This window comes from Labilibaculum euxinicum (assembly GCF_009795715.1).
Lineage (GTDB): Bacteria > Bacteroidota > Bacteroidia > Bacteroidales > Marinifilaceae > Labilibaculum > Labilibaculum euxinus.
Genome location: NZ_WTCR01000022.1, coordinates 1 through 42,738, shown reverse-complemented (window position 1 = coordinate 42,738; position 42,738 = coordinate 1). Strand labels below are relative to the sequence as shown.

Below are 42,738 nucleotides of genomic sequence, written 5' to 3'. Positions count from 1 at the left end.
TGTCGCCCAAATAAGACCTCAATTCTATTTCCAAATAAAAGCATTTTCAATTTTTATGTATCCTTAAAACCGCTATATTTAACACTTAATTGAGCAGTTTGATGAGTTTTTAGACAGACTGACGTTAGCACAAATACTGAATAAAGGAGAAAATGAGCACTTTTAAAAAATATATCATCATAATACTTCTAAACTTTATTTTCATTGAAAGTTATTGTCAGATGAGCTTGTCAACTCATTCTCCGATTAATATCAAATCTATTACGTTGGATACAATAGAAGTAGGAAAGAAGTCTATAAGCATTAATGTTTTATGGTTAAATGACACTATAAGAGTAAGTGTTTTAAATCAAGAAAGAATAGACACTCTTTCTGACAATATCAATCACGCGGGCTATTTTGCTTCAAAAGGTTATTTTCTCTCAAATGAAACAGCCATACAGAATTGCTATTCATATGCACTGGAAAAGTATTTTGAAAACAGTAAGACATATAGTCAAAATATTTTTAGAAAAACAACAAATACAGATAGAGTATCATTAGAAAAAATTTTGAATAATTCTTTTACAAAAATTACTGAATTTAGCACAAAACCCAGAAAAAATCTAAAAATAACTATTCCGAATGATGTAATACTTGCTTTTGTCAACGATTTTGGCTGGACTATTCACACTGTATATTACTGTGATGAAATATTTTATACAAAAAATGGGATGTTTAAACCTGATATATTTAGATCATTAAATAAGTTTATAAAGAAGAATTACTGGGATACAAAAGAAATTATTGTCTATAAAATTGATGAAAATAAAATAAAAAATACTTGTGCTAACACTTTGTATAAGTAATGGCAGGTAAAGTGCTAAATATCAAGGTTTGTAGCCTACTCAAACTGCGTAGCGGTTTGACAGGAACCTACCACGCAATCTGCCACTACTCATCATACAATTTACCGTTAGGTGCAAGCATAAAAAATAGAATAACCGTAAATTTCAGATATATGATTAAAAAGATATTTTTTCCCACGATAACAATTGGATTAATTGCTTTTCTTATGACATCGTGTTCTAGTGAAAAGAATGACACTTCAATTGTTTTGAGTAAAAACTTAATTGAATTAATTGCTGGAGCTAAAGATACTGTTGCAATTTTATCAATCAACGGTGAATATACTGTGGCAACAGACAATGAAAATGTTGCATCTGCAATCATCGAAGGGAAAAACATAATCATCACCACTTCCGAAATGGGAAAAGCAATCCTAACTATAAAAGACAAGTTTAATGACTTTTCCAAAATCACTGTTTCAGCAACAGGACCGAGAATTGGAGGATGGCAGGAATACTTCCCAATTGGTATTGAATTCATTTTTGTAGAGTCCGCAAATAAAGATATCTCAGAACTAATAAAGACCGAACTAGTAACAAATGCAGAAAAAAGAGTGGATTCAAAATATAATTTTAGCTATCCAGATGGTTTTTCTTATCAGTCTCAGGACGGATCGGCTACTGAAAATGGCAGCTATAAAGTAAAAGATTTAATTCTTAAGCTAAGTTATGGTGGTAGAAATGAATCATATGAAATTGTAGGCGGAGGAAATATGATGACATTAAAGCAAGATTTAACGACCTACTATATGAAACAATATCCAAATGCTGAAATAACAAAAGTGGAAGAATATCGAAGATTAAAATACATAACCTACTGAAATGCCAGCACCTAGTCGAGTAAGCTAGGGGAATTTGACTTCGTCGATTTTCAATTCACCCCTAACTTCTCACAGAACCGTACGTGAATCTCTCAATTCATACGGCTCTTATTATGCAGTCAATTCAATTTTAGGTTAACTGATAGCCTAATTTCCAATGATAAAATAGATTGGGATAACAATTACAGATACGCCTTAACCATCTCACTGGAACCACTGCTTTTTACTGAACAATGAGTTCAACCTTCACTGCTCTGTGAGCCCTCCACAATTTCTATTTGTGGCTCATTGTCTTGCAGCTACTATGGCTTCGGCTGAGTTGCTCATAAAATAATTCCATGCGAATTCGCGATTTCCGCTTCGCTCCAATTCTCACCATAACCAACACGTGGTTGATGAGACCTCCTCTGGTAAGAGCATTTTATTCACGTAATAATTTTAATATAGTGTTCATGATCTCCCTTCGCTCGGCACCTTCCTCCAATGCCTGCCTGATCTACTATTTCGTTTATTCTCTTAAAAAAAAGAACTGGGACGTCGACATGATGTGCTGTCTTATCCAAACTTATAGCCTCATATCAGGTTGGTTCATTCCTGCTATCTTAAATGGCATTCACAATCTCACAAGTTCGGTACTGTTCGTCAGTACCGGATTTTGCAGTCTCGCTTCCTTTACTGCATACTTCACGGTAAACCAGCTTGCTACTTACTAGAGCTTCTCAGAGTCACCCCAGTGCATAAGGGACTTGCACCCTCTGGAAAAAAAAATACATCCCTCCGATAATCTTTGTTTATGCTAAATTTGTATATTTAACATTTTCAATGACCTTTCGGTGGGTGTGGTCATGCTCATGCAGGGCACACACACGCGGTAAAAAACATATATGTCTCCTACTAAAATATTGAGTCTATGAAGGAAACAAACCTAAAAGATAAAACCATAGCAGTACTTCCATTTATAAATATTAGTGCAAACGTTGAGAATGAATATTTTTGTGATGGAATTACTGAAGAAATTATCAATGCACTAGCCAAAATCGAACAATTAAAAGTCATTTCCCGAACATCTTCATTCTATTTTAAGAACAAAGAGTATACGCTAAAGCAAATTGCAGATCAACTAAATGCTGAAGTCATTCTTGAGGGAAGCGTTCGTATTGCAGGTAATAAAGTGAGAATAACGGCTCAGTTGATTCTGGCTGCAAATGATTTTCATTTTTGGTCGGAATCATGGAACAGAAAGCTGGAAAATATCCTGGAAATTCAAGATGAAATCAGCCTTATAATTGCGGACAAGCTCCGGGAGGAGCTGGGACATCTGGAAATTAAAGAACATTTAATAGAAAGTAAAACCGTTAACCTGGATGCTTACAATTATTATTTGAAGGCAAGATATCATTTCAATAAGTGGAACCCCGTGGATGTAAAGACTTCTATTGAGATGTTTAATCGGGCCATTGAATTTGATCCAGATTATACAGACGCCTATGTCGGACTTGCTGATGCATACAGCTTTATGGCCACAACTCAATTTATGCAACCTGAAAAAGCATGGAAAAAGACAGTCGAGTACACACATAAAGCATATACATTAAATCCTGAAAATGCTGGTGTACATTATCTATTGGCCAATCTTTCGTTTTTTACTGACTGTAATTTTGCGGATGCACAAAAGCATATACTGAAATCCTTACAGCTAAGACCAAGTTACCCTGAAGCACAGCAATTTATAGCCTTTCTCTACCTTCTTTCCGGTGAAATAGAAAAGGCAGAACATCATTTGCAATTTGCATTAGGGATAGATCCTTTAAATCAGGAAACACTTTTTTATAAAGCTTATTATCATTATCGAACCAGAGAATTTGAAAAGGCAATGATAATTTTTCAGGAATTATTGCAGAAGAATCCCAAAAATATTCCTGCTTTTGTAGTTCATTCCTATTGCATGATCTTTCAAAAAAGGTATGATGAATTGCTACAAAAAATTGAAGATATACCCAAAGACATATTAATTCCGCATGAACAACTGGGGATAGTTTGTCTAACCAATATTTTAAAAGGTGACAAAACGAATGCTAAAGTTCAATTAAAAAAGTTAGAGAAAGAAGCTGAAAACCCGGCAGCTTTCCAGGCACACTCATACCTGTTTCTGGCTTATGCAAATCTTCAAATGTTTGATAAAGCATTTGACTTATTGGAACGTTCGTTGAAAATGAAATCTTCGGTATTGCTTTTAAGTTTTTCTGATCCACTTGTGAATGACTTAGTAAAAGATGACCGATATTTGCGATTTCATGAGCAATTGTTCGGACATATTAAAAAACCCAAGACTATTCCGAGAAAGAAACCTTTACTAGACAAAAAAACGGCCACTGAATTTGCCAATAAAGTATTTGATTTTACACAAACTGAAAAACCATATTTAAACCCATCTGTTTCCTTGCGTGATTTAGCCAATCAAGTTGAAATTCACCCAAATCAACTTTCATGGTTGTTGAATGAATATGTTGGGAAAAAGTTCAACGAATTTATAAACTATTACCGTTTGGAACATTTTAAAGAACTGGCAAAAAATCCTGAAAACGCACATATTTCCATTATCGGACTTGCTTCTGAAAGCGGTTTCAATTCGAAAACCGTTTTTAATACCTTCTTCAAAAAAGAGTTAGGAATAACGCCTTTAGAGTATCTGAAAAGCTTAGATCAAGAAAAAAACAGTTCGCATTTATAAATCCGAATTCATTTTTAGTTTTTCAGAACTTCTTAACCATTCCTTGCGCGTAGATTTGCTTTAGAAATTTTTTTTTTGGAGTAAAAATTATGGAAGCAGATACAATGAAAGCAATTATAGCTGAGGGATACGGTAATCATGATGTATTAAAATTAAAAAATATTGCAATTCCAAAACCAACAGAAAACAAAGTTTTGGTAAAAGTTCATGCATGTTCAGCTACCAGAGCTGATGTTATGATGCTCTCTGGGAAACCCTATTTTAGCCGTTTGTTTTTAGGAATCAGAAAACCAAAATATCCTATTCCGGGAACCGGATTTGCAGGAGAGGTAGTTGAAGTAGGTTCAAGTGTTCTAAAGTTCACTATAGGAGATGCTGTCTTTGGTGAGACTACATTAGGGTTTAGTACAAATACCGAATATGTAACTGTTCCTGAAGATGGTGTAATTCTTCATAAACCAGAGAATTTATCTTATGCCGATGCAGCTCCATTTTGTGATGGCCACCTGACCTCCATTAATTTTCTTAAAGAAATAGGGAATATTAAACCCGGACAAAAAGTTCTGATTAACGGAGCTTCTGGAAGTCTGGGGATGGCAGCTGTTCAACTGGCAAAATATTTTGGAGCAGAAGTAACGGGTGTTTGCAGTACTGCAAATGTGAGGCTGGTAAAATCCTTAGGAGCCGACCATACCATCGATTATAAAAAGAATGACTTTACAAAATCTGAAAATCGCTACGACATAATTTACGATACCATTGGAAGTAGCTCATTCAGAAAATCTAAACGCATATTAACGAATAAAGGAGTATACATATCACCGGTACTAAAATCTTCATTACTTCTACAAATGATTCGTACTTCAATACTTGGCAGCAGAAAAGCAAAATTTGGCGCATCAGGCTTAAAATCAAAGGACGAACTTCGTGCATTGCTTTTAGAATTATTGGAGATTTTTAAATCCGGAAAACTTAAAACAGTTATTGATCGTCAGTTTCCTCTTGAGAAGGTAGCTCATGCACATCAGTATATTGCAACAGGGCATAAAAAAGGAAATGTTGTAATTATTGTTGAATCATAAATACAGGCGACATGAATAAAAAAGAAAAAAAGCAGGATTAATTGCTGGTATTTCTCTTATTATAATGGCAATAGCAGCAGGATTCTCATATGGATATGTTTACACTAGCCTGATGGCAAAAACGCCATTGGCAACTGCTCAAAATCTGGCTGACAATAGTGAATTGTTGTTAGCCGGAATAGCAGGATGGATCGTAATTATTAGTACCGATTTAATTGTAGCCTTCTCACTTTGTACATTTTTTATATCTACTAATCGAAAAATATCGATGATAACTGCTGGTATACGTTTGATTTATACCGTATTTTTGATTTTGGCAGTGTATCAACTGGCAGCTATTCGTTTCATTGAACAACCAACTGTTTTCGCAAATGATATTACCGAATTATTGGGGTTTTTTGAACAAATATGGTCGTTTGGGCTTATTCTTTTTGGCCTGCACTTGATTGGTTTAGGTTATTTGTCAATAAAGTCAACGCATGTCCCCAATGTCTTAGGATACTTACTTTACCTTGGAGGTGTCATTTATAGCGAAATCAATATTGTAAAGAATAGCTCATTATTGGATGTGCAAACGGTTCAAATTTTAGTAAATGAATTAGCCTTACCAATGGCTCTGGGTGAGATGTTATTGGCTGTCTGGATGATATATATGCATTTGAAAAACGCAAAGCCGGCCATAAATTAAAATTGTATTATCATGAAGAAAACACTCAAAATTATACTAATCATACCACTGGCTTTGCTTTTACTTGTACTAATTGTGCTTTCGGCAAAATATTCTCCGGCATATGTTTATCGATTGCTAACCATGAATGTGGCTGATGTATATGATTATCAAAATTTTGAAAACCGTAAAATTAAAGGATCTGGAAATACATTTGAATTTGAAAAGAATCTGGATGAATCTTATGTAGAATCATTATTTTCCGATAGGGTTTTGCAGTCAAAGTTCAATAGCATTGATGAATGGGCTAAAAAATCCAAAACTACTGCATTGATATTTATCCGAAAGGATACCATTCTGTATGAAAAATATTTCAATGGTTTTGCACGAGAATCTTATTTTCACTCGCAGTCAATGGCCAAATCTTTTATCTCATTTTTGATAGGTGCCGCCTTAGATGATGGACTGATTTCAGGCTTGGACGATTCCATGACTAAATATATACCTGAGTTAAAAGACAGAGATCCCAGATTTGAAAAAATATCCATTCGTAACCTGCTCGAAATGCGCTCTGGTTTGAAATATTATGAAGGCTATTTTCCAGGAACTCATATACATCTGCCTTGGCACGACGAAGCTGTTGGATATTATCACCCAAAGGTCAGAAAATTATTACTGGAAAAAGTTGACATTGCACAAGAACCCGGTAAAACATTTCAGTACTGCAATTATAACACAAGTTATTTGGGATTAATTATTGAACGAGCCACAGGCAAAACTGTTTCGGAATATCTACAGGAAAAGCTTTGGACTAAAATGATGAAATACAGTGCACTTTTCTCTATCGACAGTAAAGAATCCGGATTTGAATACATACCTAGTCGTTTGATTGCAAGAGCTATAGACTATGCACGCTTTGGACGTTTATACCTTAAAGGTGGTAACTGGAATGGTGAGCAAATTATATCACAGAACTGGGTAAATAAATCAACAAAGGAAAATGCCAGTATTCCACGTAATATTTATCCCGTGTGGTTGGGTGGTGAAAATTGCAATCACACCTATTACAGTTATCAGTGGTGGGGGCATACGGAATGCGATTCTACATTTCAGTTTTTTGCCAATGGAAACCTCGGACAAGCTATTTATGTGATTCCTGATAAAGAAATCATTATTGTACATTGTGGAAACTCAAACGAACTATTCAGCGCTTATGATTTGTGGCATGTAGCAGATTGTATAAAATTTAATGATTTTCATAAGAAAGTCAACCAGAAAGGAGTAACCGAAGCAATTAGTGAGTACTATGAAGTAAGAAATGACTCAATTCATCCGTTTAGTGAGCGCTTCTTAATGGATAAAGGATATGCCTATCTGAACGGAGGGAAAATAGACGATGCAAAGAAATTATTTGAACTGAACCTTAAAACTCACCCTGGATCGTGGAATGCATACAACAATCTAGCTGAGGCTTTCTCCTTAGCTGATGAAGTGGATTCTGCAATTGTGTATTACAAAAAATCTTTACAACTAAAACCTCAAAATAATTGGGCAACAGAGAAACTTAAAGTATTAGATTAATTATAGTTTATAAATTTTAAAATCAATCAATTATGAAAAAAACAATCACATTTTGTTTAATTATTGTCCTTTTCCAGACAAGCTACGGACAAGACCATATAACTAAAGGAGACAGCCTAAAAAACATAGGGCTTCTTATGCCTGCATTAATGGAATACGGAGGAGCAATGATGCAAAATCCTTCTGCTGAAATATCATATAAATTAGCTTCAACGTCCGCACTTTTGTGGACTTCTAATATGAGAGATACTGCTTTCTATTTTCTTAATCATGCACTCCAGGATGATTCAACATTAGAGGCACTATACAATCCTGAGTTCTTAAGTTTAATTGATGACCCAAGGTGGGAGAAGATTAACGATGCTCAAATTAGAAAATATGAAGCTAAAAATGGTGCTATAAGAAATGAAGCATTTGCCAGGGCACTTTTCCGAATGATTATTAAAGATCAGGGATTGATGTATGCTGGAAATATCGAAAGAAGAAAATATATGCAAAACGGCGGTTATTTTAGCACACCTGCTATTTTTCCTGTACTTGCCATGGAGGAAAAGAACAAGAAAGAAAATGAGGAGATGTTGCCAAATCTTCTTGATAAATATGGATGGCCGACTGCATCAGAGGTTACTGAATATGCAGCTGCCGGGGCTGCTTTGATTATCAACCATTCCTCTTACGAAGTTCGTAAAAAATATTTCCCAACGCTTGAAGAAGCCTTTAAAAAGGGTGAGGCACAACCTTTGCGGTACGCTAAAATGCGGGATAGGTTGTTGGTGGAAGAAGGAAAAGAGCAAATCTATGGAACCCAACTAAAATTTGAAGAAAATACACGTGTGCCTCAGCCAATTGAAGATCCTCAAAATGTAGATAAGCGAAGAGCGGAAATTGGACTTGAGCCTTTAAGTGTATACCTGAAAGAAAGATTTGATATCGATTGGCAGCTGACTCAGGAAAAATAGGAGTAGTATAAGAAACCCGACAAATACATTGTATAGTTTTAATTAAGAATAATAATGAAAATTAATAAAGAGAAATTTTTACGTGAGTTTATTTTAGAAGTATGGAATATGCAAGGCTTTAACAAAGTCGAAAAGGTCTGTCCACAACGAATATCCCATTCATGTTGACTATGCTGATCCATGGGAGGGCAAAACGTTGAATAATGCTGAATTTAAAGAACGACTGAAATATTCATTTGATAGTTATGCTGAATTACTAATGATAAATGGTGATTTAGAAGCTTCCGTTAAGAACTATCAAAAAGCGGTTGATATTGCCATTGCAAATGAAGATAGGGATCTCGAATTATTTCAGAAAGATTTAGAAATAGTAAAACAGAAGTTGAAACATAAATAATATTCAAAACAAAACAATTAAGCTTTCTAAAATTTTAAAAATGAATTTCAAACAAACATCAATTTTGCTGATACTATTGTTAACCAGTAGCTTTTTCATTTCTTGTACACAAAATGATCCGATCGCAGAAGAGGATACCTGTGTTGGAGATAATTATACTATAACTCTTGGCAGATACATTAAGAAAATGAACCGGACTCCAGTGAATAATCAATCTGCAGTTCGTACCTCTGAATTTACATACAATGAATTCAATCTTTTGGCAACGGAAAGAGAATTTACATCTGCATATGATGAAGAGTACATTTTCGAATATCAATGCAATAATAATGTAAGTGAAATGTATAGAGATTTCTATACCTATAATTCAGCCGGAGAAATAATTTCTTTTGAAGCCGAGGGCGGTTCTCATTCTTATGTTTTAACGCACAATGGACAAACCATTTTGGCAAAAGGAAAATTTATGTCTGCCAATCAAGAAATTACTTTAGAGCTAAATGCGGCAAATTTGATTAGCAAACTATCTAGAGTCGATTCTTATTCTACCTTCGATTATGACTCGGACGGCAATTTAACCAATGCTAAAGACTATGATTCAAATGATTCATTATTGAATGCATATGAGATAAAATATGATCAAAATCCAAATCCTTTCTATGGTCAATTAAAATCAGCTTACCTTGTCCGTTTTATAGACTTTTTTAGTGATTCGGCAGCTCTAGGAATGAGTAACCTAAGTGCTTCTGGTGATGATTTTAGGTTTCCATATCTAAAAAACAATATTATTAGTATAGAGGAAAAAACAAGTCCTGCACCCTATAAATTTCTTCTTGAGAATGTATTTACATATGATACTCTAAATTATCCGACTAAAATTAAAGCCATTGCGAATGGCGCATACAATAGTGATACAGAATACAAATACTATTAGAACTAAATATTAAATGGAAATAAGAAAACATTAAATGGAATATTCTTTAGTAACTTTTGACTTTGACGGATACGAAGGAGTTATTTATGAGCTTAGAAAATAAGAAACAAGAAAACCCGGACCGCTAACACCAATGAAAATTTCTATGATAGTTGTGCATTTCTTCCATCAAAATATGAAATCAGGCTTTTTGGTTCGTAATTATAATCCCGAATATTTATGCAGAAGATTGTTGTTACTTTTGCTTCAACAATAAACAGAATTTATTAAAGGAAGTAAAACCGGAATTAATATCCTTTACTACACGGGAATCAGTGTATAATAATTACAACAAATGAAAAATTTACTGATATTATTGATTTTAGTAAACCTTAGCATAACACTTAAAGGTCAGTCAATAAAATTTGAAAAAGCAGCGTTCTCCGACACCGTATCTTTGACAAAGGCAATGCAAAATCTGGCAACAGATTATTTAAAGCAAAGTAAAATCAGAGGCCTGAAAATCGAATCAAACGACCTTTTCTTAATAGAAATTCTGGCGGGGATGTATGAGCGCGCCATCAAAACAATTCAATCGACCAGAAAAGATGTTTCCGTTCAAAACGGTCACCCCGACAAGCTTCCTTATGAGCTATTTACTATGGCAAAAATTGAGGAGTCAGCGAAGCAAATCCCTTTTGAAACCACTTACCGAAAGGTATTGTCTGATTATTTGCAGAACTGTAGTGATCAGCAGCTCTCTTCGGTCAATATTGTATTGACAACTTATGATCAGGTTGCTCAATTTACGAACCGATTTAAGGAAAACTATGACAAAGCTTCAGCACCAGGGATCACTCAGGAGGAAGCTTTAACGCTGTTGCGATCCTATTTCCTTTACCAGGTGTTTCATCATACCGAGCCTATTGTCTTCGGGGAGATAAAAAGGGAACAAAAAAGAAGATATCATATCGAACAAAAAGTGATCATTTCCCCCATAGATAGCGCTGAGATTTCCGTTACTGTTGTTCGCAAAAGGCGGACTGAACCCCTTCCGGCCATCCTAACTTTTACCATTTATGCGGATTCATTAAATATTAATCAGGCCTTAATACCTGCATCTAAAGGTTATGTTGGGGTTTTAGCTACTTCCAGAGGTAAGGGCCTGAGTAATGAAGCTATTGAGCCTTATAAGCATGAGCACAATGATGTTTATGCAGTGATTGATTGGATTAGTAAGCAACCTTGGAACAATGGTAAAGTTGGAATGTTTGGCGGTAGTTACAATGGTTTTGCTCAGTGGGCATCCATGAAAGATAGTGTACATCCGGCTTTAAAAACAATTGTGCCTTGTGTTTCGGCTGCTCCGGGAATTGATGTACCTATGGAGAATAATATCTTCTACAATTTTCCCTACAAGTGGATTTCGTATGTTACTGAAAACAACTATTTGTTTAATACCAATTACCAACGATGGGAAAACCTTCAAAATACGTGGTTTCATTCTGGTGCACCTTATAACAAAATGGATTCTCTTGATAGAACACCCAATCCTTTATTTCACGAGTGGATCAGCCACCCCAGCTATGACAGTTACTGGCAAAGCATGATTCCCTATAAAGATGAATTTGCGCATATTGATATCCCAATTCTAAGTATCACTGGTTATTATGATGACGGACAAAGGGGTGCCATGTATTACTTTAATCAGCATTTAAAATACAATCCCAACGCAGAGCACTATTTATTGATAGGACCCTACGATCATTGGGGAGCACAATCAACTCCCAGTGCCAATCTGCGAGGTTATCAGCTCGATAAAGCTGCGCAGATAGATATCCAGAATCAATTGATCTTCGACTGGTTCGATTGCATTCTCAAAGGGAAGGGAAAGCCTGAAATCTTGAAAGACAAAGTAAATTTTCAGGTAATGGGTATGAATAAATGGATGCATAAGCCGTCGGTTTCAGCAATGAGTAATGAAACCTGTACTTTTTATTTAGGCGGCTATAAATCAAACGGTCATTACACTTTGCTTAGCAAGAAACCAAAAAAAGAATATCTAAAACTTGAGGTTGATTTCGCTGACAGAACAAAAATGAATAATGCGTACTATTATCCCTGGCCGGTTATAAAAGATAGTATCCTTTTAAATGATGGTCTTGTTTTTATCAGTGAACCGTTCCAAAAAGGAAAAATCATCAATGGATCTTTTTCAGGTAATTTAGAAATTTCAGCCAATAAAAAGGATTTTGACTACTCGGTTAATTTGTATGAGTTAACACCAGAAGGCAGGTATTTTCAACTGAGTTATTATATCGGTAGGGCCAGTTATTCAAAAAGTAGGGAAGCAAGGGAGCTTCTAACTCTCAATAAAGAGACAACAATCACATTTGACAACACAAGAATTGTCAGTAAAGAAATATCAAAAGGAAGTCGACTTATTGTTATTGTCAATGGTAATAAAAATCCAGACGCTCAAATTAATTACGGAACAGGCAAGGATGTCAGCACAGAATCGATTGAAGACGCCAATGATCCCTTGCTTTTAAAGATTAGTTCCAACAGCAAAATAAATATTCCCATTTATAATGAAGATTAAAACCGGCAAGTAGAGCATTATCATAAGTTTCAACGAATGTTAACATCAATTAAAATTACTGCCATGATAAAAAAAGTAATATTTCAAATAACAGCATTGCTATTGTTGCTTGTTAGCTGTTCACCTTCAACAACAAACAAACCAAGTTTAAATGATTATCAAAGTGGAGAAAAATGGGTCTGGAATTGGAAACGTACTGTAGAAGGTGAGGTACGTGCGCAAGGAGAAGATTTACAGGAAGTGGTCGACTATAATGGAGTTTTAGGATTGTGGAATGGTGTTGATACCGTCCGGATTTCGACTATATTAGACCAGAAACAAAGTAACACACCCTTTCGTGATTGGCCCTTATTTGTTGGAAAAAAATGGAAATATGAATCAGAATGGGAAAATGATGAAGGTACCAAAGGAAAAACGAGTCAGGATGTTGAAGTTGTTTCATATGAAGAATTAAATGTTGAAGCAGGGAATTTCATGGCTTACAAAATAGAATACAAGGGAATGGTAACTAATTCAAGAGGTTATAAAGGGGAGATGTCGGATACGTGGTGGTATTCCCCTGAATTAAAAACATATATAAAGCATGTAAATAATGATGGTTATGGTGTTTATGTCAATGAATTAATTCACTACACAAAAGCCCGTTAGAAAAAACTATGCACAATTAAATCCTTTTTAATTATGAATAAACTGAATTCAATTTACCTCCAAATATTATTAACCTTTATTTCAATAAATGCTTTTACTCAAAACAAATCGACTGACGCAGACATACTGAAACCTCTTACAACCGAAAGTGAAATTACTATTGACGGAAAATTAAATGAAACTATTTGGCAAAAAACAATATTCACAAATGAATTATATGATGAGAATGGTAAATATGACAATACAGAAGTTCTTTTCACTTATGATTCAGATAATCTGTATGTTGCTTCCAGGTGTCACATAAACGACACTTCTAAACTAAACAAAGAGCCATTGGATAAGGACAACGAACTAATGTTAACCAATGACTGGATTGCATTTTGTGTTGATACTTATGATGATGGAATCAATGCATATGCATTTCTTGTAGATGCTGCCGGCAATGAATTGGATGGTGCTTTAAATCCGCCAACAAGGGATTTGTCATTTTCTTTTTCCTCAAAATGGACTTCTGCAGTTGAAATAAATCAAGATGCATATACTGTTGAAATGAAAATTCCACTTGAGAACCTGCCCATAAGGTGGAACAAGGATAGTGTGACAATGGCCATACAATTTATAAGAAACGATAAGCAAAACAACCAAATGGTTCAATGGCCGCCGACCAAGAATATTAGAAAGTATCAAGCCATAGTTCTACATGGAATAAACCAAACACATCCTCAAAATTTGTCAGGTGTAAATATTTCGGACAGGTTGACATATAAAAAATCGAAAATTGATGTTACCACCTTGTTGGGAAGATGCCAGGGCGGGGATGCCTCAGTAATGGACTATTTAATATTTAAGAAGAGGGATATTAGTGGGGCTGAACATCCCAGGATACTTCATTACAACATGCAAACAGAAAGGGTTAAGAGAATATTTGAAAATACCTCGTATTTCAAAAATTTAAATACAAATATAGACTTCGAAACCATGTTAGAAAGATCCCAGACTACAGCATTTATGGTATTGCAAAATGATACCATTATTTACGAAGACTATTTTAATGGTTTTAATAAAGATTCCATATTCACATCATTTTCGGTGGCCAAATCGTTTGTTAGTACACTGGTAGGGTTGGCTATTTCAGATGGATATATAAAAAACGAAGATGATAAAATAACAGAATATCTGCCTGAGTTGATGAAAAAAGACACCCTTTTTTCAAAAATCACTATAAAAGATTTGTTAGGAATGAGTTCAGGACTTGCTTATTCACATGATGGTTTTCCTTCAGATGATGAGTTTACCTATGTAGCTCCCGATTTAAGGAAAACCACTCTTGATCATGTCCGCATCTCGGAGCAACCAGGAAAACATTGGCTTTACAATAATTATAACCCTTTATTGCTGGGTATGATATTGGAACGAACTACTGGCAAGTCAGTTGCTAAATATGCAGAAGGAAAATTATGGAAAAAAATGGGTGGAAGTAATGCAAGTTGGAGCCTTGACGAACATGGTTTTGAGAAAATGGAAAGTGGAATAAACTGCAATGCTTATGATTATGCACGATTTGGGTTGATTTTGCTTAATAAGGGAAAATACAAGGGTATACAAGTAATACCTGAAAGCTGGGTGCAAAAAGCAACGCAACCACAAAAAAAACCAAAGGGATATTACGATTATCTTTTAGAAAATAATACATATTACAACTATCTCTGGTGGGGAAAATTTCGTGAAGGACAGGAAAATGCCAATGATTTTTTTGGCATGGGAAACAAGGGTGAATATGTTTATATCTGTCCACAAAAGAAGCTTATTATAATAAGACTGGGATTTGAATATGGTTTTACTCCCGGATCAATGTCGTGGCCAGATATGTTTTATGAATTTGCTACACAGTTTTAGTGAATATCAAATTCGTGAATAATTATTAGAATATAAACAATGCAACCAAAAATATTAACACGTTGATTTATTGATGCTTATGCTTATTTGCCGATAAGGAATGACAATTTATCATTTTTAAAGACGACCTGATTAATTGACACACCCAGGTTTTCGATAGAATAACCGTAATGAAGCAATTAGGGTTTATTTAAAAATAATTATATAAAATACTTTTGGTAGTCGAGTAAGCTAGGGGAATTCCACCCCTAACTTCTCACAGAACCGTATCCCGAAAAAAATCGGGACAGGCAATAAACCTCTCAATTCGTACGGCTCTTATTATGCAGTCAATTCAATTTTAGGTTAATTGACAGCCTAATGTCCAATGATAAAATAGATTGGGATAACAATTACAGATACGCCTTAACCATCTCACAGCTTTCACCTTGCTACGCTTAAAGCCTTTGTATTTGTTCAATATCCACTTTATCAGACGATGATGTAGGTAATAAAACACGGGTTTCATGCACCGTCGATGAATTCTTCCATAATAATTTAACCAGCCACGTATTTTAGGATTGAGCAATATTGCCAAATCCTGAATTGTATGCTGACTTTTATTGTGAAATTTTAAATCGCGCAGAACACCGGTAAGTCTCACTTTTGATTTTCAACTCATGATACAATCAAATTGAAGAAAGCTTCCGCCCCGTTTCAATTTCAGATGTATGGGATGAAAACCGCTGTATTTGAATCTTAATTGAGCTGTTTTATAAGTTTTTAGACTGACTGACCTTGGTCAGAATTTTGATTGAAACAAAATGAAATAGAGTTTATTGATATTACCTGCTGGTATTTTTGCAAAAAAAGACCGGAAAAGCTCATGCATGGCAGAGCCTACACTTACCTGAAACAATTGGTCGGCGAAATCCGCACTTACGGTAAATACGCCTTCTGGAACAACGAAGAGAAACAAAAGAGGTATTTGAGTGAGTACGGAAGACGAAAACATACAAAAAATAATGAAACCGAAACATCTGTTGTTCAAGGAATAAAGATTTTTCGCCAAGCTCACAATGATCCTAAAATTTTACTCTTTGGACAGCCTCATTTTTTTACGCCAGTTTTTCGCTGATGATGTAACGGGCAAAGGCAAAGCTGCAGGTGAAAGCGGGCGAAACCGCATTCAGGATGTGCAGTGAATGTTCATCGCCTTCGAGCAGAAAATCCATCTCCAGTTTCAGGGTTTCGGTGTTCAGCAGTTGAGCCCTGATGCCTGGAGCCAGCCATTCGTTGAAAGCATTTGCCTTGCAGTTGTGCGTGAGATCTTTGGCCAGACCAACGAAATGCTTTCGGTTGTATTTTCTGATTTCGTGGATGGCCAGTTTTCTGAAATTGAACGAATTGAACAGGAACAATTTGGCTTCGTAGTAAAGTATTTGCAGGAATTCTCCCCATTTGAAACCTTCGAAACCGCTGTAGTTTTCCCTCCAAAAGGCAGGAATGGAAGTTGGACCCAGATTCACCCGGTTGTGTACGGTAAGGGTGTAGTGTACGCCCAAAAAGGGATTCAGTAGATTTGGTACCGGATAGATGTGAGTTTGGCAGGGCAAATCGTTTCCGTTGTATTGCAGATAAATTCCCTTAAAGGGGAGGATCACCCGGTGTTTTGAAAAGCCAAAATCGCGGGCAATTTTATCGGCATACAAACCCGCTGCGTTGATGAGTCGTTTCGCCTGATAGGCCGAACGATTGGTAAGGATCAAACCGCCTTTTCGCCTCAGGTACCGCACAGCAAAATGAATACGCACCCCTTTCTTCTTTAGCGCCTCGCTCAGCTTTTCGCACACCAAAGCCGGATCAACGCTCGCGGTGGTGGGCGAGTAGAGCGCTTGTTTGTGCGTTTTTGCATTGGGCTCGATGCGTGCAAGTTCATCGGTACCGATCAAGCTGACCTCCACACCATTTCTTTTTCCGCGCCGCTCCAACTCGTGCAAACCTTCCAGTTCAGCCTCATTTGCCGCAACCACAACCTTTCCGCAGCGTTTCACCGCAATCTCATGCTCACTGCAAAATTCCTTCATCAGTCGATTGCCCTCCACACACAGGCGGGCTTTCAGGGAATCGGAAGAGTAGTAGAACCCGGCATGCAACACCCCGCTGTTGCGTCCACTTGCATGACAGGCCACCCGGTCCTCCTTCTCGATAAGGACAATGTGTTTTTCGGGAAAGCGGTTTGTTAGCTCGTAAGCCAGACTTAAACCAACGATTCCGGCACCAATGATCAGGTAATCGCAAACAATGGGTTCCTTCATGACAAGTTTTTTTTCGATTCGCGAATGATTCCATCAAGTTAAGTCAATCCTGACAATTCGAGAAACAATTTTTGCAAAGAAAATCAACAGAAGCAGCCCATGGAGTATTTTCCCGGTGAATTGAAGCTAAGTCAGAGTTAAAAACTTCCGATAGCTAATGCTTCCGGGAGCCACCCCAGTGCATAAGGGACTTGCACCCTCTGGACTTTCTTTTACAAAACTTAACATTATAAAAGAACTTTTACTAAATTTATCATTCAAGGCACAAACAAATTGCATTGCGGAGTTCGTGCGGTGCGTTGTCTCCGCTCCTTTCCCGACCGTCATCTCCTGCCGGATACTGATGCTCTTCGAATTCCGCAACGACAACAAACAATTTATCGTTTGGCATCAATACCGATGATACAGAAACTTAAATAGAATGAGGAAATGAAACAATTAAAAGAAATCTTAATCCTTTTATGGATTTTATTGAGCTTAAATGCTTGTGTTAGAAATAATGAAACTGTATTTAATGAGATTTATGAATTAACTGAGCAAAATAATTTTTTCAAAGCCAAAAAACAGTTTGAATTAAACAAAAATGCTTTGTCAAAGCCTTATCAAAAATTTATAGTAGCAGTTTTAGACAACGCTTTTAACAAACTTGGTGCATCAGAACAAACTATTGAGAATTTAATAAAAAATGAGAATTCTATTCCAGATTCACTTCAATTTAAATTGTATGAAACAAAGTACGACAATGCCTTGAAACTATATAATTATAAGGAAGCAAAAAATACGGTTCTAACCATATTGAATGATTATAAAAAGTATTTAGACAATGAGCAAACAGACGACTATGAAAATAGTCTTAAAATATGGACTGCATTAGAAAACGCTCCCGCACAAAAAGTTGATGTTAAAAAAATGACAAACATTAAAATGGAGAAAGATATTGCAGGCTTGAATACGTTAAAAATGTTTGCTGATAACGATTCTCTTAATTTTATTTTTGACACAGGAGCTAATTTATCAACCACATCTCTGTCGGTTGCAAAACAGCTAAATATGAAGATAATTCCTGTTGATATAAAAGTCGGGACAATCACAGGGGATAAAGTTTTGGCAAAGCTAGCCGTATGTAACAAGTTAACAATGGGGAATATTGACCTATTTAATGTAATTTTTCTGGTTTTACCAGATGAAGCACTTTCTTTCCCCCAAATTAATTATCAGATATATGGTATATTAGGTTTTCCTGTGATTGAAGCACTGAAGGAAATCCGAATAACCCAAAACGGCAACTTTATCGTTCCACTTGTAGAGTCTACCTCTTCGGAAAGTTCTAATATGGCAATGAATGGATTAACTCCATTAATCTATATCAACGACAAACATTTTACTTTTGATACGGGTGCTGACCAAACCATTTTATATCAAATATTTTATACGGAGAATCAAAAGGAAATAGATGAAAAATATCAAGCTGAAAAAATCAGTTTTGGAGGTGCAGGCGGAAGAAAGGAATTTGACGGGTACAATATTGATTACATCTTAAATATTGGAGGAGAGCAAGTAAAACTTGAGAATATAAATTTGTTAAAAGAAAAAATAAAAGAAAGTGAGACTGTTTATGGAAATATTGGACAGGACTTAATTCAAAAATTCGACACAATGATTATTAATTTTGACAAGATGTTTATCAGATTTGAATAAGTACTGCTGCCAATTAAGCAGCAATCTACCAGGTCATTAGCCTAGCGGAAAATCTCTCACCCAAACCAGCGCAAGAGTAACATACTGAGCGGTTCGTTAAGTTATGGGAATAAAGAATCACGTCTGTTAGGCGTGATTTGTTTGTAAATGCCGAGCATCGATTCATAAGCACGTTTCTGTAATCTTTCAAGAGTAATTGTAGTACCCAAAATGGAACTATCCACAACAAGTGCAATTCCTGCAAACTGTCCTTATCCCTAAACATTAAAAATTAAACACATAAACCTTCATTAAAAAAATAGTCGGCTTATGGTACTCATAAAGCAAAATAAAGGACTGTACGTAAATTAAATAAAGTTTGTTTTTTTAGCTTTGTGAGCGTAAAACCAAGAAATGACTAAAAGAAAATTAAAACCTAAAGTTCGTAAAATCTTGCTACTTGCTGTGCTGGCAACAGGCATTATATTGTTACTATTTATTGCCAAAAGCTTACGGCCTAAAGGCAAAACCGAAGCTCAGGTATCTGTTCCCGTGCTAACAAAAGATGAAAGCAGAGCCTTGCGTCGCTATAACAATACTTACCATCTTGATCTGGCTCAGGAAAAGGGATTGGAAAAACCTTTAGTTTCGAAAGCCGAATACAAAGAAAACCCTGACGATTTTGGGGATCGCTATGATCTCGAAAAAATAAACGATAACGAATTCTATGAAATACCGCATTTAACTAATTCACTGCCTTACCTGCAGGAACCTGCCGTGAAATTCTTAGACCTGCTTGGGGAAGAATTTTGCGGGCAACTCGAAGAATTGGGAATGAGAAAGTATCGGTTTTCAGTTACCTCCATATTACGAACTCTGGCAGATCAAAAATCGCTTCGTAGAAGCAATGTAAACGCTACGCCAAATAAATCATCGCATTATTACGGCCGAACCTTTGATATTTCGCAAACGCGTTTTTTTGAGAGAGGGAATAGTAAACCCGTTTATTCCTACCGCCTTCGAAATGTATTACTGCGCGTATTAATTAAAATGCAGGATGAAGGCAAATGTTACGTTCTTTTGGAAGGTCAAACAAAGTGCATTCATATCACGGTAAAGTAAACCCATAAAAAATCCGGTAATCAATTTTAATTACCGGATTTTTCTATTTTTTTTCTGCCTTAAATTGACTTCGAAAACATGTTGTCTCCGCCACTTTTGGCAGCACGCAGTTTGTTATCGAAGAGCTTGGCAATATTTCTTAGGAAGATCATACCCAAATCGGTTACCACCAATTTTTCATCATCAACAATAATAATTCCCTCATCGGCTAATACCTGCAGTTCTTCATTAATGCTTGCCGGCAAATAAGCTTTTAAATCATCGGTAAAAAGCAATTCGCGCCGACAGGTAATATCCAATATTGCACGCTTTACAATCACATCCTCATCGCTTAGGAAGTAACCCTTTTCCAAATCAAGTTCATTCTTCATTGAAGCCTCTTCGTAAGCCTTAATCAGCTTTACATTTTGTGCGTAAGCATATTTAGCATCTGATATGGAAGAAGCCCCCAAACCAATCAGTAATTCGGTGTGCGAAGTATTGTATCCCATAAAATTACGGTGCAAGCGCCTGGCTTCGCGGGCAATGAACAATTCGTCGTGAGGCAATGAAAAATGATCCATTCCCACATCACTGTAGCCCAATTCAGCCAGTTTCTCATTTCCCAAATCGTACAAAGCACGTTTTCCTGCACTATCCGGAATATCGGCATCGGTAAAAATGCGCTGACCTTTTGTTTTCCAAGGCACATGAGCGTATGAATAGTAAGCAATCCGATCTGGTTTCAGCTCCGCTACCTTCTCAAAAGTATCGCTCACCGATGTCAATTTCTGCTTAGGCAGTCCATAAATTAAATCAAAGTTTACCGAATGATATCCTATCTCGCGTGCAGCTAAAGTTACTTCCTTAACAGTTTCGAAACTTTGCGGACGGTCAATTACCCTTTGTACCTCGGGATCGAAATCCTGAACCCCAAAGCTCACTCTTCGAAATCCAACATCATACAAAGCCTGTAAATGCTCACGGGTGGTATTATTCGGATGCCCCTCAAAGCTAAATTCATGCTCGGGATGCAGTTTTGCATTCTTTTTCAGGCCAATGATTAACTTTTTCAGATTTTCAGGATTGAAAAAAGTTGGCGTTCCACCACCCAAATGAAGCTCCCGAATAATTGGCTGCTCCTGAAAAGTATTCAGATAAATTTGCCATTCCTTCAATAAAGCATCTATGTATTGATCTTCTACCCCGTGATTACGGGTAATCACTTTTGTACAGGCACAATAAGTACAAAGCTTTTCACAGTAAGGCAAATGAATGTAAATACTAATTCCTTTCGAAGCATTCGATTCATCAAAAGTCCTTTTTACAACTTTTAGCCAATCTCCCGCTTCCGGGCGCTGATCTCCCCAAAAAGGAACAGTAGGGTAACTTGTGTACCGAGGCACCGGCACATTATATTTTTCAATTAATAATTCTCTGTCCATAACTAAACCATCTTTCGGATTAATACCATACAAATATATCTTTTTTTATAAGATAACGCTCCCGAAGGCCTTTACAAATGCATGAAAGCTTTGTAATTATGCGAGTTGATCGATTTTTATCGTGTTTCGGATAATGACGTATTTATCCTTAAAAATCTATTCATTTCAGTTGCCGGTCCATCAAACAAGTCTGATATTTGTATAAGAACCAATCTGCTAAAGCTATGAAAAAAGAACTTCAAGAAGAATTTACTGCAAAATGGGCGAAATATTTCGGAAGCGAAACCGAATTGCCTATCTGCTTTTGGTACAGCAATGAAAAGGTTCAGGATCAGGAAATAGTTGCCAAATCGTGGAACTGTATCATTGCCCTTCTGCACAAAGTTCGAAAAGGAACTGCGGCCAGTTTTTCTGCCGATTCATTTGGGTGTATGGGTGGAAAATGCTATTCCGGTTTTGCCGGTCGTCCTGCCGGATTAAATATGTTTCTTTCCACTGGTAAAGAGAAATATCTGAAGACTCCTGAAATCGCTCAACAGGCCATTGATCAGTTTCCGGTATTCGCTGCAACGGCAAAATACATTACATTTAAACGCTGGGATCTGCTCAATGAAAAGGATGAACCCGATGTAGTGATTTTCTTTGCTGCTCCTGATGTTCTTTCCGGCTTGTTCACATTAGCCAACTTCGATCAAACAGATCCTTTTACGAACATTGCACCATTTTCATCGGGTTGCGGTTCAATTATCTCCTACCCTTATCTGGAAAGCAAAAAGGAGAATCCGAAGGCTATTTTAGGGATGTTTGATGTTTCGGCCCGACCTTATGTTCCCGAAAACACATTGAGTTATGCAGTCCCAATGAAAAAATTCAAAAATATGATACAGAATATGGACGAAAGTTTTTTGACTACTGAGGATTGGATGAACGTAAAAAAACGAATTTAATGCAAAAAAAACTTATTGACCACGATTTAAATCCCGAAAAATACTTTGCATGATTTCATGATTGAGTTTCTTTTCGTACTTTCAGAATCATATCTTAAACTCAACTCTCCTACTCTATGAATCCAAAGGAAATTGTCATCGTAATCAACCCAGGGTCAACATCTACTAAAATCGCATTATACAACAGATCAGAGCTTATTAATGAACATATCATCCGCCATTCGCAAAAGGAGCTCGATCAATTTCATAAAGTTACCGATCAGTTTGAATACCGGTACCAAATGGTAGAAGCCGGATTGGATAAAATGTTATCAGAAAAGGATGTAATTGTGGTTGGCATCGTAGGCCGGGGTGGCATTGTAAAACCTCTTGAAGGGGGAACTTACACAATCAGCAACAGCTTCCTTGAAGACGCAAGAACAGGTAGCTTTGGCGATCATGCCTCGAATCTGGGAAGTATGCTTGCCGATAAACTGGCTAAACATTTTAATCTCGATGAGAGTTTTACTGTTGATCCTGTTTCTGCCGGCAACATCTGGGAAAAAGCACGTATATCAGGTGTGCCGGGCATTGAACGAAACCGAAGAGGGCATCCTTTAAATATGAAAATGACTGCCCGGAAAATTGCAAAACAACAAAATATACCTTTCGAAGAGGCCAAATATGTTATTGCTCATTTGGGAGGCGGAATTTCCATTGCAGCAGTTGACGGTGGCAAAATTGCAGATGTAAACGATGCTTTGATGGGAATGGGACCTTTCTCGCCTAACCGGGCCGGAGCTTTGCCCACACGTGGTGTAATGGATTTATGTTACTCGATGCCTCGAAAAGAGGTTGAAACGCTGCTAAGTAAAAATAGCGGACTTAAAGCCTACTTAGGTGTTGATGACTTACGTGATGTTTTCAAACTAATTGATGAAGGGAATGAAAAAGCACAGCTGATTTACGATGCTTTTGTCTATCAAATTGCCAAAGAGATTGGTGCTTACCATGTTGCTCTAAAATGCAAGGCGAATGGAATTATCATAACTGGTGGGATAGCCTATTCGGAGCGCTTTATTTCTGATTTAAAAGAATATGTTTCAGACCTTACTGATTTCTTTGTTTATCCAGGCGAAAACGAAATGGAAGCTCTGGCAGAAGGTGCTTTTCGGGTAATTGACGGAATTGAATCAGCCTTGAAATATTAATACTGCAATATTGCTTTACCTAATAGGGTTCTTTTATGTATGATCAGTTCTGGAAACAAAGAATTCAATTGCATTCAATCCAATTAAATAACCTGAAATAAAGCGACATAGCCTGTTATTTTTTGTATCTTAGTAAGCATTCAACCAAAATGATTGTGCAATGACCATCCCCAACCAAAAGCACGCCAATTTATACCGATCCTTAGTCCTTAATTCAGGAGACGCAATGTATTTGTTCAATCTTGATGGGAAGTTGGTTGAGGTGAACAAACAGGCTTGTGCTAATTTGGGATACACAAGAGAAGAGCTTCTTGCTCTATCTTTATTTGACGTTGATACTGAGTACAAAACCAAAGAAAAACTTCTCGAATTTTTCTCAATTCTGAATCGTGAAAAAAATTACAAACAAACTACCTATCACAAACGAAAAGATGGTTCAACATTTCCTGTTGAAGTTAGTATCTCTTTATTAGATGAAAACGGCAACAAACTTATACTTGGTATTTCACGCAACATATCTGAACAGGTTGAGGTGAAACAAAATCTTTTCACCTACATTGATACACTCGAGAAAATACACCAGATTACTCTAATTTCAAAAGACATTGAAAAAATGATTTCCGATGTACTTAATGTGGTACAGGAAGTGTTTAAAGCAGACCGAACTTTTTTTATTTCTTCTGACAATACAAAGGATCAATTTCATTTTCCACCTGTTGAAATTATTAAACCCGGTGTAGCATGTATTTCAATATTTGACGAAAACGAGATAGCAAACAATTACCGGCAAGAACTTTTTGAAAAAAGAAAATATCCCGGCGATAACACTTCCGTTTCAACCTACTCTGAACCAGAAGAAAACAAATCTTATATTGAGGAGCTTCATATTAAATCGGAAATGATTACTGCCATAACAATTTCAAATAACACTAATTATTTAATGGGAGTTCATCAATGTACAAAAATACGGGAGTGGACTCAACTTGAAAAAAAATTATTTATTGAAATCAGCAGAAGATTAGGGGATACAATAAATCGCTTGCATTATTATCACCACTTAAAGCAAAGTGAGAAAAAATACAAAACCCTTTTCGAAAATGCGCCTCTTTCCTATCACTCTTTAAACAGCGATGGCAATATAGTTGATGTTAATAATACCTGGTTGAAGTTTTTAGGCTACAAAAAGAAAGATGTAATTGGCAAGAACTACGGTGATTTCCTTCATCCTGATTGGAAACATGTTTTTGATACAAATTTTCCAAAATTTAAGGTTTGTGGTTATGTGAATGATGTTCATTTTAAAATCAGACATCAAAAAGGGCACTACAAATACATCTCGCTGCAGGGTTGCACAGGTTGCCACCCTGATGGGACATTTAAAAAAACATATTGTGTATTTCAAGACATTACTTCGAGAAAAAAAGCGGAAGATGAACTAAAAGAGAGTGAAGAAAGATACAGACTGTTAATGGAACAATCTCCATTTACTGTGGAAATATATGATTTAAATGGATTACAGATTTCTGTTAACAAAGCGTACGAAGAACTTTGGCAAATACCCAAAGAAATAACTTTATTCAAATTTAATATTCTTAAAAGTCCACAGGTTCGCTCATCGGGCATGTTAAACTATATCAAGCGTGCTTATACCGGAGAAACACTAGATATTCCTGATTATCAGTTTACATCAGAAATTGAAGCCGGTTCTATTTATAAAAGCCAAAGTCGATGGCTGAGAACCCGTGTGTATCCTATAAAAAATGAATTTGAGAAAGTCACCCACATTGTATTGGCTCACCGGGACATAACCGATCAAAAGGAAGCACAAAAAGCATTAAGAAAGAGTGAAGGTCAATTTAAAACTTTTGTTCAGCGGGTTCCAATACCTCTTAGTCTTGTGAACATCACAAGCGGTAAAATTAAATATCTGAACGATCGTTTTTTAAATACTTTCGGCTATACTCTGAATGATATTCCTCACCTGGATGATTGGTCGCAATTGGCATATCCTGATCCTAAATACAGGAAATGGGTAATGGACAACTGGGAAAAAGCCATTGACTATGGAATAAAATATAAAACTGACATTACACCGGATATATACGATATAACCTGTAAGGATGGAAGTATAAAGAAAATTTTAATATCCGGAATTGTATTGGGTGATGACTTCCTTGCAAACTTTATCGATTTAACTGCACAAAAAAACATTGAAAATGAGCTGATTGCTGCTAAAGAAAAAGCAGAAGAAAGTGAAAAATTGAAAACAGCGTTTTTAGCCAATATGAGTCATGAGATCCGGACTCCAATGAATGGCATCCTTGGGTTTGCCGATTTGTTAAGCACACCAAAATTAAGTGGCGAAAAACGCGAAAAATACATTAAAATAATATCGCAGAGCGGGGAACGAATGCTCGCAACAATCAATGCCATTATTGAAATTTCGAAAATTGAAACCAATCAAATCGTTAAATGCATTTCGCAAGTAAATGTAACCGAATTGCTCCAAAATCAACTTCTTTTTTTCTTACCCGATGCAAACAAGAGAAAAATTACGCTAAGAGTCAAATCATTACTGCCGGTCGATGAATCTTTCATATTCACTGATTACACAATGTTGACCTCTATTCTTACCAACTTAATTAATAATGCCCTAAAATATACTAATTCAGGCTCAATTACATTTGGCTGCACAAAAAAGGCCGATTTACTGGAATTCTTTGTAAAGGATACCGGAATTGGAATACCACAAAATGTACAAAAAAGCATCTTTGAACGATTCACTCGGGTAGATCTGGAAAACACCAAAGCAATTGAAGGTTCTGGTCTTGGCTTATCGATAACCAAAGCCTACGTAGAATTACTCGGAGGTGAGATATGGATGGAATCGGAAAAAGGTGTTGGCTCCCAATTCTTTTTTACCATTCCTATTAAAGGTTAAATACCATATTTTTCCTGCAAAGGCTTATTAATTACATTCCGCAGCTTTTCCGATAATGCTTCCGCATCCTGTTTGGTTAATCCGGTAGTTGGAATTAACGGATGAATAATTACCTCGGCAATACCAGGACTCGCATTGCCTTTAAACATAGTTCCCCGCTGCAATCTTTTCCAATTGGTAGTTTGAGTAATTGGCAATATCGGAATCCCCGTTTGTATGGCGATGGAAACAGCCCCAGGTTTAAATTCTCCCAAATTAGGAGCATTTGGAGGAATGGTTCCTTCTGGTAAAATTACCAATGGATACCCCTCTGCAATTACATCCATCATTTTCTTAAAACTTTTTAGTGCCCCCAAACGATTGTGTCTGTCTACCAAAATATTCATCCCTGAGGTATAAAAAATGTGAAACAAAGGCCATTTTTCAATCTCTTTTTTACCTGTAAACACAAAGTGCTGATCGAAAACAATATACAATGTTGCCGGATCGATAAAAGAGCTGTGATTGGAGCAGATTAGAAATGGCTGACCGGTAATTATATTCTCTCTTCCCTTCACCCGAAGAAATATTCCTGATCCGTAAAGCCATACCTTTGCATACACTTTTATCACCTTAAAAGCCTTTGGGAAACGTTCTTTTTTGGATAACAAATACTTAAATACCGGATAAAAAAGCAATAATGTTATTACGAAATAAAGAAAGAAATATAGTTTGTATAAGAACCTGATTGGAAATATCAATATATTCATTTTTAAAATCTAATATTTGATTGTAATTACATACATTTTTAGGCTATAACCACTTGATTGTATCTGTTAACCCAAAAATTATACCTACTGTTTAATGAAGCAAAATTAAGATTTATTATCTTGAATCAGCAAATCAAGATAAAATTCTAATCAATCCCTTTCATTTTTTGTTCATTCTCATTAATTAAAACGATAAATTTTCGACGATATTTTAATTGCAAAACTTACCTCCTGTTTATAATTCAAATCCTTCAGTTTTATCCCTCAAAATCCAATTTCAAAGTATGTCCGTTTTTAGAAGGCTAACAAACAATATAAATTTTAAGTATGTGCAAACGCATCACAAGTTACCTCTACGTTAAACAGTAATCCGGCAAAGATAATTACTTGCAGAATATTCGCATTGCGGCATAAAATTAATTTAAACTTTAACCGGAAATTCTTGATTTAACCATAGAATTCGGGAAAAGTGCTTGCCCCTCAACCTATTTTTTTTGCGAAGCAATTCATAAATTAAGAAGTGAAAACGAAAAGTCCGCTCCAATATGAAACGCCCTGGAAAAGAAATGCCACTCCGTACGGAATGGCATTTTTTATATCTGTATAATCGTACTTTTTAGAATTTACGAAAACCAATTAACCTGCGAACCTCTTCAAGAGTTTTAGCTGCGCTTTCGCGGGCTTTTTCGGCTCCTTGCTGAGTTACTTTTCTTAGGTAAGCATCATCCTGAGAGATATCAAGAAAACGCTCTCTGATTGGTGCTGTAAAGTTGATGATATCTTCGGCCAACTGCTTTTTGAGATCACCGTAACGAACCTCACAGTTGTTGTATTTATCGTTGAAGAAATCGTAAGTATCTTTGGTCGAAACCACGTCCATTAGAGTAAATAAATTTTGAATTGCTTCCGGTTTTTCCTGATTCATAGTTGTTGGACCACTATCCGAAACAGCTTTCATTACTTTTTTACGAATCTCTTTTGGATCTTCGACCAAGCCGATTGCATTTCCTTCCGATTTACCCATTTTCCCGGATCCATCCAATCCCGGAATTTTCACAAATTCTCCGGTGAACGAATAAGGCTGAGGAATTGGGAAGGTTTCTTCCCCGTATGTGTTATTGAATCTTTTTGCAAATTTACGGGCCATCTCTAGATTCTGCTCCTGATCTTTCCCCACCGGTACTCTTTGCGCTTTGTGAATTAAAATATCTGCCGCCATTAAAACCGGGTAGGTTAACAAACCGGCATTCACATTCTCAGGGCTTTTACGTGCTTTATCTTTAAAAGAAGTAGTTCGTTCCAGTTCTCCCAGATATGCATTCATGTTCATCAGCAAATACAGCTCAGGAATTTCAGGAATATCACTCTGCACGTAAATCGTTGCTTTTTCAGGATCGATTCCGCAAGCTAAATATTCAGCCAATACACTTCTAACATTTGAGTGAAGATCAGCAGGAGTCGGATGTGTAGTCAAGGAATGCCAGTCAGCTATAAAGAAAAAACAATTGTTATTGTTCTGCATTTGAACAAAATTCTTTATCGCTCCGAAATAGTTCCCCAGGTGTAAATTTCCTGTAGATCGAATTCCACTAACTACTGTATTCATGATCTGATTTTATTAATAGCCCAAGCATTGAGCCGTTTATATTTAAAAAAATTATCCAGCAAAATTATGAAACGAATCGAACAAAAAAAATATTGAAGGCCTGAAAATAGTGGTAATCTGCTAATATGAAGAAGATTTGTTCTTATTTGTCTTGCTTAGGCATTAATTATTTGCAGTGTAATCCACGCCCACACAATATACCTGCACAATTTCCCTGCTGCCATAAAAAGGGCAACCCAAACAGGCTTACTTCTCAATAAGCCCAATCCCAAAGGAATAATATCCCCAACAAAAGGCAGGAAAGCAAAAAAGGCCAGTGCACTTCCTTTATTCTGAAGAAACAGTTTTGTTTTTTCGGCCTTCGCCTGATTTATGCGAAGAAATTTTTCGATCCATTCCCACTTTCCCAAATAACCCAAATAGTAGGTTAACACTCCTCCCAGCCAATTCCCAAGACTGGCAACAGCAATGGTTACAGATATATCGTAACCAGAATAAACAAAAAGGCTTAAAATTGCTTCGGAACTAAACGGCAATATAGTAGCTGCCAAAAAACTTGCCACAAACAATCCCCAATATCCATATTCAAACAAATCTGCCATAAGGCGCAAAGGTAGCTATTCAATTATAAATTAAGAATGACGAATTAATAATAGAGGAAAGTGCACTAATTTAATTCCATCCACATTTTACTATTCAAGACTTTTACTACTTTCCCACTCTTCCAGACTTTTATTCTATCTTTGTAAAAAAATTAGAACATTATTTATGGAAACTACAAGACAAAGCAAAGTTTCAAGATTGCTGCTAAAGGATTTAAGTGAGATATTTCAGATGGAGTCGAGAAATCTTTTTGGTGGTAAAATGATTTCGGTTACTACTGTTCGTATTAGTCCGGATTTAGGACTTGCAAAAGTATATCTTAGCATTTTCCCTTCCAGTGAAACTGAAGAGACGATGAAATTAATTAAGATGAACACAAAGAATGTTCGCAGAATTCTTGGAAATAAGGTTGGGAAACAACTTAGAATAGTTCCTGAATTGGCATTTTTTGTTGATGATTCGTTAGATTATATCGAAAACATCAACAACTTGCTTTCATAATGCAGCTCACAAACAGCAGTACTTCTCTTAAGTCAATGTAAATTACTTGAACCTTCCCTTCCATATTGCCAAACGTTATCTGTTTTCGAAAAAAAAACAGAATGTAATCAATGTCATTTCGATGATATCGGTTATTGGTGTTGCAATTGGAACTATGGCTCTGGTAATTGTTCTTTCTGTATTCAATGGTTTTGATGGATTGATTCGTGACCTTTTTGGCAGCTTCGATCCTGATTTAAAAATTCTTCCAAGAACAGGTAAAACCTTTGTTCCTGATTCTACTTTCCAGCAAATCAGGAAAATGGAAAATGTGGTTTTCTACTCCGAAGTGCTGGAAGAAAATGCCCTTCTTAAATACGGAAACAAACAACGCCCTGCAATCATAAAAGGTGTAGATGAGGAGTTTACCTTAATGACCGGCATCGACACCATGATGGTTGAGGGAAATTTTTTGCTGAATAGTGGAAAGCATCAGTTTGCTGTACTTGGCTACGGTGTTGCCCGGGATCTTGGTGTGGGGCTCACTTTTACCAATTACATTAAGTTTTATGTACCCAAACGCAATGCAAAATTGGGATTGAACCCAATGAATGCATTTTCGACTGAATATCTGTATCCTTCAGGATATTTTTCCATTCAACAAGATTTTGACTCTCAATATGTATTGGTTCCTCTGGATTTTGCCAGAAAATTATTCGACTACACCAATGAGGTGAGTGGTATTGAACTCTCCATTAAAAATCAGGATGAAGTAGAAAATGTAAAGGAACAAATTCAAGTTCTTTTAGGTGACGATTTTGTAGTAAAAAACCGATTCGAACTGCACGATGTTTTATTTAAAATGATGCAATCGGAAAAAATGGCCATTTTCTTTATTTTAGCTTTTATTCTTGTCATTGCATCCTTTAATGTAATTGGTTCGTTAACCATGCTTATTTTGGATAAAAAAAATGACATTGCTACGCTAAGAAGCATGGGTGCTGAAGAAAAAACGATCCAAAAAATATTTCTGCTTGAAGGTTGGCTTATCTCTCTGTTAGGTGCAGCTATTGGTGTCGGATTGGGACTTGCTATCTGCTTTTTACAGATAAAATTTGGCTTGATTACCCTATCAGGAAACGGAGCTTTTATAATGGATTCCTATCCCGTTGATGTTCATTTTACCGATATTTTTATCATCTTTACAACTGTTGTTTCAATTGGATATGCCGCATCGCGCTATCCGGTTCGCTACATCACCAAACGTTTCCTGCAATTCAATTAATTTGGATTGTCAGGATACCAAACTACCTGCTATACCGTTTTAAATTTCTGAATGGACAAATTGTCCATTTCAAGAAGAACTTTTTAATAATTATTGAAATGAAAAAAATTATTGTTGTTTGCTTTTTTGCATTTGGGTTCTCCTTACTTGCCAACGCGCAGGAAACTGCTCTTACTTCGAAAGGAAAAGTTGTGATTCTTTATGAAAACGGCACATGGAAATATGCTGATGTAAGTGTTTCAGGAGAAAACCCAGCTCAGCAAACCGGAAATACAGTACAAGCTGCAATTGAAGAAACAAGAATTTCAGATGAACCTCTTGTACTAAAAGAAGCCGATGTTGAGAAAATCACTTTTATTGAAGGCCCAAGTGCAAAACTTCTAAAGTATTTTAAGGATAAAAACATTGTCCGATGCGATTTTACTCTTCGCTCTAAGGATGGAAAAGCTACTCTTCAAACTGATTGGAAAATTATGACCGGCGAAGCGTATTCGTACTTTGGCTATATTAAAAAAGAAACCAAACTAAGTCTGGAATTACTTGGAGGACAAATTGTTGATTTGGTTTACATGAATGAATTTGAGCCAAAGGAATTTAGTCAATATGGATTTTCTACCTATTCTGCTCAACTGGATTTAACCGAAGATCAGCTTAAATTACTTCAAAACAAAATTGTAATGAAAGCCACAATGAACTGGAGCCGCAGAGCTGAAGAATATAAGGTTGTGAATCCTTCTTATTTCATTAAAGCAATCCCACAAATCACTGAATAATTCAATTGCATGAAAAATATTTTAATTCTGTCCATTCTGCTCTTAGGCACAATCAGCCAGATAAATGCACAGCTAAAATTAAGAACTCCGGAAGGAAAAGTCGTTCTTTTGTTTGATAACGGCACCTGGAAATACGAGGAAATTAAAAAGGTAGAAGAACCTGTTGTTCCAATAAAATCTGCTGAAGAAATTGCCAAGCCTTTAGTAATTATTGATGCTGAATTGGAGTCTCAGACTGTTATTAAAGGCATTAGCGAAAAATTAAATAAATTCTCGGATACCAATAATCAGGTCAAAGCTGATTTTCAAATCATCTCTAAAGAGGGAAAAGTAATACTAAAAACCAATTGGAAAATTATGGATGCTGAAGGGTTTCGATTTTTTGGATTCATCACCAAAAAATCGAAAATGCTGTTTAGCCTTTCGAACGGAGAGAGTATTGAACTACAGTATGCTGAAGATTTTGAACCGAAAGAATATCCTAAGTACAAATTCACCACCTTCACGGCGGAACTTGAATTGAATGAAGATCAGATCCGGAAATTACAGAATGCCTATCTCGAAAAAGTGGAGATGTACTGGAGCAGGCGAACTGAAAGTTATGAAATTTTCAATCCTGACTATTTCGTAAAAGAACTTCCCAAAATAATCAAATAACAAAAAAGACGCTGAAGCGTCTTTTTTTATTCATCATCTATTTGGAGATTGCCCCATTCCATCGAAATCCGATCCAATATCGGCATTAAATCGGCATAATGATTGGCTCTAAGCATATCAATCCGGGTTTGCTTAAAATTCACCAAACCTTTAAACATACCCGCCATATGTCTTCTCATGTGCAAAATACCGCGCTTTTCATCAATCCACTCAATGGCAGCATCAATTTGCTCTTTTAGCATTTCCACCTGTTGCGATACTGTTGCAGGAGGCAACAATTCACCTGTATTAAAATAGTGCTTTATATCTCTAAAAATCCATGGCTTACCTACCGAAGCACGACCAATCATGATTGCATCAACTCCGTACTTATCGAAAGCTTCCTTTGCTTTTACAGGATTTGTAATATCACCGTTTCCAATAATTGGAATGTGCATGCGCTGATTATTTTTCACATCTCCAATCAAAGTCCAGTCTGCTTCCCCTTTGTACATTTGGCACCGGGTTCTGCCGTGAATAGTTAAACCTTGAATACCCACATCCTGCAATTGTTCTGCCAACTCAACAATGATCTTTGAATCTTCATCCCAACCCAAGCGGGTTTTTACCGTTACCGGTATATTTACCGCCTTAACAACTGCTTCGGTAATTTTCAGCATCTGCGGTACATTTCTCATCATGCCCGAACCAGCTCCTTTAGTTGCCACTTTACGCACCGGGCAACCAAAATTCAAATCTAAAAATTCCGGATTGGCAGCTTCAACAATTTTAGCAGCCTCAGCCATTGGATCAACATCTTTACCATAAATTTGAATGGCAACAGGGCGCTCCTCGTCCAAAATGGTCAATTTTTTCATGGTACGGTTTACCGAACGAATCAATGCATCCGCCGAAATAAATTCAGTATACATCAAATCCGCGCCATAACGCTTGCACAAAACCCTAAAAGGCGGATTGGTAACATCCTCCATTGGTGCCAACAATACCGGCCGTTCTCCTAAATCCAGATTTCCTATCTTCACTTTCTTTTCTTTTTTATCTGGCTGCAAAGATAATAGAAAGTCTTAATAGTCGTAAAAGGTCGAAAGTCGAAAAGCCAAATAGTCCGGCAAGCGACAAAATGAATTTCTTAAATGCGCTTTGTCTGTCTGTAAATCTTGATACTATTTGCTACTTTTGTTCATCAAACTAAAAACAGAAACTCTATGCTAAAAGGATCGTTGAGCCATTACTCCCCGCTTTCGCAATTAATGATGAGTCTACTTGTAGTAGTTGGTTCTTTTATGTTGTGCATGTTTGCCGGCAGTGTACTGGCCTATCTTATTTTTGATGTCAATATCTTCACCGACGCGACAAGCCTGGATATAAATGGTGCTTCTGTGAACATTTCTGTTCTTAAATTTTATCAGTCGATCTACTCTACAGGTATGTTCATTATTCCACCTTTTATCATCGCCTGGTTACTGAATAACAAAGTGCTGACCTATCTTTTTTTAGACCGAAAGTCTTCGTCTTCTCAATACCTGTTAGCAACACTAACAATTATTGCGGCCTTGCCGGCGATCAATCTACTTGCAGATATCAACTCTCATTTGCAGCTGCCTGAATTTCTTTCGGGAGTTGAAGAATGGATGAGACATAGCGAAGATCAGGCCGAAATCATCACCAAGAAATTTTTGGTGATGGAAACACCTTTTGATCTGCTTGTAAATTTGATTTTAATTGCGGTAATTCCTGCCTTGGGAGAAGAACTTTTGTTTCGGGGAGTTATTCAGCGAATCTTCTCTAACATGACTAAAAACGTGCATTGGGGAATCATTATAACAGCTTTTCTTTTCGCAGCTCTGCACATGCAATTCTTTGGTTTGATACCAAGAATGGCAATGGGAATTCTGTTTGGCTACCTACTGGTATGGACAAAAAGTTTATGGGTTCCTATTTTAGCACATTTGATCAATAACGGAATGGCTGTTTGCGTGTCTTATTTCATCAATAAAGGGAAATTACCCGAAGACATTGAAAAATTTGGTGGCAATGATGCAAGCATCTGGATTAGTGGATTTATCTCAATGATAATCCTTACACTGTTGCTATTCAGCCTTTATAGATCGAGAGAAAGGCAAAGTGAGTGAGACTTCTTCAGCTTGTTTTATTTGTTTCAATTTCTCTTTTTCACCTTTACGCCAAACATAAACAATTCCATATTCCGATGATTTCTCCCTTTTCTTTTCATCCGGCAGATCAGCAAATTTAGCTTCCACCTCGTTCCAAAGAGAAAGAATCAAACTATCAGCCTCATCGCGATATTCTGCCACTTTTTCCGAAAACCGATGTGTATTATTCTGTAATGTTTTTTGATTGTTAAATGCCTGTTTAAAGTTCTCACAATTTACTCTTACCAATGCAATCGAAGGACTGTAAATTGGATTCCCTCCCATTCTCATTCGCTCTTGTTCTCCTTTTATCAATTTCTCTCCCCACTCAATTACTTTTACATCCTGTAATAAGGACGGAGCTGCTTTCGAACTGGTTTTTAATCCGTAAAATTCCCGAATCTCAGGTTTCATTTCACCTCTGATAATTGTGAAATTCAAAACCTGAATAAAATGAGAAACATACAATCGCGCTTTACGCAGCTTCTCGTTGTATTCTTTACTTCTGATGGATTGCTGACTAAGTGCCTGACGCTGATTTCTAATTGCCAATTCGTAATGAGGCAAAAACGTCTCTATTTTCTGCAAAAGCAGAAAAGAAAAAGCCAGTTCAAAACGATTTATTCTGTAACTAATATCAAGGGCAGATTTTAAAGCACGTACACGTGCAGAATCAGTATTTGGTAGTCTTCTGTAAGGCATCTAAGTCAATATTTAACAATTAATGTGGCAATGGTTAGTACGAAGATACAAAAAATAAGGATATCAAATTTGGCATTCGCATACAGACACTTTCATTTTTTACCAAATCCTATTTAACTGATATCAACCTTCGTTTAAAGAGGGTTACTTTCCTTAAATAATCTGAAATATGTAAATAAATATTATATTCGTACCCTATTATTAATAGGAAATACAAATTCATGAAGAACATCCTTACCATTCTTATACTGTTTATCGGAGCTCAGTGCGCACTTGCACAACAGGATACTATTGTTTATTATAAAAAGCATGTGCCGCAAGCGACTTCCGAAGGTGCAGATTATCAATACATCGTACGACAAAAAAACAAGAAGACTTCTGTTGTGCAGAAGTGCGCATTTAGAGATGGTAAATGGAAAGTGACTCAAACCGAAACCATAAAACTAAAGAAACCTAACACTTACTATGTTGATGGTGGAAAATATCAATATCAACGTAAGTTTGAAACAATACCCGGAGGATATCAAATTCAAGATAATATCAAAAAAGGAGAGCAAAGCACCAAAGGCATAAGTAGAAGTCTTTTCCCCCTGCATCGAGAAGGACAATGGAATGTATATAGCCACGGCAAACAAAGAAGCGTCAATCTATACAAAGAAGCTGTACTCACTTATTCTTGTTTAATTGGAAAAAATAACGCGCGATTTCCGACCAACACCTATGCAAATGCAGATACCCTGGCTATGTACAAAAAAGGTGCTAAATCATTTTCTTCGGACTTATCCAAGAAGATTGTATATCCAGACATTTGTCAAAAAAATAAACTCGAAGCACTCGTTCTAGTTCTATTCGCAATAGACACAAACGGAACTCCATCTGATTTTCAGATTCTATCAGAAACCAATCAATATTTTAATCAGGCAGCCATTACTGCAATTAAAGATTGTGAGAATTGGAAACCTGCCTTTAAGAACAACAAACCAGTGAAGGTTTACTCAATTGTTCCGGTCAATTTTAAGTTGCGATAACAGATAAAACTATTGCTTAGCCAACAAGAAAACAGTCCAATGAAAAAATACCCTATCTTCTTCCTTCTATTGCTATTAACTGTCAACTCCTACTCCCAGGATATTTTAATGGAACAGGACATTTGCCTTCGCTCCTACCTTTCCGACAGAAGAGATGTATATCCTGTTTTAGATGATTTGTCGGGTAAAATAGCCTTATTCTTACTTGACAATGATACGATAAACGCTCTTACTTACAGCAAAAATTATGAACCATTAAATTCCTGTAAGTGCCCAAGACCAAACGGAAAGTTTAAAATTTTAATCGGAAATACAGTTGTCCAAAATGAGTGCAATCTGTTTTTCACCAACAAGAGGAAAACGGAGTTTCTGGTTAAAACCATTGATTTAAATAACAATACAAGTAAGGAATACAAAATCCCTCTCAAGCTCAATCGCGAAGAATATCTTGAATCTGTTTCTTACAAAAACAAACTCTATATTTTGAGTCGTATCTATTACTCTTCCATTTACAAATTACGTGTGTTTGAGGGATGCGAACCTGCTGTTTGTATTGAGCATGATTTTACAAAAATTCTTTCGGCAAATTCAAAACCCGATCGAATTGCCGATGATCTTTACGATACTCCCAGTGCAACAACCACTACCAACATTAAAAGAATTGAATGCAGCAATCCAAATTCACTGGATATTACATCCGAAGAAAACAAACTCTACTGCTACGATGATAAAATAGTATTGAGCTTTGACGGAGAGAAGGACAAAACGACCCTAATTACCATTGACCTTAACAATTACACCTATACATCAAAAAACTTTAAGCAGGGAGAACTTGAAAAAACAAATAAGCTGGCAACTTTATCGAATTCTTACATCCATGGTAATAAGCTTTATCAACTAATAGTAAATAAAACCGGATTGTGTTTTACGGTTCACAGCCTTAAAACGGACAGCTTACTTAAAACATACAGCGTAAAAAGCGAAGAGGAAATCTATTTCAGAAACTCTGCTTTACTTCAAAAAATTGACGGAAATGGATTTAGCACTTCCGAAAGGGAATTAGACAAAACAAAACAGGTTTTGAGAAAGCTGCTTACGGGATATTTAGGCATTAGTGTATACGAAACCGGTAACAATCTGGAAGTGTTATTGGGCGGGATTAAGGAATCTCCTTCAACGGGAAGTTTGATCGCCATGGGACTCGTTGGAACTGTTGCGGTTCCTTTAGTATCCGGCGGAGCATATTATGCCGTTCCAAATTATACTATGAATTCTTACTCATCCTATGCAAATAGTCGTTCGGTTTATTTCAAATGCCTTTTTGACAAACAAAATTTGGAACATGTAACCGGCAATTCAAGCCCAAATCCTTTTGACAAAATAAAAGAATTCGTCGGCACAATTAAAACGCCTCAATCAACTCAAACTATATTCAAGGTAAACGATTACTTCGTTTTAGGTTATTACTCTTCCAATGAAAAAAAGTATTATCTCCGTAGATTTGAGTAAACAATTAAATCCAAATCTTTTTAAATTACAAAAGCTGGTTAAAATAGGTAAGCAACGGCATTTTTAACGGATAAATAGTTCCTTAACAATTCGAGCACTCCCCCATTTTGGCACATCCTAAATTCAGAAAAGACGGGTTCTCAATAAAATTGGCCATTCTGATTTATGAATTACAGAATCGAAGAATAAAACAGAATGTTCGGGTATCAGAAAAGCTTATCGGATGAAACAAATTGGCAATTCTGATGCCAGAATGATGAATTCTTTGGTGCAAATTGCTATTTCTACAAACAGAAAGTGGAATTTTACAGATCGCTTGCTAAATCGGGTATCCGAATGCTTAATATTGATTACCGGCTGCCAAATTCCAATATCAGAGTGCGCAATTCAGATAAACCTGCAAATAGTATCAACACAAAGTAGTTTAAAAAAAGCCGGCATCGCGCATTATCTTGAATAACCAACACATGCCGAATCGTAATTTATCATCATAAATCAATATATTTCATCTGTTTTGATAATTTTATGTAATTTAGTTTTTTAGTTGTCAAAAATTAATCGTTTCCCCACTTATGAAAATAAATTCTAACTCCTCTACAAAACATTGTGCCGAAATTGGTAACAAGCTTATCTCTTTATTTCAAAAATATTCAATAAAAGAGGATCACTATTACACGGATATTTTTAAAAAACTTTTGCTTATAACCAAGGAGTTGATTGACTCGATTAACCGGGGAGGTGTGCACAATGACAGGAAGGAGAAAGATGCAATACGCGACGCAGATGTACGTGCCGTGTTTTATGAAGTAATGGCCAGATGCAACCGAAGACCAGATGAAAATCAAAAAAAAGCTTTGCGGATAAAAAAGATATTGGATCGGTTTGGAATAGAGATTACTGAGTACACCTATATCAACGAAAGTGCGAACATTAACGCTATGTTAGTCGATTTAACGGCTCCCGAATTAGCCGAAGAAAGAGCTTCGATACCCGATTTAGACAAATTACTTGCGAACCTGCAAAGCTCTCAGTCCGATTTTGAATTGTCTAACCTGGAATTTATTGAAAATACGGTTGATCGGAAAAAAACAAAATCGGCAACTGCTCTTGCCAAAGATCTGAGAGATTTAATCAACAATGAACTTTCTGTTTATCTTCAATCAATGGCAAAGGCAAAACCAAGCCAGTACAAAGAATTTGCCGGATTGCTGACTACAATTATAGAGGACAATAACAAATCAGTAGCAGATCATTTGGCTGCAGTAAAGCGCAAAAAGGAACAGATACAGACTCAAACAATACAAAAAGAATAAAATTATCATCCTGCTTTCACCTTATTTTTATACCCATTTAATTTCAAAACAGACTTTAATTAAAATGAATTAATTTTAAGCTGTACCGAGGCAAAAAAGTAAAGCACAGCCATGTTACGATGCATCTTTTTTAACGAAGATATAGCTGAAAAGAAACTTTTTATAAGGCATGTTTTGATGTTAATTTGTATCGGAATCTAACCTCTTAAAACAAATACATATGCTTGAATGGAAAGAATTAATTCAGGAATGTAATAATTGCACCAAATGTAATCTCTGCAAAACGAGAAACAAAGTAGTAATTGGTACAGGCAACCGAAATGCCCGGCTAATGTTCATTGGCGAAGGCCCCGGACAACAGGAAGATGAGACGGGTGTTCCCTTTGTAGGAAAAGCCGGACAACTCTTTGATAAAATATTACAAGCAATAGATCTAAAAAGAGAAGATGTTTATATTGCCAACATTGTTAAATGCCGACCACCCAACAACCGGGATCCGGAAGAAAATGAGAAAAAAACATGTCTCCCTTACCTGCGAAATCAAGTACGGCTTATTCGTCCGAAAATAGTCGTTTGCTTAGGGAGAATTGCAGCTCAGGAAATCATTGATTCATCCTTCAGAATTACACGTGAAAGAGGAGTCTGGTTCGAGCGAAAAGGCTTCTTGATTACCGCTGTTTATCATCCTTCGGCTCTTCTTAGAGATCCCTCGAAAAAACAAGTCTCCTGGAAAGATTTTAAAGAAATAAAGCGCAGATACGATCTACTTGCCCCCATAAAATAAATCCCATTATTCACAATGTTGATTTCACGGTCAAAACTTACTGAATCAAAAAATCTGCTGTTGGATTCCTGACTTTCTTGTGTAGACTTATTCTACACAACTGTCTCCAATTCTCCACAAAACGAATTTAAATTTTTCTTTAAAACAATTTTACCTCATCCGAAACAAAGAATCTTATCATTTAACTTTCAGTGCATTACATTTCATACTTTAGGAGAAACAAACCAAATAAAGTGAATTGGTATCCTATTTGCATAAGTAAGTAACGTTAATTTAAAATGATTCTTTAAATCAATCTAAGTTGGTTTTATATTGATTTCAAAAACTTATAATTTAAATTTTTAGATATGAAACGAAACATTATTGCCGTTGGTGCATTATTATTTTTTTCTGCAGTTCTTTTTAGCTGTTCAGACAATTCAGATAATAATCCGGAGAAGGGTCTTTCTTTAGAGCAGTCCTTAAAAGAAAAGACTGTTAGTTTAACTACTGCAGTTGATGAAATTACCAGCTCGAAAGGATTTGATATCATTACAATGAACGATCCGGAAACTGTTGCCGGTACAACAAAACAAGGAGACGATACCAGATTTTCTGCAAATATCACTCTTGATGATGTAAAAGGTGTTTACGAATACAGTGCAGCTATACCTGCTGCAACTACCGAAACAAAAATGGGTTACAACTCAAAGTTTGAAAAAACAGGTGACAGTGAAAATTTCATTGTTAAATTGCCTAAAGAAAAAGCTGGAAATCCTTGGAAACTGTATATGACAGAAGATGGTGACAGCGTATTGGTAAATGATTTTGTGATCACTACAACTCAGTACAACTATTCATTTTCTGCAGGAGAAGGATTTAGCTTTGATTATCTTTTAAATTCAGCTATTGAGGTGGATAGCGTTCCTGCCGGTGAATTATTCGTTGATTGGTCTATAAACAACAACCTAAACTTTGAGTACGAATCTAAATTTTCATTTATTGATGATTACTCTGTAGGTATTAAATTCTCACACGGAGATACTGTTTCTTATGCTTACAACCTTAAAAACGGGGAAGATGTTCTTTTTAAAGAAGAAATGCAATTCACAAAAGGAGATAGTACAAACAGCAGAGCCTACGAATACAAACTGGCAATCGGAATTATCGAGATTGTTAAGAATTCAACCAGCGATTCGTACATGGTATACCGCGATGGTGTTTTAGAGGAAGGTGCTGTTATTGAAGTAATCAACAACAGCGGCGAGTCAACCGAAGCTGATGCTGTATTCTGTAGAAAAGGCCGTGATTTAAAAATTACTTTTGCTGATGATTCAGTTGTTGTTCTTTCAGAACTATTAGGACAAGATACCCGCGATAAAATGGCTGAGATTTTCAGCTCGATGTACGACATGTATTTCGTGAATCACGTGGTTAATAAAGTAGCTCACGAAGCATATTATATGAATCAGGCAGGCAGCTAACAGTTGTTCATAAAAAATTGAAATCCGGTCGTTTGTCCGGATTTTTTGTATTAACGCAAAAAGCTTTTAAATATGATGTTTCGTTTGTCTATGATAATTTGCTTCACCCTGCTGCAATTCAATTTGCATGCTCAAAAAACGAATACAGCGGTTCAAATTGGAAAAGCCAGTTTCTATGCCGACAGATTTGAAGGAAAACGAACTGCTTGCGGAGAAAGATATCATCACAAAAACTATACTGCAGCTCACAGAAGCCTTCCTTTTGGCACTTTGGTAAAAGTGGTTAATCTGGACAATAAAAAGGCTGTAATCGTTCGTATTAACGATCGTGGGCCATATGCAAAGGGGAGAATAATAGATCTATCCAAATCGGCAATAAAAGAGATAGGCAATATCAATCAGGGAGTGTTTTCCGTTTCGGTAGAAGTTTATCAGAAGGATCTGGATATGATTCCAATACAGTATATTTTTAATCCAATACCAGCAAAGGAACAAATGTTGTTCGGCTTTTGAATAAAGCCACGGTGCGATGCACCTTAAAAAGATAAACTCACGATATAACTACAAAGACTGCGCGACTCTGTCGCCTAAAAACTTCAATCAGCCTATAAATCTACCATAAGCATTTTGGTGCAAAGCACCGAAACAAGCTTAGCTTACCTATTATCATCGCAAAAAAACAATCAAATCAAAAACCCCGGTGCTCTGCACCTTAAAAAATCAAACTTACGATATGCTGCAAAGACTGCGCGACTCTGTCGCTTAAAAAACCAATTACACAATTTTGTTGTTAAAGTGCAAAGCACTTTGGTGTTTGTAGTATAAAGCGGTTGATGAAATGAAACAGGTGCAGA

The 42,738-nt window shown here is 36.3% G+C and carries 38 protein-coding genes; 30 read left to right on the top strand and 8 right to left on the bottom strand.

Annotated elements, in window-relative coordinates:
- The first annotated feature begins 266 nt into the window (after nucleotides 1–266).
- From GQR60_RS19600 to GQR60_RS19545, 12 genes are all read left to right on the top strand, one after another.
- The gene (locus GQR60_RS19600; RefSeq protein WP_124994563.1) at nucleotides 267–848 is read left to right on the top strand and encodes a hypothetical protein; all 582 of its coding nucleotides are present in this window, start codon (nucleotides 267–269) and stop codon (nucleotides 846–848) included.
- 152 nt (nucleotides 849–1,000) lie between these two features.
- Entirely contained in the window at nucleotides 1,001–1,708 is a 708-nt protein-coding gene (locus GQR60_RS19595) for a hypothetical protein (RefSeq protein ID WP_160463533.1), read from the top strand.
- A gap of 910 nt (nucleotides 1,709–2,618) precedes the next feature.
- Entirely contained in the window at nucleotides 2,619–4,439 is a 1,821-nt protein-coding gene (locus tag GQR60_RS19590) for a helix-turn-helix domain-containing protein (RefSeq protein WP_124994561.1), read from the top strand.
- Nucleotides 4,440–4,528: 89 nt separating this feature from the next.
- Nucleotides 4,529–5,521 (top strand): NAD(P)-dependent alcohol dehydrogenase, encoded by a 993-nt coding sequence (locus GQR60_RS19585; RefSeq protein WP_225441462.1) that lies wholly within the window; start codon nucleotides 4,529–4,531, stop codon nucleotides 5,519–5,521.
- 40 nt (nucleotides 5,522–5,561) lie between these two features.
- Complete coding sequence (locus GQR60_RS19580) at nucleotides 5,562–6,209, top strand: DUF4386 domain-containing protein (protein ID WP_317163673.1); 648 nt, start codon at nucleotides 5,562–5,564, stop codon at nucleotides 6,207–6,209.
- Nucleotides 6,210–6,221: 12 nt separating this feature from the next.
- Nucleotides 6,222–7,769 (top strand): serine hydrolase domain-containing protein, encoded by a 1,548-nt coding sequence (locus tag GQR60_RS19575; protein WP_124994559.1) that lies wholly within the window; start codon nucleotides 6,222–6,224, stop codon nucleotides 7,767–7,769.
- Nucleotides 7,770–7,801: 32 nt separating this feature from the next.
- The gene (locus tag GQR60_RS19570; protein WP_124994558.1) at nucleotides 7,802–8,728 is read left to right on the top strand and encodes a DUF6624 domain-containing protein; all 927 of its coding nucleotides are present in this window, start codon (nucleotides 7,802–7,804) and stop codon (nucleotides 8,726–8,728) included.
- 196 nt (nucleotides 8,729–8,924) lie between these two features.
- Nucleotides 8,925–9,125 (top strand): hypothetical protein, encoded by a 201-nt coding sequence (locus GQR60_RS19565; protein WP_124994557.1) that lies wholly within the window; start codon nucleotides 8,925–8,927, stop codon nucleotides 9,123–9,125.
- Nucleotides 9,126–9,165: 40 nt separating this feature from the next.
- Entirely contained in the window at nucleotides 9,166–10,056 is an 891-nt protein-coding gene (locus GQR60_RS19560; RefSeq protein WP_124994556.1) for a hypothetical protein, read from the top strand.
- Nucleotides 10,057–10,390: 334 nt separating this feature from the next.
- Nucleotides 10,391–12,637, top strand: a complete 2,247-nt coding sequence (locus GQR60_RS19555) for a CocE/NonD family hydrolase (protein ID WP_225441461.1) — start codon at nucleotides 10,391–10,393, stop codon at nucleotides 12,635–12,637.
- A gap of 63 nt (nucleotides 12,638–12,700) precedes the next feature.
- A complete protein-coding gene (locus GQR60_RS19550) occupies nucleotides 12,701–13,285 on the top strand; it encodes a hypothetical protein (protein ID WP_124994555.1) in 585 nt (194 codons plus the stop codon).
- Between the two features lie 33 nt (nucleotides 13,286–13,318).
- Nucleotides 13,319–15,181, top strand: a complete 1,863-nt coding sequence (locus tag GQR60_RS19545; protein WP_124994554.1) for a serine hydrolase — start codon at nucleotides 13,319–13,321, stop codon at nucleotides 15,179–15,181.
- A 340-nt stretch (nucleotides 15,182–15,521) separates the two neighbouring features.
- Here GQR60_RS19545 and GQR60_RS20465 read toward each other — a convergent pair whose 3' ends face one another.
- Nucleotides 15,522–15,824: a group II intron maturase-specific domain-containing protein gene (locus GQR60_RS20465; protein WP_370877223.1), complete on the bottom strand. Its 303-nt coding sequence runs from the start codon at nucleotides 15,822–15,824 to the stop codon at nucleotides 15,522–15,524.
- A 150-nt stretch (nucleotides 15,825–15,974) separates the two neighbouring features.
- Here GQR60_RS20465 and GQR60_RS19535 point away from each other — a divergent pair, with 150 nt between their 5' ends.
- Nucleotides 15,975–16,298 (top strand): hypothetical protein, encoded by a 324-nt coding sequence (locus GQR60_RS19535; protein WP_124994553.1) that lies wholly within the window; start codon nucleotides 15,975–15,977, stop codon nucleotides 16,296–16,298.
- On the opposite strand, the gene lhgO is transcribed toward GQR60_RS19535, so the two are convergent.
- Nucleotides 16,279–17,478, bottom strand: coding sequence for an L-2-hydroxyglutarate oxidase (gene lhgO / locus GQR60_RS19530; RefSeq protein WP_124994552.1), 1,200 nt, complete (start codon nucleotides 17,476–17,478; stop codon nucleotides 16,279–16,281). The genes GQR60_RS19535 and lhgO overlap by 20 nt on opposite strands.
- A gap of 429 nt (nucleotides 17,479–17,907) precedes the next feature.
- On the opposite strand from lhgO, the gene GQR60_RS19525 reads away from it, so the two are divergent.
- Both GQR60_RS19525 and GQR60_RS19520 read left to right on the top strand, forming a co-directional pair.
- The gene (locus tag GQR60_RS19525) at nucleotides 17,908–19,176 is read left to right on the top strand and encodes a retropepsin-like aspartic protease (protein ID WP_124994551.1); all 1,269 of its coding nucleotides are present in this window, start codon (nucleotides 17,908–17,910) and stop codon (nucleotides 19,174–19,176) included.
- A 393-nt stretch (nucleotides 19,177–19,569) separates the two neighbouring features.
- A complete protein-coding gene (locus tag GQR60_RS19520) occupies nucleotides 19,570–20,277 on the top strand; it encodes a DUF5715 family protein (protein ID WP_124994550.1) in 708 nt (235 codons plus the stop codon).
- 59 nt (nucleotides 20,278–20,336) lie between these two features.
- Here GQR60_RS19520 and hemN read toward each other — a convergent pair whose 3' ends face one another.
- Nucleotides 20,337–21,701, bottom strand: coding sequence for an oxygen-independent coproporphyrinogen III oxidase (hemN, locus tag GQR60_RS19515; protein WP_124994549.1), 1,365 nt, complete (start codon nucleotides 21,699–21,701; stop codon nucleotides 20,337–20,339).
- A 224-nt stretch (nucleotides 21,702–21,925) separates the two neighbouring features.
- Between hemN and GQR60_RS19510 the strand changes: the two genes are divergently transcribed.
- From GQR60_RS19510 to GQR60_RS19500, 3 genes are all read left to right on the top strand, one after another.
- Nucleotides 21,926–22,648 (top strand): DUF169 domain-containing protein, encoded by a 723-nt coding sequence (locus GQR60_RS19510; RefSeq protein WP_124994548.1) that lies wholly within the window; start codon nucleotides 21,926–21,928, stop codon nucleotides 22,646–22,648.
- A 116-nt stretch (nucleotides 22,649–22,764) separates the two neighbouring features.
- On the top strand, nucleotides 22,765–23,838 hold the full coding sequence (gene buk, locus GQR60_RS19505) for a butyrate kinase (protein WP_124994547.1): 1,074 nt from the start codon (nucleotides 22,765–22,767) through the stop codon (nucleotides 23,836–23,838).
- A gap of 160 nt (nucleotides 23,839–23,998) precedes the next feature.
- Entirely contained in the window at nucleotides 23,999–26,779 is a 2,781-nt protein-coding gene (locus GQR60_RS19500; protein WP_124994546.1) for a PAS domain-containing sensor histidine kinase, read from the top strand.
- On the opposite strand, the gene GQR60_RS19495 is transcribed toward GQR60_RS19500, so the two are convergent.
- The 3 genes from GQR60_RS19495 to GQR60_RS19485 all read right to left on the bottom strand — a co-directional run bounded on the left by GQR60_RS19495 (nucleotide 26,776) and on the right by GQR60_RS19485 (nucleotide 29,736).
- Nucleotides 26,776–27,528: a lysophospholipid acyltransferase family protein gene (locus tag GQR60_RS19495; RefSeq protein WP_124994545.1), complete on the bottom strand. Its 753-nt coding sequence runs from the start codon at nucleotides 27,526–27,528 to the stop codon at nucleotides 26,776–26,778. The two genes, GQR60_RS19500 and GQR60_RS19495, sit on opposite strands and share 4 nt — an antisense overlap.
- 616 nt (nucleotides 27,529–28,144) lie before the next feature.
- Complete coding sequence (gene trpS / locus GQR60_RS19490; protein WP_124994544.1) at nucleotides 28,145–29,134, bottom strand: tryptophan--tRNA ligase; 990 nt, start codon at nucleotides 29,132–29,134, stop codon at nucleotides 28,145–28,147.
- Between the two features lie 155 nt (nucleotides 29,135–29,289).
- Nucleotides 29,290–29,736, bottom strand: a complete 447-nt coding sequence (locus tag GQR60_RS19485) for a YqaA family protein (RefSeq protein WP_124994543.1) — start codon at nucleotides 29,734–29,736, stop codon at nucleotides 29,290–29,292.
- Between the two features lie 166 nt (nucleotides 29,737–29,902).
- Here GQR60_RS19485 and rbfA point away from each other — a divergent pair, with 166 nt between their 5' ends.
- From rbfA to GQR60_RS19465, 4 genes are all read left to right on the top strand, one after another.
- Nucleotides 29,903–30,238, top strand: a complete 336-nt coding sequence (rbfA, locus tag GQR60_RS19480; protein ID WP_124994542.1) for a 30S ribosome-binding factor RbfA — start codon at nucleotides 29,903–29,905, stop codon at nucleotides 30,236–30,238.
- 121 nt (nucleotides 30,239–30,359) lie between these two features.
- On the top strand, nucleotides 30,360–31,502 hold the full coding sequence (locus tag GQR60_RS19475) for an ABC transporter permease (RefSeq protein ID WP_225441460.1): 1,143 nt from the start codon (nucleotides 30,360–30,362) through the stop codon (nucleotides 31,500–31,502).
- Between the two features lie 98 nt (nucleotides 31,503–31,600).
- Nucleotides 31,601–32,275, top strand: coding sequence for a hypothetical protein (locus GQR60_RS19470; protein WP_124994540.1), 675 nt, complete (start codon nucleotides 31,601–31,603; stop codon nucleotides 32,273–32,275).
- 9 nt (nucleotides 32,276–32,284) lie between these two features.
- Entirely contained in the window at nucleotides 32,285–32,932 is a 648-nt protein-coding gene (locus GQR60_RS19465) for a hypothetical protein (RefSeq protein ID WP_124994539.1), read from the top strand.
- A 26-nt stretch (nucleotides 32,933–32,958) separates the two neighbouring features.
- On the opposite strand, the gene dusB is transcribed toward GQR60_RS19465, so the two are convergent.
- On the bottom strand, nucleotides 32,959–33,954 hold the full coding sequence (gene dusB / locus GQR60_RS19460; RefSeq protein WP_124994538.1) for a tRNA dihydrouridine synthase DusB: 996 nt from the start codon (nucleotides 33,952–33,954) through the stop codon (nucleotides 32,959–32,961).
- Nucleotides 33,955–34,137: 183 nt separating this feature from the next.
- On the opposite strand from dusB, the gene GQR60_RS19455 reads away from it, so the two are divergent.
- Nucleotides 34,138–35,064 (top strand): CPBP family intramembrane glutamic endopeptidase, encoded by a 927-nt coding sequence (locus GQR60_RS19455; protein WP_124994537.1) that lies wholly within the window; start codon nucleotides 34,138–34,140, stop codon nucleotides 35,062–35,064.
- On the opposite strand, the gene GQR60_RS19450 is transcribed toward GQR60_RS19455, so the two are convergent.
- Nucleotides 35,023–35,787, bottom strand: a complete 765-nt coding sequence (locus tag GQR60_RS19450; protein ID WP_124994536.1) for a hypothetical protein — start codon at nucleotides 35,785–35,787, stop codon at nucleotides 35,023–35,025. The two genes, GQR60_RS19455 and GQR60_RS19450, sit on opposite strands and share 42 nt — an antisense overlap.
- A 221-nt stretch (nucleotides 35,788–36,008) precedes the next feature.
- Between GQR60_RS19450 and GQR60_RS19445 the strand changes: the two genes are divergently transcribed.
- The 7 genes from GQR60_RS19445 (at nucleotide 36,009) to GQR60_RS19415 (ending at nucleotide 42,397) form a co-directional block, all read left to right on the top strand.
- Nucleotides 36,009–36,815 (top strand): energy transducer TonB, encoded by an 807-nt coding sequence (locus GQR60_RS19445; RefSeq protein ID WP_124994535.1) that lies wholly within the window; start codon nucleotides 36,009–36,011, stop codon nucleotides 36,813–36,815.
- 39 nt (nucleotides 36,816–36,854) lie between these two features.
- Nucleotides 36,855–38,324, top strand: a complete 1,470-nt coding sequence (locus tag GQR60_RS19440; RefSeq protein ID WP_124994534.1) for a hypothetical protein — start codon at nucleotides 36,855–36,857, stop codon at nucleotides 38,322–38,324.
- Between the two features lie 223 nt (nucleotides 38,325–38,547).
- The gene (locus GQR60_RS19435) at nucleotides 38,548–38,784 is read left to right on the top strand and encodes a hypothetical protein (RefSeq protein ID WP_124994533.1); all 237 of its coding nucleotides are present in this window, start codon (nucleotides 38,548–38,550) and stop codon (nucleotides 38,782–38,784) included.
- Nucleotides 38,785–38,896: 112 nt separating this feature from the next.
- Nucleotides 38,897–39,637 carry a DUF6261 family protein gene (locus GQR60_RS19430; RefSeq protein WP_124994532.1) on the top strand — a complete coding sequence of 247 codons (741 nt, stop codon included), beginning with the start codon at nucleotides 38,897–38,899 and terminating at the stop codon, nucleotides 39,635–39,637.
- Between the two features lie 220 nt (nucleotides 39,638–39,857).
- Nucleotides 39,858–40,421, top strand: coding sequence for a uracil-DNA glycosylase (locus GQR60_RS19425; protein ID WP_191991655.1), 564 nt, complete (start codon nucleotides 39,858–39,860; stop codon nucleotides 40,419–40,421).
- Nucleotides 40,422–40,768: 347 nt separating this feature from the next.
- Nucleotides 40,769–41,884, top strand: coding sequence for a hypothetical protein (locus tag GQR60_RS19420; RefSeq protein WP_124994530.1), 1,116 nt, complete (start codon nucleotides 40,769–40,771; stop codon nucleotides 41,882–41,884).
- A 72-nt stretch (nucleotides 41,885–41,956) separates the two neighbouring features.
- The gene (locus GQR60_RS19415; RefSeq protein WP_225441459.1) at nucleotides 41,957–42,397 is read left to right on the top strand and encodes a septal ring lytic transglycosylase RlpA family protein; all 441 of its coding nucleotides are present in this window, start codon (nucleotides 41,957–41,959) and stop codon (nucleotides 42,395–42,397) included.
- The last annotated feature ends 341 nt before the right edge of the window (nucleotides 42,398–42,738 follow it).

Coding starts and splice junctions, on each gene's coding strand:
- GQR60_RS19595 (WP_160463533.1), top strand. CDS start 1,001: ATGATTAAAAAGATATTTTTTCCCACGATAACAATTGGATTAATTGCT.
- rbfA (WP_124994542.1), top strand. CDS start 29,903: ATGGAAACTACAAGACAAAGCAAAGTTTCAAGATTGCTGCTAAAGGAT.
- GQR60_RS19440 (WP_124994534.1), top strand. CDS start 36,855: ATGAAAAAATACCCTATCTTCTTCCTTCTATTGCTATTAACTGTCAAC.
- GQR60_RS19510 (WP_124994548.1), top strand. CDS start 21,926: ATGAAAAAAGAACTTCAAGAAGAATTTACTGCAAAATGGGCGAAATAT.
- GQR60_RS19425 (WP_191991655.1), top strand. CDS start 39,858: ATGCTTGAATGGAAAGAATTAATTCAGGAATGTAATAATTGCACCAAA.
- GQR60_RS19550 (WP_124994555.1), top strand. CDS start 12,701: ATGATAAAAAAAGTAATATTTCAAATAACAGCATTGCTATTGTTGCTT.
- lhgO (WP_124994552.1), bottom strand. CDS start 17,478: ATGAAGGAACCCATTGTTTGCGATTACCTGATCATTGGTGCCGGAATC.
- GQR60_RS19495 (WP_124994545.1), bottom strand. CDS start 27,528: ATGAATATATTGATATTTCCAATCAGGTTCTTATACAAACTATATTTC.
- GQR60_RS19570 (WP_124994558.1), top strand. CDS start 7,802: ATGAAAAAAACAATCACATTTTGTTTAATTATTGTCCTTTTCCAGACA.
- GQR60_RS19585 (WP_225441462.1), top strand. CDS start 4,529: ATGGAAGCAGATACAATGAAAGCAATTATAGCTGAGGGATACGGTAAT.
- GQR60_RS19450 (WP_124994536.1), bottom strand. CDS start 35,787: ATGCCTTACAGAAGACTACCAAATACTGATTCTGCACGTGTACGTGCT.
- GQR60_RS19520 (WP_124994550.1), top strand. CDS start 19,570: ATGACTAAAAGAAAATTAAAACCTAAAGTTCGTAAAATCTTGCTACTT.
- GQR60_RS19435 (WP_124994533.1), top strand. CDS start 38,548: ATGAAACAAATTGGCAATTCTGATGCCAGAATGATGAATTCTTTGGTG.
- buk (WP_124994547.1), top strand. CDS start 22,765: ATGAATCCAAAGGAAATTGTCATCGTAATCAACCCAGGGTCAACATCT.
- GQR60_RS19430 (WP_124994532.1), top strand. CDS start 38,897: ATGAAAATAAATTCTAACTCCTCTACAAAACATTGTGCCGAAATTGGT.
- GQR60_RS19545 (WP_124994554.1), top strand. CDS start 13,319: ATGAATAAACTGAATTCAATTTACCTCCAAATATTATTAACCTTTATT.
- GQR60_RS19445 (WP_124994535.1), top strand. CDS start 36,009: ATGAAGAACATCCTTACCATTCTTATACTGTTTATCGGAGCTCAGTGC.
- GQR60_RS19575 (WP_124994559.1), top strand. CDS start 6,222: ATGAAGAAAACACTCAAAATTATACTAATCATACCACTGGCTTTGCTT.
- GQR60_RS19485 (WP_124994543.1), bottom strand. CDS start 29,736: ATGGCAGATTTGTTTGAATATGGATATTGGGGATTGTTTGTGGCAAGT.
- GQR60_RS19555 (WP_225441461.1), top strand. CDS start 10,391: ATGAAAAATTTACTGATATTATTGATTTTAGTAAACCTTAGCATAACA.
- GQR60_RS19525 (WP_124994551.1), top strand. CDS start 17,908: ATGAAACAATTAAAAGAAATCTTAATCCTTTTATGGATTTTATTGAGC.
- GQR60_RS19465 (WP_124994539.1), top strand. CDS start 32,285: ATGAAAAATATTTTAATTCTGTCCATTCTGCTCTTAGGCACAATCAGC.
- GQR60_RS19420 (WP_124994530.1), top strand. CDS start 40,769: ATGAAACGAAACATTATTGCCGTTGGTGCATTATTATTTTTTTCTGCA.
- trpS (WP_124994544.1), bottom strand. CDS start 29,134: ATGAATACAGTAGTTAGTGGAATTCGATCTACAGGAAATTTACACCTG.
- GQR60_RS19560 (WP_124994556.1), top strand. CDS start 9,166: ATGAATTTCAAACAAACATCAATTTTGCTGATACTATTGTTAACCAGT.
- GQR60_RS19470 (WP_124994540.1), top strand. CDS start 31,601: ATGAAAAAAATTATTGTTGTTTGCTTTTTTGCATTTGGGTTCTCCTTA.
- GQR60_RS19500 (WP_124994546.1), top strand. CDS start 23,999: ATGACCATCCCCAACCAAAAGCACGCCAATTTATACCGATCCTTAGTC.
- hemN (WP_124994549.1), bottom strand. CDS start 21,701: ATGGACAGAGAATTATTAATTGAAAAATATAATGTGCCGGTGCCTCGG.
- GQR60_RS19455 (WP_124994537.1), top strand. CDS start 34,138: ATGCTAAAAGGATCGTTGAGCCATTACTCCCCGCTTTCGCAATTAATG.
- GQR60_RS19590 (WP_124994561.1), top strand. CDS start 2,619: ATGAAGGAAACAAACCTAAAAGATAAAACCATAGCAGTACTTCCATTT.
- GQR60_RS19415 (WP_225441459.1), top strand. CDS start 41,957: ATGATGTTTCGTTTGTCTATGATAATTTGCTTCACCCTGCTGCAATTC.
- GQR60_RS19475 (WP_225441460.1), top strand. CDS start 30,360: ATGATATCGGTTATTGGTGTTGCAATTGGAACTATGGCTCTGGTAATT.